The sequence below is a fragment of the Acetobacter sp. genome, assembly GCF_022483985.1.
Taxonomy (GTDB): Bacteria; Pseudomonadota; Alphaproteobacteria; order Acetobacterales; family Acetobacteraceae; genus Acetobacter.
Window position 1 is genome coordinate 461,374 of sequence record NZ_JAKVME010000002.1, and the last position, 56,354, is coordinate 517,727.

57 protein-coding genes (2 of these 57 only partly in view) are annotated in these 56,354 nt (G+C 59.8%); 45 read left to right on the forward strand and 12 right to left on the reverse strand.

What is annotated here, in order from left to right:
* The 3 genes from LKE90_RS13745 to LKE90_RS13755 all read right to left on the reverse strand — a co-directional run.
* Positions 1–703: the 5' portion of an NAD(P)-dependent oxidoreductase gene (locus LKE90_RS13745; protein ID WP_291491884.1), read on the reverse strand. Its footprint begins 188 nt before the window's first position; 703 of the gene's 891 nt are visible here — the first part of the coding sequence; the start codon lies at positions 701–703; its stop codon lies off the left edge, out of view.
* 190 nt (positions 704–893) lie between these two features.
* On the reverse strand, positions 894–1,550 hold the full coding sequence (locus tag LKE90_RS13750) for a uracil-DNA glycosylase (RefSeq protein WP_291491883.1): 657 nt from the start codon (positions 1,548–1,550) through the stop codon (positions 894–896).
* A 79-nt stretch (positions 1,551–1,629) separates the two neighbouring features.
* Positions 1,630–2,223 carry a LabA-like NYN domain-containing protein gene (locus LKE90_RS13755; protein WP_291491882.1) on the reverse strand — a complete coding sequence of 198 codons (594 nt, stop codon included), beginning with the start codon at positions 2,221–2,223 and terminating at the stop codon, positions 1,630–1,632.
* A gap of 132 nt (positions 2,224–2,355) precedes the next feature.
* On the opposite strand from LKE90_RS13755, the gene folK reads away from it, so the two are divergent.
* From folK to gloA, 21 genes are all read left to right on the forward strand, one after another.
* Positions 2,356–2,922: a 2-amino-4-hydroxy-6-hydroxymethyldihydropteridine diphosphokinase gene (gene folK, locus LKE90_RS13760; protein WP_291491881.1), complete on the forward strand. Its 567-nt coding sequence runs from the start codon at positions 2,356–2,358 to the stop codon at positions 2,920–2,922.
* A gap of 24 nt (positions 2,923–2,946) precedes the next feature.
* Positions 2,947–3,333: a DNA-directed RNA polymerase subunit omega gene (gene rpoZ, locus LKE90_RS13765; RefSeq protein ID WP_077813480.1), complete on the forward strand. Its 387-nt coding sequence runs from the start codon at positions 2,947–2,949 to the stop codon at positions 3,331–3,333.
* A gap of 180 nt (positions 3,334–3,513) precedes the next feature.
* On the forward strand, positions 3,514–5,769 hold the full coding sequence (locus LKE90_RS13770; RefSeq protein WP_291492052.1) for a RelA/SpoT family protein: 2,256 nt from the start codon (positions 3,514–3,516) through the stop codon (positions 5,767–5,769).
* 13 nt (positions 5,770–5,782) lie between these two features.
* The gene (gene acpS / locus LKE90_RS13775; protein ID WP_291491880.1) at positions 5,783–6,190 is read left to right on the forward strand and encodes a holo-ACP synthase; all 408 of its coding nucleotides are present in this window, start codon (positions 5,783–5,785) and stop codon (positions 6,188–6,190) included.
* Between the two features lie 106 nt (positions 6,191–6,296).
* Positions 6,297–7,103, forward strand: coding sequence for a signal peptidase I (lepB, locus tag LKE90_RS13780; protein ID WP_291492051.1), 807 nt, complete (start codon positions 6,297–6,299; stop codon positions 7,101–7,103).
* A gap of 24 nt (positions 7,104–7,127) precedes the next feature.
* Positions 7,128–7,862 carry a ribonuclease III gene (gene rnc / locus LKE90_RS13785; RefSeq protein WP_291491879.1) on the forward strand — a complete coding sequence of 245 codons (735 nt, stop codon included), beginning with the start codon at positions 7,128–7,130 and terminating at the stop codon, positions 7,860–7,862.
* Complete coding sequence (gene era / locus LKE90_RS13790; RefSeq protein WP_291491877.1) at positions 7,859–8,758, forward strand: GTPase Era; 900 nt, start codon at positions 7,859–7,861, stop codon at positions 8,756–8,758. Before rnc ends, era begins: the two co-directional genes overlap by 4 nt.
* A 418-nt stretch (positions 8,759–9,176) precedes the next feature.
* Complete coding sequence (pyrH, locus tag LKE90_RS13795; protein WP_291491876.1) at positions 9,177–9,914, forward strand: UMP kinase; 738 nt, start codon at positions 9,177–9,179, stop codon at positions 9,912–9,914.
* Between the two features lie 126 nt (positions 9,915–10,040).
* A complete protein-coding gene (gene frr, locus LKE90_RS13800) occupies positions 10,041–10,562 on the forward strand; it encodes a ribosome recycling factor (RefSeq protein WP_291492050.1) in 522 nt (173 codons plus the stop codon).
* Between the two features lie 98 nt (positions 10,563–10,660).
* Positions 10,661–11,335 (forward strand): polyprenyl diphosphate synthase, encoded by a 675-nt coding sequence (gene uppS, locus LKE90_RS13805; protein WP_407066064.1) that lies wholly within the window; start codon positions 10,661–10,663, stop codon positions 11,333–11,335.
* Positions 11,336–11,358: 23 nt separating this feature from the next.
* Positions 11,359–12,216 carry a phosphatidate cytidylyltransferase gene (locus LKE90_RS13810; RefSeq protein WP_291492048.1) on the forward strand — a complete coding sequence of 286 codons (858 nt, stop codon included), beginning with the start codon at positions 11,359–11,361 and terminating at the stop codon, positions 12,214–12,216.
* 72 nt (positions 12,217–12,288) lie between these two features.
* A complete protein-coding gene (dxr, locus tag LKE90_RS13815; protein ID WP_291492047.1) occupies positions 12,289–13,446 on the forward strand; it encodes a 1-deoxy-D-xylulose-5-phosphate reductoisomerase in 1,158 nt (385 codons plus the stop codon).
* A 48-nt stretch (positions 13,447–13,494) separates the two neighbouring features.
* Positions 13,495–14,604 (forward strand): RIP metalloprotease RseP, encoded by a 1,110-nt coding sequence (gene rseP / locus LKE90_RS13820; RefSeq protein ID WP_291491874.1) that lies wholly within the window; start codon positions 13,495–13,497, stop codon positions 14,602–14,604.
* Positions 14,605–14,868: 264 nt separating this feature from the next.
* A complete protein-coding gene (gene bamA / locus LKE90_RS13825) occupies positions 14,869–17,301 on the forward strand; it encodes an outer membrane protein assembly factor BamA (protein WP_291491873.1) in 2,433 nt (810 codons plus the stop codon).
* A gap of 7 nt (positions 17,302–17,308) precedes the next feature.
* On the forward strand, positions 17,309–18,202 hold the full coding sequence (locus LKE90_RS13830) for an OmpH family outer membrane protein (RefSeq protein ID WP_291492046.1): 894 nt from the start codon (positions 17,309–17,311) through the stop codon (positions 18,200–18,202).
* Between the two features lie 24 nt (positions 18,203–18,226).
* Positions 18,227–19,315, forward strand: coding sequence for a UDP-3-O-(3-hydroxymyristoyl)glucosamine N-acyltransferase (gene lpxD, locus LKE90_RS13835; RefSeq protein WP_291491872.1), 1,089 nt, complete (start codon positions 18,227–18,229; stop codon positions 19,313–19,315).
* A gap of 43 nt (positions 19,316–19,358) precedes the next feature.
* Complete coding sequence (gene fabZ, locus LKE90_RS13840; RefSeq protein ID WP_291491871.1) at positions 19,359–19,844, forward strand: 3-hydroxyacyl-ACP dehydratase FabZ; 486 nt, start codon at positions 19,359–19,361, stop codon at positions 19,842–19,844.
* A gap of 135 nt (positions 19,845–19,979) precedes the next feature.
* Entirely contained in the window at positions 19,980–20,855 is an 876-nt protein-coding gene (gene lpxA / locus LKE90_RS13845) for an acyl-ACP--UDP-N-acetylglucosamine O-acyltransferase (protein WP_291492045.1), read from the forward strand.
* An 11-nt stretch (positions 20,856–20,866) separates the two neighbouring features.
* Positions 20,867–21,697, forward strand: a complete 831-nt coding sequence (locus LKE90_RS13850; protein ID WP_291491870.1) for an LpxI family protein — start codon at positions 20,867–20,869, stop codon at positions 21,695–21,697.
* 173 nt (positions 21,698–21,870) lie between these two features.
* Positions 21,871–22,881, forward strand: a complete 1,011-nt coding sequence (locus LKE90_RS13855) for an acyltransferase family protein (protein ID WP_291491869.1) — start codon at positions 21,871–21,873, stop codon at positions 22,879–22,881.
* A gap of 63 nt (positions 22,882–22,944) precedes the next feature.
* The gene (gene gloA, locus LKE90_RS13860; RefSeq protein ID WP_291491868.1) at positions 22,945–23,346 is read left to right on the forward strand and encodes a lactoylglutathione lyase; all 402 of its coding nucleotides are present in this window, start codon (positions 22,945–22,947) and stop codon (positions 23,344–23,346) included.
* On the opposite strand, the gene LKE90_RS13865 is transcribed toward gloA, so the two are convergent.
* On the reverse strand, positions 23,347–23,718 hold the full coding sequence (locus tag LKE90_RS13865) for a hypothetical protein (protein WP_291491867.1): 372 nt from the start codon (positions 23,716–23,718) through the stop codon (positions 23,347–23,349).
* Positions 23,719–23,887: 169 nt separating this feature from the next.
* On the opposite strand from LKE90_RS13865, the gene rpmH reads away from it, so the two are divergent.
* From rpmH to argB, 6 genes are all read left to right on the forward strand, one after another.
* The gene (rpmH, locus tag LKE90_RS13870) at positions 23,888–24,022 is read left to right on the forward strand and encodes a 50S ribosomal protein L34 (protein ID WP_291491866.1); all 135 of its coding nucleotides are present in this window, start codon (positions 23,888–23,890) and stop codon (positions 24,020–24,022) included.
* A 49-nt stretch (positions 24,023–24,071) separates the two neighbouring features.
* Positions 24,072–24,416 (forward strand): ribonuclease P protein component, encoded by a 345-nt coding sequence (rnpA, locus tag LKE90_RS13875; RefSeq protein ID WP_291491865.1) that lies wholly within the window; start codon positions 24,072–24,074, stop codon positions 24,414–24,416.
* A complete protein-coding gene (gene yidD, locus LKE90_RS13880) occupies positions 24,413–24,685 on the forward strand; it encodes a membrane protein insertion efficiency factor YidD (RefSeq protein ID WP_291491864.1) in 273 nt (90 codons plus the stop codon). Before rnpA ends, yidD begins: the two co-directional genes overlap by 4 nt.
* 119 nt (positions 24,686–24,804) lie before the next feature.
* Complete coding sequence (yidC, locus tag LKE90_RS13885; RefSeq protein ID WP_291491861.1) at positions 24,805–26,544, forward strand: membrane protein insertase YidC; 1,740 nt, start codon at positions 24,805–24,807, stop codon at positions 26,542–26,544.
* A 4-nt stretch (positions 26,545–26,548) separates the two neighbouring features.
* Positions 26,549–27,220: a ribosome biogenesis GTP-binding protein YihA/YsxC gene (gene yihA / locus LKE90_RS13890; RefSeq protein WP_291491860.1), complete on the forward strand. Its 672-nt coding sequence runs from the start codon at positions 26,549–26,551 to the stop codon at positions 27,218–27,220.
* 81 nt (positions 27,221–27,301) lie between these two features.
* On the forward strand, positions 27,302–28,207 hold the full coding sequence (argB, locus tag LKE90_RS13895; RefSeq protein WP_291491859.1) for an acetylglutamate kinase: 906 nt from the start codon (positions 27,302–27,304) through the stop codon (positions 28,205–28,207).
* Between the two features lie 262 nt (positions 28,208–28,469).
* Here the strand turns inward: argB and LKE90_RS13900 are convergent, their stop codons facing one another.
* Both LKE90_RS13900 and LKE90_RS13905 read right to left on the reverse strand, forming a co-directional pair.
* Entirely contained in the window at positions 28,470–29,900 is a 1,431-nt protein-coding gene (locus tag LKE90_RS13900) for a cytochrome c (RefSeq protein ID WP_291491858.1), read from the reverse strand.
* A gap of 57 nt (positions 29,901–29,957) precedes the next feature.
* Positions 29,958–32,189 carry a PQQ-dependent dehydrogenase, methanol/ethanol family gene (locus tag LKE90_RS13905; protein ID WP_291491857.1) on the reverse strand — a complete coding sequence of 744 codons (2,232 nt, stop codon included), beginning with the start codon at positions 32,187–32,189 and terminating at the stop codon, positions 29,958–29,960.
* Positions 32,190–32,764: 575 nt separating this feature from the next.
* On the opposite strand from LKE90_RS13905, the gene LKE90_RS13910 reads away from it, so the two are divergent.
* From LKE90_RS13910 to cyoD, 5 genes are all read left to right on the forward strand, one after another.
* Positions 32,765–33,529 carry a Bax inhibitor-1/YccA family protein gene (locus LKE90_RS13910; protein WP_291491856.1) on the forward strand — a complete coding sequence of 255 codons (765 nt, stop codon included), beginning with the start codon at positions 32,765–32,767 and terminating at the stop codon, positions 33,527–33,529.
* A 470-nt stretch (positions 33,530–33,999) separates the two neighbouring features.
* Complete coding sequence (cyoA, locus tag LKE90_RS13915) at positions 34,000–34,923, forward strand: ubiquinol oxidase subunit II (protein ID WP_291491855.1); 924 nt, start codon at positions 34,000–34,002, stop codon at positions 34,921–34,923.
* 7 nt (positions 34,924–34,930) lie between these two features.
* Positions 34,931–36,922: a cytochrome o ubiquinol oxidase subunit I gene (gene cyoB / locus LKE90_RS13920; protein WP_291491854.1), complete on the forward strand. Its 1,992-nt coding sequence runs from the start codon at positions 34,931–34,933 to the stop codon at positions 36,920–36,922.
* Positions 36,922–37,527, forward strand: coding sequence for a cytochrome o ubiquinol oxidase subunit III (cyoC, locus tag LKE90_RS13925; protein WP_291491853.1), 606 nt, complete (start codon positions 36,922–36,924; stop codon positions 37,525–37,527). Before cyoB ends, cyoC begins: the two co-directional genes overlap by 1 nt.
* Positions 37,527–37,859 (forward strand): cytochrome o ubiquinol oxidase subunit IV, encoded by a 333-nt coding sequence (cyoD, locus tag LKE90_RS13930; protein WP_291491852.1) that lies wholly within the window; start codon positions 37,527–37,529, stop codon positions 37,857–37,859. The genes cyoC and cyoD overlap by 1 nt, the downstream gene beginning before the upstream one ends.
* 218 nt (positions 37,860–38,077) lie before the next feature.
* Here cyoD and fdxA read toward each other — a convergent pair whose 3' ends face one another.
* Positions 38,078–38,410: a ferredoxin FdxA gene (gene fdxA / locus LKE90_RS13935; RefSeq protein WP_291491850.1), complete on the reverse strand. Its 333-nt coding sequence runs from the start codon at positions 38,408–38,410 to the stop codon at positions 38,078–38,080.
* A gap of 183 nt (positions 38,411–38,593) precedes the next feature.
* Complete coding sequence (locus LKE90_RS13940) at positions 38,594–41,230, reverse strand: helicase-related protein (RefSeq protein ID WP_407066063.1); 2,637 nt, start codon at positions 41,228–41,230, stop codon at positions 38,594–38,596.
* 125 nt (positions 41,231–41,355) lie between these two features.
* On the opposite strand from LKE90_RS13940, the gene LKE90_RS13945 reads away from it, so the two are divergent.
* The 3 genes from LKE90_RS13945 to LKE90_RS13955 all read left to right on the forward strand — a co-directional run bounded on the left by LKE90_RS13945 (position 41,356) and on the right by LKE90_RS13955 (position 44,134).
* Positions 41,356–42,780 carry a leucyl aminopeptidase family protein gene (locus LKE90_RS13945; RefSeq protein WP_291491848.1) on the forward strand — a complete coding sequence of 475 codons (1,425 nt, stop codon included), beginning with the start codon at positions 41,356–41,358 and terminating at the stop codon, positions 42,778–42,780.
* A 261-nt stretch (positions 42,781–43,041) separates the two neighbouring features.
* Entirely contained in the window at positions 43,042–43,386 is a 345-nt protein-coding gene (locus LKE90_RS13950) for a MarR family transcriptional regulator (protein ID WP_291492044.1), read from the forward strand.
* Positions 43,387–43,687: 301 nt separating this feature from the next.
* A complete protein-coding gene (locus LKE90_RS13955; RefSeq protein WP_291491847.1) occupies positions 43,688–44,134 on the forward strand; it encodes a hypothetical protein in 447 nt (148 codons plus the stop codon).
* 100 nt (positions 44,135–44,234) lie between these two features.
* Here the strand turns inward: LKE90_RS13955 and LKE90_RS13960 are convergent, their stop codons facing one another.
* The 3 genes from LKE90_RS13960 to LKE90_RS13970 all read right to left on the reverse strand — a co-directional run bounded on the left by LKE90_RS13960 (position 44,235) and on the right by LKE90_RS13970 (position 46,723).
* Entirely contained in the window at positions 44,235–45,272 is a 1,038-nt protein-coding gene (locus LKE90_RS13960) for a HoxN/HupN/NixA family nickel/cobalt transporter (protein WP_291491846.1), read from the reverse strand.
* Complete coding sequence (locus tag LKE90_RS13965) at positions 45,262–45,492, reverse strand: hypothetical protein (RefSeq protein WP_291491845.1); 231 nt, start codon at positions 45,490–45,492, stop codon at positions 45,262–45,264. The genes LKE90_RS13960 and LKE90_RS13965 overlap by 11 nt, the downstream gene beginning before the upstream one ends.
* A gap of 196 nt (positions 45,493–45,688) precedes the next feature.
* Positions 45,689–46,723, reverse strand: a complete 1,035-nt coding sequence (locus tag LKE90_RS13970; protein WP_291491844.1) for a UDP-phosphate alpha-N-acetylglucosaminephosphotransferase — start codon at positions 46,721–46,723, stop codon at positions 45,689–45,691.
* An 87-nt stretch (positions 46,724–46,810) separates the two neighbouring features.
* Here LKE90_RS13970 and LKE90_RS13975 point away from each other — a divergent pair, with 87 nt between their 5' ends.
* From LKE90_RS13975 to LKE90_RS14000, 6 genes are all read left to right on the forward strand, one after another.
* Entirely contained in the window at positions 46,811–48,826 is a 2,016-nt protein-coding gene (locus tag LKE90_RS13975) for a polysaccharide biosynthesis protein (protein WP_291491843.1), read from the forward strand.
* Positions 48,823–49,962 carry a DegT/DnrJ/EryC1/StrS family aminotransferase gene (locus LKE90_RS13980; protein WP_291491842.1) on the forward strand — a complete coding sequence of 380 codons (1,140 nt, stop codon included), beginning with the start codon at positions 48,823–48,825 and terminating at the stop codon, positions 49,960–49,962. Before LKE90_RS13975 ends, LKE90_RS13980 begins: the two co-directional genes overlap by 4 nt.
* A gap of 15 nt (positions 49,963–49,977) precedes the next feature.
* The gene (locus LKE90_RS13985; RefSeq protein WP_291491841.1) at positions 49,978–50,448 is read left to right on the forward strand and encodes a hypothetical protein; all 471 of its coding nucleotides are present in this window, start codon (positions 49,978–49,980) and stop codon (positions 50,446–50,448) included.
* Positions 50,448–51,044 carry an HAD family hydrolase gene (locus tag LKE90_RS13990; protein WP_291491840.1) on the forward strand — a complete coding sequence of 199 codons (597 nt, stop codon included), beginning with the start codon at positions 50,448–50,450 and terminating at the stop codon, positions 51,042–51,044. Before LKE90_RS13985 ends, LKE90_RS13990 begins: the two co-directional genes overlap by 1 nt.
* Positions 51,044–51,220, forward strand: a complete 177-nt coding sequence (locus LKE90_RS13995; protein ID WP_291491839.1) for a hypothetical protein — start codon at positions 51,044–51,046, stop codon at positions 51,218–51,220. Before LKE90_RS13990 ends, LKE90_RS13995 begins: the two co-directional genes overlap by 1 nt.
* Positions 51,221–51,421: 201 nt before the next feature.
* The gene (locus LKE90_RS14000) at positions 51,422–52,507 is read left to right on the forward strand and encodes a glycosyltransferase family 4 protein (protein ID WP_291491838.1); all 1,086 of its coding nucleotides are present in this window, start codon (positions 51,422–51,424) and stop codon (positions 52,505–52,507) included.
* A 5-nt stretch (positions 52,508–52,512) separates the two neighbouring features.
* Here LKE90_RS14000 and LKE90_RS14005 read toward each other — a convergent pair whose 3' ends face one another.
* Positions 52,513–52,767: a sulfurtransferase TusA family protein gene (locus LKE90_RS14005; RefSeq protein ID WP_291491837.1), complete on the reverse strand. Its 255-nt coding sequence runs from the start codon at positions 52,765–52,767 to the stop codon at positions 52,513–52,515.
* Positions 52,768–52,982: 215 nt separating this feature from the next.
* Between LKE90_RS14005 and LKE90_RS14010 the strand changes: the two genes are divergently transcribed.
* From LKE90_RS14010 to LKE90_RS14025, 4 genes are all read left to right on the forward strand, one after another.
* Complete coding sequence (locus LKE90_RS14010) at positions 52,983–53,456, forward strand: Fur family transcriptional regulator (protein WP_291492043.1); 474 nt, start codon at positions 52,983–52,985, stop codon at positions 53,454–53,456.
* Positions 53,453–54,301, forward strand: a complete 849-nt coding sequence (locus LKE90_RS14015) for a GNAT family N-acetyltransferase (protein ID WP_291491836.1) — start codon at positions 53,453–53,455, stop codon at positions 54,299–54,301. Before LKE90_RS14010 ends, LKE90_RS14015 begins: the two co-directional genes overlap by 4 nt.
* Before the next feature lie 39 nt (positions 54,302–54,340).
* Complete coding sequence (gene lnt, locus LKE90_RS14020; protein WP_291491835.1) at positions 54,341–55,936, forward strand: apolipoprotein N-acyltransferase; 1,596 nt, start codon at positions 54,341–54,343, stop codon at positions 55,934–55,936.
* Between the two features lie 81 nt (positions 55,937–56,017).
* Positions 56,018–56,354 carry the 5' portion of a helix-turn-helix domain-containing protein gene (locus LKE90_RS14025; RefSeq protein WP_291491834.1) on the forward strand. 149 nt of this gene lie beyond the right edge of the window, so the window shows 337 of its 486 coding nt (coding positions 1–337); it begins with the start codon at positions 56,018–56,020; its stop codon lies off the right edge, out of view.

The following is a 56,354-nucleotide window of genomic DNA, read 5'->3' on the forward strand; positions in this document are numbered from 1 at the left end:
GCGGCGCAAAATTGCCGTCCTTCGCTGCTTTCAGCTTGCGTTTGTGATGAGGAGAGATCACCGCGACCTGATCGAGCGCATCGAAGAGCATGGAGCGATCCAGCCCCGCAGACAGGCCGTAAGCGACCGACTCGGCGAGAGTGGTCAGTCCCGCGCCCATGATGCCATTGATGACGAGTTTCAGACGCGCGCCGCTGCCGGACGGACCCGCGTGGATGGTGAGCTTGCCGATGGCGTCAAAAATCGGCGCGGCCCTTGCCACGTCCTCCCCGTCTCCTCCTACGAGGATGACGAGACTGGCGGAATCAGCCTCCGGCGTGCTGCCTGATACGGGAGCGTCAAGCACGGTAATGCCGTGTTTCTGACCGACGTCATACAGGGCTGCCGCGGCTTCTGGCGACACCGATGAGGTGTTGATGAGCAGGGAGCCTCTGGCCATCCCTGCCAGAGCGCCGTTGTCGCCATACATTGACGCGGCAAGGGCTTCATCGTCAGGCACACAGACCACAACCGTATCCGCCTGCTTCGCAAGGGTCTGCGGTGTCGGAAACATGGGAACGGAAAATGAGGGGGAGCGACCGGAAGGTGTGTAGGCGCTGATTGTATAACCTGCGGCCGCGAGGTGATCGCCCATCCGGCTGGCCATCGCGCCAAAGCCGATAAATCCGATGCGTGTCGCGTTTTCGGGAGAGAGTCTTGTCATGCTGGTCAATCCTGTCCTGATCCAGGCCGGAATATCGTCTGAAACAATACCTGAACGATAAGACAGTTTTTTTGAAAGCACTATCTCCGCCCTGCCTCCAGTTTCTGAGGTAGGATACCGCCAGTTTACGGGGTTATCGGTCTGCCATGTCTATGGGAGGGAGGGCGTGAAGCGGGAGGGGGCTGTGACCCTATTCCGGAGAGTCGATTTCCTGCCGGATATCCTGAAGGAGTTTTGTGAAAGACGCCTGGCACAAATGGCCATTTTGCAGGTTATGGCGTGAGAGCTGTAGGCTGTTCGCAATTCTGAGCCCGTCGGGCATGCTCGAAATCTGACCGTTCTGAAAACTGACACGGGAGAATGGCACGCCACAGGCCGCGAGCGTCGCATTATGCGCAAGCACGCCCAAAGTCAGGACAACCCGCAGATTGGGTAGTGTCTGTAATTCGGTACGCAGGAAATGATTGCAGGCCACGACATCCGACGGCAGAGGCAGATCGGAGCGCGGGGGAGACTGGATAACGCTGATAAACCGGGTCTTTGCAGGCACTAGTGCACCGTCCCCGTTTTCATTCGCACTGCGCGAAAGAAAACCGGCTTCGACCAGCGCTTCGTAAAAAACGGTTTCGGTCTGGGTATCGAAGTGGGAAGGATCGTCGCTTTCCTGCGGATGGATGAAAGCTGGCGCTACGATCAGAAGACTGGCGTTGGCGGGACCGAAAGGGAGTCGTTGCTCGGACAGTCCGGCGCTGGAGCCGGGCAAGGTGATGCGCGGGCAGACTGCGCTGTTGTCCGTAAAATCCATCGTGCCTGAAAGAGCGACGGCAGATGAGGTAACGACTCCCATGGGATAACATGCTCCTGAAAACAGCCCTCCATCCCACCGGGGAGTAAGAGGTGGGATGGAAGGAATATGGTGGGTGGGCCTATTCGGGCTCGCTCAGTTGATCTGCCGGATGGCGAATCGGGGTCTGACGGGGACGGGGTTCAGCCGGTCGGCGCGTGATGTCGTCCGCGATATCGGCCAGATCGACAAACTGGTCAGCCTGCCTGCGGAGGTCGTCGCCGATAAGAGGCGGAGAAGAGCGCATGGAGGATACGACGGTGACGCGGACGCCCTGACGCTGCACGGCTTCAACCACGCGCCGGAAGTCCGAATCGCCCGTGAACAGGACGGCATGATCAATGCGGGGCGCCGCTTCCATCATGTCCACCGCGATTTCGATGTCCATGTTGCCCTTGATACGACGGCGACCGCTCTGGTCGGTGTATTCGCGCGCTGTTTTGGTCACCAGAAAATAGCCGTTGTAGGACAGCCAGTCCGTCAGCGGCTTGATGGGAGAATATTCCTCAGTATCGAGAATCGCCGCATAATAATGGGCTCTCAGGAGGTGGCATCTCCGTGCGAAAAAATCGAGCATCTTGCGGTAATCGACGTCGAAACCAAGACCGCGGGACGCAGAGTAAAGGCTTGATCCATCAATGAAGAGGCTGGTGCGTTCAGTGTTATGAATGATCATTAAGTTTGTATTCCTTTAATACCGATGACTGTATGGTGAACAGGTTAAGACTTGGTTATGTGTCGCTCGAATCCCATTGGATCTTTTCACAGGAAGGCCGGGGCGTGTTTCAGGGGTAGGAGGATCAAGGTGGTGCAGGTCGTGATAGCCATTGGTGCGAACCTTGCCGGTTGTGATCCCGTTGATGGAAGAATATTACCTCCGGCCGCAACCTGCGACGCCGCGGTGGAAGCCCTGCGTGGCCTCCCCGGACTGAGTGTGAACGCCGTGTCCCCGTGGTACGAGAGCGAGCCGGTTCCACCCTCCGGTCAGCCTCCCTACATAAATGGCGTCGTGGTGGGCAAGTCTTCTCTTTCACCGCAGGCTCTGCTTGAGGCCTTGCACGGGATTGAGGCTTCATTCGGGCGGGTGCGCAGCGTGGTGAACGCGGCCCGGACGCTGGACCTGGACCTGATCGATGTGGGGGGGCTGGTCATAACGGAGGGCGCTCCCCTGCTGCCGCATCCCCGGGCTCATGAGAGGGCCTTCGTGCTTCTGCCTTTGAGAGATGTCCTGCCGGACTGGCGGGAGCCGGGCTCGGGAAAGACGGTGCAGACCCTGCTGGAGGCGTTGCCTCCTCAGGGCATCCGGCGGCTGGAGCAGGGCGGGAGTGGTGGAGGCTTCCCTTGCAGTGGGGATGATGGTAAGAAACATCTTTAACAAAATTTTCGGGAGGTCCGCCCCATGGCGCGCGTCACAGTCGAGGATTGCGTCGAGAAGGTGCCGAACCGCTTTGAACTGGTTCTGCTTGCCGCTCAGCGCGCACGCAACCTGTCCCGCGGTGAGGAACTGACAGTCGATCGCGATAACGACAAGAATCCTGTTGTCGCGCTTCGTGAGATCGCCGAGGAAACCGTCCAGCTCGAACCGCTGCGCAGTGATCTGGTGCGCTCTCTGGCGCGTGCTCCCGAGCCGGAGCCGGCTGACGAAGAGGTCATGGATCTTATCCCGACCGAACAGAACATCTTCGGTCTACAGGAAAGCTCCGCCGAGGAAGAGGTTACCGATCTTTCTCCGGAAGAAATGAAGGCCGCTTTTGAAGCCGAAATGTCAGGTCGCGGCAAACGCTGATTCCTGTCTGACAGACTGCACCGCCGGACGCTCTCTTTTCCAGAGCGTCTGACGGGGACTGAACCTCCTCCGGTCAATCATGGAGATTTTCGTTATCCCCGCGCTCCCTCCTGCTGCTCAGCTATTTGACTGTGGCCTGTCCGGTGGAAAGGCATGAGAGTGGAGCAGGAACAGCATGCCATGCTCTCCCGTGGCAGGAGCGGGGCGCTTCCCGAAAATGATGAAATCGTCGAGGTTTCAGCGGATCGTCTGATCCAGCGTATCCTGCGCTACAATCCGGATGCAGACGTTGCGCTCGTCCAGAAAGCCTTCGAGGTCGCGCGTAACGCGCACGACGGCCAACTGAGGGACGCGGGAGACCCCTACATCACCCATCCGCTCTCCGTTGCGATGATCCTCGCCCGGTTCCGGATGGATGTGCCGTCCATCGCGACAGCCCTTTTGCATGATACGATCGAAGATACCGGCGTCACCGTCGAGACGCTGAGGGAACAGTTTGGTCCCACGATCGCCGAACTCGTCGATGGCGTCACCAAGCTGACCCGTCTGGAACTTCAGTCCGACCGTACCAAGCAGGCCGAGAATTTCCGCAAGCTCGTGCTGGCGATGTCGAAGGACATCCGTGTCCTTATCGTCAAGCTGGCGGACCGTCTGCACAACATGCGGACCCTGCATTTCGTGCAGCGCGAGGACCGCAGACGCCGCATCGCCCGTGAGACGATGGATATCTATGCGCCGCTCGCCGGACGCATCGGTATGGATCGCGTCAAGACCGAGCTTCAGAATCTTGCTTTTGCGCAACTGGAGCCGGAAGCCGACGCCACCATTCGCGCCCGTCTGAATTATCTGCGCGGGCAGGGTGCGGACATCATCGAGGACGTCAAGCGCGAACTGATCCGTCTCTGTCATGAATCGGGTCTTGAGAGTGTCGATGTGAAAGGGCGGGAGAAATCGCCCTATTCGATCTGGGAAAAGATGCAGCGCCGCAATGTGGCGTTCGAGCAGTTGTCCGACATCATGGCCTTCCGTCTCATCGTGGAGTCGCGGGAGGAGTGTTACGCCGCGTTGGGTGCGATTCACGGCGCTTTCCCGATGATCGCCGGACGGTTCAAGGATTACATCTCCACGCCGAAGGCCAACGGCTACCAGAGCCTTCATACCGGCGTGACCCTGCGTCACCCGCGCAACCAGAAAATTGAAGTTCAGATCCGCACCGAGGAGATGAATGACATCGCCGAAAATGGTGTGGCGGCGCACTGGGCCTACAAGCAGCTTCCCACCGGAACGGTATCGGACGACGCCACGCGGCAGATGAAGCGCCCGCGCTGGGTGCAGGATCTTCTTGAAATTCTGGAAGATTCCGCTGCTCCGGATGAGTTTCTCGAAAATACCAAGCTCGAACTCTATCAGGATCAGGTTTTCTGTTTCACGCCGAAAGGCCAGTTGATCCCGCTGCCCGCCGGGGCGACCCCGGTCGATTTCGCCTACGCCGTTCATAGTCAGGTCGGTGATTCGTGCGTCGGCGCGAAGGTGAATGGGCGGCTGGTGCCGCTGCGGTACGAGCTTCAGAACGGCGATCAGGTCGAGATCATGACCGCTCGCGGCGGTGCGCCATCGCCGTCATGGGAGCGGTTTGTCGTCACCGGCAAGGCCCGCGCCCGTATCCGCCGTTATGTCGCGCAGCAGCAGCGTCAGGTCTCGCTGGATTCCGGCAAGGCGGCTCTGGCCAAGGCGTTCCGTCAGGAAGGCGTCGATGGTTCCGAAAAAGTGCTGGAGACGCTGCTCAAGGAACTGAAGCAGGCCTCTGTCGAAGACCTGTATGTCGCGGTCGGCACCAACAGCATCGGCCCGCGCGATGTGGTTCACGCCGCCTACCCGGAACTCCGCCGCACCACCCGTGGCCCCCGTATGGTGCCGGGACTCGTGGCGCGTGCGCCGATGCCCAGACCAAAGACGGGAGGCGCCGGAATGGCGCCGCTGGTCGGGCTCGGGGCGGGGATTGCCGTTCATTTCGCGGGATGCTGCCATCCGCTGCCGGGAGACAGGATTGTCGGCGTCGTGGCCAGCGGCAAGGGCGTCACCATCCATACGGCGGCCTGCCAGACGCTGGAATCCTTTGCCGCCACACCGGAGCGTTTTCTGGATGTGGACTGGGATTACGAGGCGCTCGGGCGGATCGGGAAAGCTGGCAGCGAGCCGTTTGTTGGCCGCGTCACTGTGATCGCCGCGAACGAGCCGACCATGTTGGCGACGATCACCAACGGTGTGTCCAGACAGGATGGCTCGATCGTCAATCTCAAGATCGTGCATCGCCAGCTCGATTTCATGGAAGTGCTGGTTGATGTGGAAGTACGTGACCTGCGGCATCTTTCGGGTGTGATCGGCGGACTCCGTTCCGTGGAGGGGATTTCACAGGTCGAACGGGCGCGGTCGTGAGGGGTTTTTCGGCATGATCATCGGCACCGGCATGGACCTGTGCGATATGCGCAGGATCGAGAAAGCCATCGAACGCTTTGGTCCCCGCTTTCTGGACCGTGTCTTTACGGAAACCGAGCGGGCTCGGGCGGAACGCCGTAGCGGACAGGCCCGGATCGGCGCTTACGCCAAGCGCTGGGCCGCCAAGGAAGCCTGCGCCAAAGCGCTTGGGACAGGCTTTGCCGATGGTGTGTTCCATAGCTGCATCGGCGTGGGAAATCTGCCGTCCGGGCAACCGCTGCTGACACTGACCGGAGGGGCCGCCGTCAGGCTGGCCGCCATGATTCCGGCTGGTATGGAAGGGCGTCTGCACCTGTCGATGACGGATGATACACCGTATGCACTGGCGCAGGTCATGATCGAGGCCCTGCCACGCCTCTGAGCGCTTTTGCTTGACAGGCGCGGGTCGCCTCGGCTTCATCCGCCCGCCCGGTCAGGGTGCGATAGCCTTGCCGCGTGGCGGGGATCAGGCGGAAACAGGGGACGGAATGAAGCCGACGGACGAAAGCGTAACGACGCAGGAGCATGGGACTGCCCGCAGAGGGGAGAGCCTGTTTGACTTCGTGCGCTGGCTTGCGAGTGTCATTCTGCTGGTTCTGGTAGTGCGCACATTCCTCTACGAACCGTTCAACATCCCCTCCGGCTCGATGATCCCGACGCTGCAGGTGGGGGATTATCTGTGGGTTTCCAAATACAGCTACGGCTATTCGAAATACTCCTTCCCGCTTTCTCCCAACCTGTTTCAGGGACGTGTCTGGGGCGCTGAGCCGCATCGCGGCGATGTGGCGGTGTTCCGCTTCACCAAGAACCCGTCCATTGATTACGTGAAGCGGATTGTGGGTCTGCCGGGTGATCACATCCAGATGCGTGACGGGCAGCTCTATCTGAACGGAACGGCCGTCCCCTGTGCTCCTGAAGGCGAATATGCCGAGCAGGATGAGTATCACATGGGACGGGAAGGGCACCTGTGCCGTGAGACGCTGCCCGGAAGCGCCGGACGGCTGCCGATTGAGCACGGCGTCCTGCGTTTTCCGGAGGACGGGCAGCGGAACGACACGCCTGATTACGTTGTGCCCGCCGGTTATTTCTTCGCCATGGGCGACAATCGCGATCACAGCGCGGACAGCCGGTTCATGGGGGATGAGGATCAGGACCTCGGCTTCGTGCCCATGGAGAATCTTGTGGGCCGGGCAGGTATGATCTTCTTCTCGGTGGATATGACGCACCCGATCTGGCAATTCTGGGCCTGGCCGACGGAAATCCGGTGGGCCCGGCTTTTCCATGTCGTGCACTGATCGACAGTGACGAACGGGGATTTTGTGGAACAGACCGTACTCGACAGGTTGCAGCAGCGGATTGGGTATCGCTTCGCCAGCACGAAGCTGCTTGGGGAAGCGTTGACCCATCGTTCCGCGGCACACCAGCGGCGCACGGGGAAACGCTCAGGAAAAAACCAGACCAAGGGCGCGGGCTCGAATGAACGGCTTGAGTTCATCGGTGACCGTGTGCTTGGGCTGCTGATGGCGGAATGGCTGCTGGAACGCTATCCGGATGAGCAGGAAGGGGCGCTCGGTTCGCGTCACGCCCATCTGGTGTCACGCACAGCACTGGCGCAGGTGGCACAGGAACTGGGACTGCCCGAGGCTCTGGATGTCGCCGAGCACGAGGACAAGGCGGGGATACGCGGCACGGCGAACGTGCTGGCGGATGCGCTCGAAGCCATTCTGGGCGCGCTGTATCTGGACGGTGGGCTTGAGCCGCCCCGCAAACTGGTCCGGCAATGGTGGGGAAGCGCCATCATCGCGCAGGCGAGGCCACCGAAAGACCCCAAAACGGCCTTGCAGGAATGGGTGCTGGCCCGTGGGCTGGCTCTGCCCGCCTATGAGGTGATCAGCGCGGACGGGCCGTCACATGCCCCCTGCTTTGTCGTGGAAGTTCACGCCGCCGGTATGGTCGGCGAAGGAGAGGCGGGTAGCAAGCGGGCGGCTGAAAGTGCCGCCGCGGCCAACCTGCTGGAAAGATTTAACACTGCACCGGGAGCAGGACGGACATGACAGAAGAGACACGGTGCGGGTTCGCCGCGCTGGTCGGGGCGCCGAATGCAGGGAAATCGACCCTGCTGAACCGTATGGCGGGCGCGAAGCTGTCGATCGTCAGCCCCAAGGCGCAGACAACGCGTTTCCGGGTGCTCGGTATCCTGATCCGGCATGCAACGCAGATTCTGATTGTTGATACGCCGGGCATCTTCCGCCCGAAGCGCAAGCTCGACCGCGCCATGGTGGCGGCCGCATGGTCAGGGTCCGAAGATGCGGACGTCACGCTGCTGCTGATCGACGCGAAATCCGGACTGGATGAAGCGACGACGGCTGTGGTCGAGCAGTTGGCGAAGGCCGGACGACGTGTCTGGCTGGTGCTGAACAAGACGGATCTGGTGACGCCGCAGTCCCTGCTGCCGTTGACGGCGGCGGTCGCCGAGATGATCCCGGTCGAGCACGTCTTCATGATCAGCGCCCGGACAGGCAATGGCGTGGACGATCTGCTTGACCGTCTGGCGGAGTCCCTGCCTCTCGGACCGTTCCTGTATCCGGAAGACGACATGACCGATCTGCCGGATCGGTTGCTGGCGGCGGAACTGGTGCGTGAGCAGATCTTTCTGCAGACGCATGAGGAAGTGCCGTATGGCGCGACGGTCGAGACGGAAAGTTTCGTCGAACGTCCGGATGGCTCCGTACGGATTGATGTCACGGTCTATGTTGCCCGGGCGAACCACAAGGCGATCCTCATTGGCGAGCGGGGTCGCCGTATCCGGGAAATCGGCCTCAAGGCGCGGCTTCAGCTTGCCGACCTGCTGGACCGCCCCTGTCATCTGTTCCTCAATGTGAAGGAGCGCGCTGGCTGGGATGAGGAGCGGGCGCGCCTGCGGGCCATCGGGCTCGACGATAACGCCTGAGTCGTGCCTTTTTGAAGAACGGCTTGATGAGACAAAGGGGTTGAGGGGGATGGTAGTACTTTCCTCGGCTTTCTTTGCAAAAAGCATAAATGTGCTTCTGTGTAGCGTGGCGTCTCTGTTTGAGACTGCACGCCAGTCTGGTCGGTTGCTCTTCGGGTGTCTGGTGCCCGGACGAATTCTGGACGCAAGAGCTGTTGTGTCGGAGCGTTGTCTGAAGCGCTGAAAATGGGAAGGTGCTGATCCTGCTGGAGGCCCGCGTCAGACGGTTAAACCTGAATTTTATAGGGATATTTACGTCTGTTCTTGTGATACGCGTCATCGGGCGATATGACGTGGCCTCGGGTTCCATGTCCTGTCGTTCGGCAGAGCGATGAGGGACGTGGACATGCCATCCGAATTATCCGCGCATTGAGGTACCATGAACATCACCGCTGAAGGCCCCGCCACGCCGCGTCGTGCGCTCCTGAAAATCTCCGGTGAGGCGTTGATGGGCACCGGCCAGTATGGTGTTGACGCCCAGACGGTCGACCGCATCGCGGCTGACGTCGCCGCAGTCGCACAGAGCGGCGTTCAGGTCTGCCTCGTCGTCGGTGGCGGCAATATTTTCCGCGGCCTGACAGCCGCTGCACGCGGTATGGATCGCGCCCAGGGCGATTACGCCGGGATGCTGGCCACCGTGATCAACGCGCTGATGGTGCAGAATGCTCTGGAACGGGAGGGCATCCCCACCCGGGTCATGTCGGCCATTCACATGTCCTCGATCGCCGAGCCATATATCCGTCGTCGCGCTGTCCGCCATATGGAAAAAGGCCGGGTGGTGATCTTCGCCGCTGGGACGGGCAACCCCTTCTTCACCACGGATACGGCGGCAGCCCTGCGCGCAGCCGAGATGGACTGCGATATCCTGCTCAAGGGAACGCAGGTGGACGGCGTCTATGACTCCGATCCCCGCAAGAATCCGGACGCCAAGCGCTATGAGAGCCTGACATATCTTGAAGTTCTGTCGCGCGATCTCAATGTCATGGACGCGGCGGCCATCAGCCTCGCCCGTGAGAACAGACTGCCGATCATCGTCTTCAATATTCACGAAGCGGGTGCGTTCCAGCGCGTGCTGCGTGGCGAAGGGCCATTTACACGGATTGAAGAAGCCGGTTGATACAGCGCAAAGACGTTCATCAATTATTCATGTTTGAATCGGTGTGTGGATCAGCACCGCCGGTCTGTTGAGGGGAGAGCCGCCGTGGCTGAGCTGGACACGCTTACTGAAGACCTGACACGCCGTATGGAAGGAGCGATGGAAAGTCTTCGTCGTGATTTTGCCGGTCTGCGTTCCGGACGCGCCAACGCGGCTCTGCTGGAGCCGGTGCGTGTCGAGGCTTATGGTGGTGAAGTGCCGCTGACGCAGGTGGCGACGATCGCGGCTCCGGAAGCCCGCATGCTGACGGTTCAGGTCTGGGACCGCTCGCTGGCTGGTCTGGTGGAAAAGGCTATCCGCGATTCAGGTCTGGGTCTCAACCCGGCGGGCGAAGGTCAGACCATCCGCGTGCCGATTCCCCAGTTGACCGAAGAGCGTCGTAACGAACTGGCCAAAGCTGCCGGTCGTTATTCGGAAGGCGCTAAGATCGCCGTTCGCGGTGTCCGTCGTGACGGCATGGACAAGACCAAGGGCTTCGAGAAGAAGGGTGAGATCAGCGAGGACGACGTGAAGACGTGGTCGGACGTGATCCAGAAGCTCACTGACCAGTATGTGAAGAAAATCGACGAGGCGCTTTCCGAAAAAGAGCGCGAGATCAAACAGGTCTGATCCCGCGGATGCCTCTTCCACTGGCAACGGCGACAACGGGTCAGGCTGCGATCGGAGAGTCTTCGGACGGCGCGATCCCCCGGCACGTTGCGATCATCATGGATGGAAACGGACGGTGGGCGGCCTCCCGTGGGCTGCCGCGCATCGCCGGTCATCGCGCGGGAGCCGAGGCGGTGACCCGCTGCCTGAAGGCTGCGCGGACGCATGGGCTGGAATATCTGACGCTCTACGCGTTTTCGTCTGAAAACTGGCGGCGCGGCCCTGATGAAGTGGCGGATCTGAAGGGTCTGCTCCGCTTTTATCTCCGTCACAAGGTGGCGGAACTGCACAGCCAGCAGGTACGCATCCTGTTTGTCGGTGAAGTATACCGTTTCGGCCCTGATCTCTGCGATGAGCTTGAGCGGGCTGAACGGCTGACGGCGCATAATACCGGCCTGACGCTGCTGCTCGCCCTGTCCTATGGAGGGCGCAGCGAAATCGTGCAGGCCGCGAAGGCGCTGGCGAGGGCGGCGCAACGCGGCGAGATCGACCCCGATTCGATTGATGAGGATGTCGTGTCGCGTCATCTGCTGACGGCGGGCATCCCAGATCCGGATGTCATTGTCCGCACGAGCGGTGAGCACCGGCTTTCCAATTTCCTGCTCTGGCAGAGCGCCTATGCCGAACTGGTTTTCCTCGATCAGCTCTGGCCGGATTTCAATGAAACCAGCTTCATGCGGGTGCTGGAGATTTACGCCCGCCGGGACCGTCGCTTCGGTGCGCGCCCGGCGTGAGCAGGCCCGCCCCTCAACCGGCCGTGACCGCCAGAGGCTCGAACTGGCAGGATCTCAGGCCGCGCCTCATATCCGCAGCGGTGCTCATCATCGTGGCCGCGACGGCGATCGGGGCGGGGGGCGTGATCTATGGTGGTCTCATCATTCTGACCATGTGCGGGCTGGCGTCGGAGATGGCCGGACTGTTCGGGCTGTCGACGCGGTCATGGCGTGGCGTGCTGTATCTCGGCTGGGCCTTATGTGCGGGGATCGTGGCCTATAGCGGACGCTGGACGCAGCTTGCCGCCTTCCCCATGAGCGCTTTCATATTCGGCCCGGCCCTGTGGTGCGGCAATGCGATCATTGGCGCGGCGGGCGCTTCGCTGTTGTGGCTGCGCCTCGGTGTCGATACCGGCATATGGTCGGTGGTGTTCGTTATCGCTCTGGTCGTGGCCAGTGATTCCTCGGCCTATCTGGTGGGGCGTCTTGTCGGTGGCCCGAAGCTGGCGCCGTCCATTTCTCCCGGAAAAACGCGTTCAGGCGCTGTGGGTGGTCTCGTCGGCGCCATGCTGATTGGCGTGGTGCTGGCGTGGCTTGCCGGGAAGAATGGTGGTCTGCCGCTGTCTGTAGTGCTGTTCCGGAGCGCGGTGTGGGCTGTGTTGCTGGGTGTGGTGGCGCAGACAGGCGACCTGATCGAGAGCGCCGTGAAACGCCGGCGCGGTGTGAAGGATTCCGGCACGTTGCTGCCGGGCCATGGTGGGCTGCTCGATCGTTTCGATGCGCTGCTGGCGGTCGCGCCGCTAGCAGCGTTGCTGTCTCTGGCGGCGCGGCATGGCGCGGGTTTCTGGACTGTCGGGGCGGACGATATTCTGGTCGCCCTGATGAGAATGATGGGGCGCTGACGGAAGCATGACGGGGCTTCGCTGTGGGGTGCTGTCGTTTTTTCGGGATAAAGCGGGTAGGATGTAACGGTGATGAAGACAGTAACGGTTCTGGGATGCACGGGAAGCATCGGCTGCTCGACGGTCGATCTGTTGCATCAGTCGGGCGACGATGTGGCGGTGCGGGTGCTGGTCGGTGGCCGGAACGCCACCCTGCTGGCCGAGCAGGCGAAAGCGCTGCGTGCGGAACAGGCCGTAATCGCCGATGAGACGCTGCTGCCGGAACTGAAATCCCTGCTTGCCGGAACCGATGTAAAAATCAGTGGCGGTCGTGCGGCTGTAATCGAGGCCGCTGGCGTGCCCGCCGACTGGACCATGGCGGCGATCACGGGAGCCGCCGGTCTGGAGCCGACCCTTGCCGCCGTCAGGAATGGTCGCACCGTGGCGCTGGCCAACAAGGAAGCGCTGGTCTGCGCGGGCGATGTCATGCTGCGCGCCGTCAAGGACGCCGGTGCGACATTGCTGCCCGTCGATTCCGAACATAACGCTGTCTTTCAGGCCATGGCTGACCGACAGGCTGATCAGGTCGAGAAGATCATTCTGACCGCGTCCGGCGGGCCGTTCCGCACGGCGACGCTGGAGCAGATGGAGGCGGCGTCGCCCGCGCAGGCGCTCAAGCATCCGACATGGAGCATGGGGGCGAAAATCAGCATCGATTCCGCCTCCATGTTCAACAAAGGTCTGGAAGTCATCGAAGCCGCCCGGATTTTCGGTCTGACCGAAGACCGCATTGACGTGCTGGTGCATCCGCAGTCGGTTGTGCATGGTATGGTGCAGTACACGGATGGCAGCCTGATCGCCCAGATGGGTTCCGCCGACATGCGTATCCCCATCGCGCATTGCCTTGCCTGGCCGAAGCGCATGGCGACGACCTCGTCCCGTCTCGATCTGGCGGCTTTTGGAACACTGGTTTTCGAGGCGCCGGACCCTGTGCGCTTTCCGGCCCTTCGTCTTGCGCGACAGGCGCTGCGTGAGGGTGGAGCGGCATCCACGATTCTCTCCGCCGCAAACGAAGTGGCTGTTGACGCTTTCCTGAACAACCGTATCGGCTTTCTCGATATTCCCCGGATTGTCGAGGCGGTCATGACGGCTCTGGGCGCTCCGGCGATCAATGATCTGGACGCTGTCCTGCACTGGGATGCGCAGGCGCGACGTGCCGCGGAAGAGCGTGTCCTGAAGCGGGCTGCCTGAGCCGCCATGAATCCCACACCACGCTGCGTGTGCAAAGGAGTATGACCCATGCATGACCTGATCCGGACGATCCTCGCATTCTGCGTCGTCCTTGGCGTTCTGGTCTTCATCCATGAACTCGGTCATTACCTCGCCGCACGCTGGCGCGGGGTGAAGGTCGAGACGTTCTCCATCGGCTTCGGGCCGCCGCTGGTCCGCTGGACGGACAAGGCCGGGACCGAGTGGCGTGTCGGACCGATCCCGTTGGGCGGGTTCGTTAAACCGCATGGTTTCGAAGGCCCCGATGAAGCGACGGACGAGCAGAAGGCGGCTTGGGAGACGGGGCGGACCTTCCATGACAAGCCGGTCCTGTCGCGGGCCATCATCATTCTCGCCGGGCCGGTCTTCAATTTCGTGCTGGCGTTTGTGCTGTTCGTGCTGCTGTTCGCAACCTGCGGCCAGCCCATTCCCCGCAATGAAGTCGCCGATGTAAAGGCCGGGAGCGCCGCCGCGACCGCCGGTCTGAAGGTTGGCGACAAGATTCTCGGGCTGGGTGATCTGGGCAGTTCTGACGTCGCCGCGATCCAGAAGCAGGTCGCTTCCGAGCCGGGGCAGCAGACGACCATTCATATCAGGCGCGGCGCTGAGGATATGATCCTGCCGGTGACGCTGGGAGAAGTGGCGGGAACTTCGGCGAAGGCGAAGCCCATCGGCCAGTTGGGTATCGAGTTCGCCTCGACGCCCGGCGAACCACAGTCCTTCCCGACGGCGGTCGTCAGCGGGGCGAAAGCGACCTGGATGACGACCGTTCAGACGCTGGACGGGCTGGTCCAGATCATCACTGGTCAGCACACGGCCCGGGATCTCGGTGGACCGTTGCGGATCGCGCAGATGTCCGGACAGGTGGCGCAGTATGGCTTTGCCAGCCTGCTCTCCTTCATGGCGCTGCTTTCGGTCAATCTGGGGCTGATCAACCTGTTCCCGGTGCCGATTCTGGATGGAGGCCGTCTGGTGTTCTATCTGGTGGAAGCGATTCGGGGCCGGCCCGTGCCGAAAAAGATACAGGAACTGGGGTTTCAGGCGGGCTTCGCGCTGCTGGCGGGACTGTTCCTGTTTTCCACCTTCAACGATCTTTCGCGCTTCGGTCTTTTCAGGTGGCTGTCCTCGCTGGCGGGGTGAGGTGGCTCCACGGGACGGCCTGCCGGGACAGCCGTCGGGACGCTTTCGGTGTCTCGCCAGCGGGGTTTGTTAAAAAAACCTTTTGCATAATGCGGAAAACCGGCTTCTCCGGCTTGCGGGATGACCAGAAGTTCGGATAGTCCCATGATGGACGCAAAGCTGCGTCCCAGGGGAGGAAACCGCGCCGGTCGCGCCGGTTCCTGTTTCCCTGAAAGTGACAGTTCGGAAAGGCTGCCTTGATGGTGACAATTCAGGACGGAAAGGGTGCTGGTGTTGAAGAGTAAACGTTCGGCTCTGCTTGCATCGGTGTGCCTGCTGCCCGCCCTGTTTTCCCAGAAGGCTTCCGCCCAGTTCATGCCGGTGCATCAGCATTCGGCGGCGCCGCGGCAGACTGTCGGCGATGATGTGGTCTCCCGCAATCAACGTATCGAGGAGATCGAGGTCCGCGGTAATGACCGTATCGAGACCAGCACGGTCCTGTCCTACATGGTCGCGCGTCCGGGCGACACCTTCAATCAGGACGATCTCGACCGTTCGCTGAAGACGCTCTACGCGACAGGTCTGTTCAAGGATGTGACGCTGCATCGCTCCGGTAGCGTCCTTCAGGTGCAGGTGGTCGAAAATCCGATCGTCAACCGGATCGTCTTTGAAGGCAATCATGCGGCGAAGGATGAAGATCTTCGCAAGGTGATCGGCCTGCGTCCCCGTGCGGTTTTCACGGCTGAGTCGGCAACGTCCGATCGGCAGAAGATTCTTGAGGTCTACGCCCAGAAAGCCCGTTATGGCGCTGATGTAACGCCCCAGTTGATCAAGCTGGCCCATAACCGTGTTGATGTGGTCTTTCAGGTGAACGAAGGCCCCCAGACACTGATCAAGCGCATTGCGTTTGTCGGCAACAGGCATTTCAGCGAAGCGCAGCTCGCCAGTGTGGTCTCCTCCAAGGAAACGGCCTGGTACCGCTTTTTCTCTTCCGCCGACCAGTATAACCCGGAGCGGTTGCGGTATGATGCGGAACTGCTGCGTCGCTACTACCTCGCGAACGGGTTCGTCGATTTCCAGATGGTCAATGCGACCGGTGAAATGTCGCCTGACCGCAAATCCTTCTTCGTGACCTTCACGATCAAGGAAGGTCCGCGCTACCGTCTTGGCAAGATCGATATCCGTTCCAGCCTCAGGCATATGCCAGCCCTGAAGCTGCGTAAGTATGTCGAGGTCTACCCGAACCAGTGGTACGACGGAAACGCGGTCCAGCAGAATGTGACCAACATGGAGGAGACCCTTCAGAGCGAAGGCTATCCGTTCGCGATGGTCCGTCCCGAGATCGCCCGCAACCCGGAAAAGCAAATCGTCAATCTTCTGTTTGACGTGAGCGAAGGGCCGCGGATGTATGTCGAGCGGCTGGATATCAACGGCAATACCGTGACGCGTGACAATGTCATCCGTCGTCAGATGCCGATGTCGGAAGGCGACCCGTACACGCCGGTCCTGAAGAAATACGCCAAGCAGTCCCTTGAGGATCTGGGCTACTTCAAGACGGTCACGATCAGTCAGGGACAGGGTTCCGCGCCGGACAAGGTCAATGTCTCGACCGGTGTCGTGGAAAAGCCGACGGGTGAATTCTCTCTCGGTGGCGGTTACTCGACCGACGTGGGTGTGATCGGTAATATCGGCCTGAAGCAGCACAATCTGCTCGGCACTGGTGTTGACGCCGGTATTTCCGGCACGATGGCCTACTACCAGCGTCAGGTTGATGCCTCGATTACGGATCCCTACTTCCTGAACCGCAACCTCGTTGTTGGTGCGGACCTGTTCTACATCAACAACCATTACCAGACATATCAGAACTATTCTGAAAGCCGTTACGGCATCACCCTGCGTATGGGCTACGCCTATACCAACCATCTGTCGCAGTCCTTCAACTACTCGCTGATGGAACGTGGCGTTTCAGGTGTCTGGGACCATTCCTCTCAGTACATTCTTGATAATCAGGGCCATTCTCTGCTTTCACAGCTTGGCACCACGATCCAGTATGACACCCGTGACCGTCGTATGCTGCCGCACAAGGGCTTCATCCTGCGTCTGGGTGGCGATGTGGCCGGTCTTGGCGGCAATGCCCGCTATCTGCGTGGCAAGTTCGACGCCGCCTACTATCTGCCGCTTGATGACCTCATGAACAATCATGACTGGACTATCGAGTTCAAGGCAGGCACCGGCTTCATGACCGACTGGGGACATAGCAAGGACTGGATCATCGACAATTTCTATCTCGGTGGTAACAATCTGCGCGGCTTCTGGGATGGTGGCGTTGGACCCCGTGCCATTGGTCAGGATACGCCGCCGGGTGCGAACCGCGCTGGCGAGGATATGCTGGGTGGTCGCTTCATCTATACAGGGTCGATGACGGTTCATTTCCCGATCCCCTATGCGTCTTCCATGGGGCTTCGTGGCCGCGCCTTTGTTGATACCGGCAGTCTGGCGGGTCTGCGTGTTCGTCGTCGCCTGACCAACCCGGAGAAGGATGGCTCCTTTTATCAGGGCGTAAGTGGCGACAGCCTGACGCCCCGCATCAGTGCCGGCGCTGGTTTTTCCTGGAAAAGTCCGTTCGGTCTGTTGAATATCGATTGCGGCGTGCCGATCCGTCGCAGCCACAATGACCGTACGCAGCTTCTGCGCTTTGGCTTCGGCCAGCAATTCTGAGGTGATGATGATTCGTTTCTCACGGGCCGCTGTTCTGGCCTCTTCGATGCTGCTTGTCGCCGGTGGAATGGTCTCCGGCGATGCATTCGCCCAGACGGCTGGTGGCGGTGGATGGTTCGTGCCGAAGGCGGCGCACCCTGTAGCTCCTCCTCCGGCTCATGTGCCGTCCCACGCCAGCCGCCCGATGCCGCAGCCTGCTGAAGATGACGGCAGCGGTGACGAAGCGGACAATTCATCCCGTCCGCCGCCGGTTCTGCCGCAGCCAGCCATTCCTCCGGCTCCGGGACTGCCGAAAGCCGCGCCTCCGCCGACATCCGTTATCGGCATGATCAGCGTTGCAGACGTCATGCGCCAGTCTCTGGCCGGGCAGCAGGTCGAGCGTGAACTGGGCGGTCGTCGTGACGAACTGGCGCGTGACGCACAGCACGCGCAGGCTGGCTGGCGTGAAGAGCAGCAGAAGCTGCAAAGCAACGCCAAGAGCATGACGGCTGATCAGATCCAGTCGCAGGAGCGTGCTCTACAGTCGAAAGTCATGCGGGCGCAGCGTCAGTTCCGTGACCGTAACCGCGTCATTCAGGAAGCCGCTCAGGTGGCTCTGGGACAGATCGAGCGCGAGCTTGTGCAGGTGATCCAGCAGGTTGCGGGCAGCCACGGGATGAATCTTGTCCTGCATAGCGAGCAGGTCGCCCTGCATGTGGACGGTCAGGACATCACCAACGAGGTCGCCAAGCAACTGAACGTGGTTCTGCCGACCGTCTATATCCCGGCTGCAAACGAAGATCCGGAAGTTCTGGCCAAATCCGGTAAGATGCCGACGACGGCTTCACCTCCGCCTGGTCCGGCGCCAACGGTCAGTCAGGCGGCATCACCCGCACCCGCTCAGGCTCCGGCGCAGAAGTGACCGGACAGAGGGTGGTCTGACATCATGGTGCGTTCTCCTGACACTGTGCTGGGTGATCAAGGGACGGCGGGCGTGGCCAACGCCCGCTTCTTCACCCGCAGTGGTCCTTTTTCAGGTGAGGAACTGGCCGAGGCGGCAGAGGGGGAGTTTATTCCTCCTCGCGAAGGCGCCGAGGCGGGACGACGCTATGTCGGGATTGGCCCTCTTCAGTCAGCAGGTGCCACCGAAGTCAGCTTTCTCGATAACCGGCGCTATGCGCCGCTGCTTGACGCAACTGCCGCTGGCCTGATCATTGTGGCGCCTGCTTTTGCGAAGCGTGTGCCTCCGACCAGCGCGGCAATTGTTTCTTCCAGTCCTTATCTTGCCTGGTCACGCGTTGCACGGATGTTCCATCCGGCGCCTCCGGCGAAACCGGGTCGTCATGCGAGCGCCGTCATCGGAGAAGGAGCGATCGTTCCCGCTTCCTGTGAAATCGGACCTTTCGTGGTCATCGGAAACGGCGTGGAAATCGGAGAGGCAACCATTATCGGTCCTCATACTGTGATTGGCGATGGGGTAACCATCGGCAGGGATTGCCGGATCGGGGCTCAGGTCGTGGTGTCGCACGCCACGCTTGGCGACAGGGTCACTCTGTTTCCGGGAGTCCGTATCGGGCAGGATGGGTTCGGTTTTGCGGTCGGTCCCGCAGGTTTTGAAAGTGTGCCGCAGCTTGGACGCGTCGTGCTTGAGCATGATGTGGAGATCGGGGCGAATTCGACAATTGATCGCGGTTCGGTGCAGGACACGGTGATCGGCGCCGGTTCCCGGCTCGACAATCTTGTTCAGATTGGCCACAACACCCGTCTGGGCAAGTGCTGCATCGTGGTGTCGCAGGCCGGTATCTCCGGCTCGACCGAACTGGGTGATTTTGTCACGGTCGCAGCGCAGGCTGGTCTGATCGGACATATCAGGATCGGCACGAAAGCCCGTATCGGCGCGCAATGTGGCGTCATGTCGGATGTTGAGGCTGGCGCGGATGTCATCGGCAGTCCGGCGATGCCGTTCCGGGAGTTTTTCCGGAATGTGGCGACGTTGAGAAAACTGTCAAAGAAACCCGGCGCCGGGGACGAATGACAGAAATTGGCGCAGCAAGCGCATTGGGAATGGTTTGAGAGACGTGGATCAGAAACCTGAAACGCAGGCTCCCGTACAGGAGCCGACCCATATTGAAGCCGTGGACATCATGCGGATCATGGAAGCGATTCCTCATCGCTATCCGTTCCTGCTGATTGACCGCATGGTTGATGTCGAACTGGGTGCATCGGCTGTCGGCGTGAAGAATGTTTCCGTCAACGAGCCTTTTTTTCAGGGACATTTCCCGGCGCGCCCGGTCATGCCGGGTGTGCTGATTGTCGAGGCTATGGCCCAGACTGCGGCGACTCTCGTGGTGCTGACGCTGGGGAAGGCATTCGAGGGTAAGCTGGTTTATTTCATGACCATCGAGAATGCGAAATTCCGCCGTCCGGTTGGTCCGGGTGATCAGTTGCGTATTCATGTCGTGAAAGAGCGCCAGCGGGCGAATGTCTGGAAATTCAAGGGTGTGGCGCGTGTGGACGGCGTGTCGGTCGCCGAGGCCACCTTCAGCGCCATGATTATGGAATAGGAGCGCGCCGATACGGGATGTCTGACTTCCGTTTGGAGGCAGATGTTCCTGATTGTGATTCTGCCGGTCCACGAATTGCCGTAATTGACGTGGATACGGGAAACGGCGGCAATGGAGGCAGCTCTGGCTGAAGCGATGAAAATTAAGGAAGCAGGCCTCTCCCGGGGGCTGGAGTCGTTTCCCGAAGGCATCCATCCCACGGCGATCATCGCTCCGGAAGCAAAGCTGGGCAAGGGCGTGCGGATTGGTCCGTGGTGTTCGATCGGTCCGGATGTCGAGGTCGGAGACGGCGTGGAGATGGTGGCCAATGTCGTGGTGGACGGCCATACACGCCTCGGTGAACACTCGCGTTACTATCCGTTTACGACAGTCGGGCTGGCGCCTCAGGACCTGAAATATAACGGAGAGCCGACGCGCTGCGAGATCGGCGCCCGTACGGTTGTGCGTGAACACGTCACGATCCACCGGGGCACCGCCACGGGAAGCGGCCTGACCCGCGTGGGTTCTGACTGCCTGATCATGGCCAACGCCCATGTGGCTCATGACTGCACGCTTGGCGACCGTGTGATCATTGTCAACAATGTGGTTATGGGCGGGCATGTCTTCATCGCGGATGATGCCCGCGTGATGGGTTCGGCGGCGATTCACCAGTTTGTCCGGATCGGTCGTGCGGCGCTGGTCGGCGGCGTTGCGGGCGTTGAAGCGGATGTCATTCCCTATGGCAGCGTGCTGGGAAACCGGGCGCGTCTGGTCGGACTGCACTGGATATGGTTACGCCGTAATGGCGTGATGCTGGAAGAACGCCATCGGATGCGTCAGGCGTTCCGGCTGCTGTATCCGCGGGACGGTCAGGGCGATGTTTTTGCAGCCAGGCTTGAGCAGGTCAGGGCGCAGTTCTCGGATGATCCTCGTATTGCTGAGATTCTGGCGTTTATCGACGCCCCCTCCCGTCGTGGGCTTGTGCGTATTGCAACGAGTGATTTTTCCACAAGCGAAACGGAAGCCGGTTAAGGCGACGGGCGGTGAGTGGCTCTGACGCATCGCGACGTTGCGTTGGCATTCTTGCCGGAGGTGGTCCGTTGCCGGGGCAGGTGGCCGCCGCCGCTGCCGCTCAGGGTCGGGATGTTTTCATTGTCGCCTTTCAGGATTTCGCTGAACCTGCCGTCGTTGAACCTTGGCCACATGCCTATGTGCGCCTCGCGGCAGCGGGTGTAATCCTTTCCGAGCTTCGCAGGCATGACTGTCGCGACATCGTTCTGATCGGCCCCGTCCGGCGACCGTCCTTTCGCGATCTTCGTCCTGATGCGGATGGAGCGCGTATTCTCGCCCGACTCGGCCGGGCGCTCTTCTCCGGTGATGACGGGTTGCTGGGAGCGCTTGTCAGAATTCTTGGAGAGGAAGGCTTCACTGTCCGTGGGGCGCATGAGTTCCTGTCGCAGTCATTGGGATCTGGTGGCGCTCTCGGCCGTCATGAGCCTGATGATATGGCCCGCGCCGATATTGAACGCGGCGTTGAAGTGGTCCGGGAATTGGGCAGGCTGGATATCGGGCAGGGATGTGTCGTTCAGAATGGCGTGGTGCTGGCTGTCGAAGCCATGGAAGGTACCGACGCCATGTTGAAGCGCGCAGGTCAGTGTCGCCAGCCCGGTGAGGGCGGGGTTCTGATAAAACTCTGCAAACCTGGGCAGGAGCGTCGGGCTGATATGCCGACGATCGGTCCGAAAACGATTGAAGAAGCGGCGCAGGCGCGGCTTGTCGGGGTGGCCTTCGAGGCTGGCGCGACCCTGCTGACGAACCCGGAAGCCTGTGTTGCAGCGGCGGATGAGGCGGGTTTGTTTCTGTTTGGTGTTTGAATTCGGTAATCCGATTATCTGGTGATACTGTTTGTTCCCGTTTTAAATTATGGTATATATAAAGAATAAATATATTTATTGAGTATTTTTTTTGTTATAATGTAGCGCAATACATAATATACGTTGAAATTTTTATTGAAGGTCAGGTGGTCTTGTCCCAGAATTCATCTAAAATGATTTCAAGCCCTGTCGGTCGCGATGTATCTGTCGATATCATCCGTGGAATCGCCATCATTCTGGTGGTCTTGGGACATGCAAATCGAGGTCAGATAGAAGCGAGGGGTATTGTGCCCACGAGTTTACAGTTTCTCGACTTCGTTATCTATGCAGTGCATATGCCTGTATTTTTTCTGCTTTCAGGGTATTTCACGTTTATTTCATTGAATAAAAGAAAAGAATTAAAATTTTCACAGAGTAGATTTAAAAATATAGTGTGGCCATATGTCGTGTGGTCATTTATTTATTGTATTGTTGGGCATTTAATGTCGTCGTTGACTCATGTGAACCATATGGTGACTTGGTATCAACTTCTGACGATCGGTTGGAAGCCAATCAGTGTGCTCTGGTTTCTTTATGCGCTGTTTTTCATGCAGATGGGTGCTGTTCTGTTGTGGCGTCGTCCAACCATCGCTCTGGCGCTCAGTCTCACGGCTGATTTTGCCGTGTTTCTTGTTCCCTCCGGTATATTGCCCGGGATCGTGATGGATGGTGTTGTTCAGGCACCATTTTTTTACATAGGACTTCTGCTGGCTGAGAGAGGTTTGCCTGCCCTGCTGCCACCCATCAGAAAACCGGGTGCATGGGCCGCAGGATTTCTGGTGGCTTATGTCCTGCTCGCCTATGCGATGTTCGAGGCGCAGGCGGGGCGACCCGTCCAGTTCATCATGTTGCCTGTGGCTCTGTCTGGACTGCTGGGTCTGGCATGTCTCAGTCGTGCGCTTATGCTGATGCCTTCCCTGCCTTTTATTGCATCCGGATTGGCGCGATTGGGGCAGGCGTCGCTCGCTATTTATCTGTTGCACATTCTCGTGCTGGCACTGGTGCCACGGATGCTGCATCAGATGCATGTCAACTCGGTTCCCCTCGCATTGATTTGCGGCACCCTGTTTGGTGTGGCAGGTTCTTATATTCTCTATCTTGGACTGGAAAAATTCCGGATAGCCCGTTTCCTTGTCCTGCGATGAAATGGTCACGTCCGGCATCGGGCGGTCTGGAGAAGAAGACTTTTACCGGCAGGAGCACCGAGCATGGGCACTTATCTGCACACCATGATCCGCACGAAAAATCTTGAGGCCAGTCTGGCGTTCTACAGACTGCTGGGGATGCATGAACTCCGCAGGCGGGACGTGCCTGAAGGGAAATACACTCTGGCGTTCATCGGTTTCGCAAGCAACGCGGAAGGTCAGGCCGAAGTGGAACTGACCTATAACTGGGGTGAGGATGCGGGCTATGATGTCGGCACCGGCTTCGGTCATCTCGCCATTGGCGTTCCTGATGTGGCTGCGGCTGTTGAAACCGTCCGGGCCGGCGGCGGCAAAGTCACGCGTGAAGCGGGACCAGTGAAGTTCGGTACATCAGTGATTGCCTTCGTGGAAGATCCGGATGGCTACAAGATTGAGCTCATCCAGAAGACCGAACTGGCTCAATAGTCAGGTTTTCGTTGTTCTCAGACGTTCTGTCATACGATCAAGAGCGGTAAGAATCTGTCCGGCTCTGGTGCGGGTGGCTTCATCCGTGCTGAGGGAAAGCTGATCGGCAGCCAACATGGCGGGAGAGATCATCCCCCTCAGATCGTGGCGAAGCTGGTGAGAGATTTCCGGCGCCGTCTGAGTGGTTTTTTCACTGGCTGATGCGCTGGCGGCAGGCGGTGAGGACAGGCAGAGCAAGGCGCCTGTTGCGATCAAAGCCCCTGCGAAGCTCAGGAGAATCCGCGCGGCGAGTGGCAAGGGCACGAACAGGGGAACGAGACCACAGGCGAGCACCAGCAGAAAAACGGAAAGGGCGGGAAGGGAGCGGGGCAATTCTGACTCCTGACGGGAAACCGGTCAGAGTCGGACCGTAAGCACCCGCTGTATCATGTTGACGTTACAGCCTCACATGACTATAAGCCCGCGATCCAGACAAGGCACGGAATGACTCCGGTGTTGTCTTTTACGAAATCGAGTCTGAGAATTTTAAGGGAGTGCCGCCGTGAAGCGCACGTATCAACCTTCCAAGCTGGTCCGTAAGCGCCGCCACGGTTTCCGTGCACGCAGCGAGACAGTCGGCGGACGCCGCGTTCTGGCCAACCGTCGCTCCAAGGGCCGCAAGCGCCTTTCAGCCTGAGGCTTCTGGCTCAGGTCATCTCTGACGGATCAGCGCTGAGGATATGCTGATGCAGCAGCGCTCGATCCGTCTGAAGAAGCGGCCCCAATTTCTGGCTGTCGCGGCAAAAGCCCGCAAAGCGCCAATGCCGGGCCTCGTTCTTCAGGCACTTCGTCGGGATGACGACGAAGTTGCCCGCGTCGGTTTTACCGTCACCAAAAAAGTCGGCAACTCGGTTGTCCGCAATCGCGCCCGCAGACGTCTGAAGGAAGCTTTGCTCGTCGTGGAGCGTGAAACTCCTCTCAGCGGTGTCGATCTTGTTCTGATCGGCCGTGACGGCACCGGGCGTCGGGCTTTTCCTGATCTTGTTGAAGATCTCCGCAAGGCTCTCCGGAAAACAGACGCTCTTTCATGATATCCGGCGGGAAAGGGCTGCTTTCCAGCGCGATTATTGCCTGTATGCGCTTCTGGCAGATTGCCATGAGGCCCGTTATGGGGCTGAACTGCCGTTTCCATCCTTCCTGTAGCTGTTACGGTGTAGAGGCCGTGCGGATGCACGGCCCATTCAGGGGGCTTTGGCTCACTTTCAGACGGATTGTGCGCTGCAATCCGTGGACCGCTGGAGGGTATGATCCGGTTCCTCCTCCAGCGCAGGCCCGGGATTCGGTCAAAATCCGAACATAGTTTGCCTGAGCATCTGGCAATCGGGCGCAATTCCGCTATGAGATACCGCTGATTGTGTCGGGCGCCACGCTGGTTGTCCGGAGATGTTTTCACGAAGTGAGAGAGGCCAGCCGGTCGGTATGGATATCAGACGTGTAATATTGGCGACCGTTCTGTCGGCGCTGGTACTGATCGGTTTTGACTATTTCATGCCGGAGGAACACAAAACCTCATCGGCGATACAGGGCAAAACCACTGCCGTAACGGCGCCTCCCACAGAGAGCGATCAGCCGAAAGTAACGGATCGCGACGAAGCGCCGTCACGTCTGCCGATTGATGCCGTGGATGTGGTGGGGTCCGTCAATCTCCGGGGCGCACGCCTCGATGATCTGGTTCTTCGCGGCTACCATGAGACTGTCAGACCTGACAGCCCGCTCGTTCGTGTGCTGGAAGCGCGGAACGAGAAAGAACCGACCTATGTCGAGTTTGGCTGGTATGGTTCTCCGGGGCAGACCCTCAAGCTTCCTGACTCCCACACATTGTGGACGACGGCCGCACCCAAGCTTGGCTCCGAAGCGCCTGTTGTCCTGACATGGGATAACGGCGCAGGCGTCACGTTTGAAATCGATCTTGCCGTGGATCGTGACTACATGTTCACGGTCACCCAGAAGGTCCGGAATACGACAGGTTCACCGGTGTCACTGGTCCCGTTCTCCCGCGTGGTCCGTGGATACACACCGGTCGAAACGGGCGGCATGCTGGTGCATGAAGGCCCGATCTCGGTCATCGATGGTCGTCTGGGCGAAGAATCCTACAAGTCGCTGCGTGAAGGCTCGACCGCACCAAACTTCGTCTCATGGTCGAAGGCTGGCACGGGCGGATGGGCTGGTATCACCGATAAATACTGGCTGGCGGCCGTTGTGCCGGACCAGAAGGAAGAAGTTTCTGGCACCTATGGCTTTGATACGCCTGCTGGCGCGTATCAGGTCGGGTTCACGGGACGGGGGCCTCTGGTGGCGGCGCCGAACGCCGAAGTCCAGACGACGTCCCACGTCTTCGCGGGAGCCAAGGAGGTCCGTCTTCTTGAGCGCTACCAGCATGAGATGAATATTCCGGATTTCTGGAAAGCGGTGGATTTCGGCTGGTTCGCTTTCCTGACCCGCCCGGTCTTCTTCGTTCTGGACTGGCTCTATCAGTTCTTTGGTAACTTCGGCCTCGCGCTCCTGACCTTCACCCTGATCGTCAAGGCTGTGTTCTTCCCGCTGGCGTCCAAGGGCTTCCGTTCAGCCGCCGCGATGCGTGATATCGCGCCGCGTATGAAAGAACTGCGGGAGCGCTACAAGGACGATCCGGTTCAGATGAACCAGAAGGTCATGCAGCTCTACAAGAGCGAAGGCGTGAACCCGGCCAGCGGCTGTCTCCCTCTGCTGATTCAGGCTCCGGTCTTCTGGTGTCTCTACAAGGTGCTCTACGTCACCATCGAGATGCGTCATGCGCCGTTCGTTGGCTGGATTCATGACCTCTCGGCACCAGACCCGACCAACATCTTCAACCTGTTCGGTCTGCTGCCCTTTGATCCGACGCTGGTTTCATCCTGGCTGCTTCTCGGTGCATGGCCGATCCTTTATGGCATCACCATCTGGCTGATGCAAAAGATCAACCCTGCAACAGTTGATCCGGCTCAGAAGCCTGTCTTCATCATGATGCCGTTTATCTTCACCTTCTTCATGGCGCGGCAGCCGGTGGGGCTTGTGATCTATTATTGCTGGAACAACCTGCTGACGATGGCGCAGCAGTACACGATCATGAAGGTTCACGCCCGGAAGAAGAACCAGCCGGAGATCATTCCGCCTGCCAAGCCACGCGGCAGGAAAGGCTGAAACGATGGCTGGTGAACAGGATTTCTCTGCCTCTCTCAAGCTGTCACCCGAGCAGCTTGAGGCCGGACGACTCCTGTTCGCCGGTCCGTGCGAGTTTTTCTATGGCGCGCAGCAGATTGGTCAGTTGCCCGACCCGGCCGCGCCGGAAATCGCATTCGCCGGTCGGTCCAACGTCGGTAAATCGAGCCTGATCAACGCACTGACGGGACGAAAAAGCCTTGCCCGGGCTTCCTCGGAGCCGGGACGGACGAAGCAGCTCAATTTCTTCGATCTTGATGGGCAGCTCGTGCTGGTCGATATGCCGGGCTATGGCTTCGCCAAGGCGGCCAAGGCGGTGAAGGAAGACTGGCAGGGGATGATGTTCGATTATCTCCGCGGTCGTCCCAATCTGCGGCGTGTGATCCTGCTGCTGGATGCACGGATCGAGACGAAAGCATCTGACCGTGATGTGATGGACATGTTCGATAAGGCGGCCATCAATTTTCAGGTCGTGCTGACGAAATGCGATGATGTGAAACCGAAAGCCGAGGAAGCCCGCTACCGGGAGGTTGTAGCCGAGGTGAGCCGTCATCCTGCCGCTCATCCTCTGGTTTTGCGGACGAGCAGCCAGACGGGGCTTGGTATCCCGGAGCTGCGTGCTGAAATTGCGGCATTTGCGGAACCGGTTCAGAACTGAATTGAGTGTCGGGGTTTTCTGTGCCCCGATTGCTCCGGCCCCGGCAGACGGGGGTATGTTTTCCGGACATGTGGAGTTGAAATGACGGATCAGGGACTTCCTACGGCGGACGCCTTGCAACAGGCAGCGACACTTGCCGGAGCACTGCCTTTCCTGCGTCGTTATGCCGGTGACACCATCGTCGTGAAGTATGGCGGCCACGCCATGGGCGATCCCGAACTGGCCCAGACGTTCGGCAAGGATATTGCCCTGCTGAAGCTGGTGGGGATCAATCCGGTTGTGGTGCATGGTGGCGGACCGCAGATCAACCAGATGCTGGAGCGGCTTCAGGTGAAGTCCTCTTTCGTCGATGGTTTCCGCGTCACGGATGCTGCGGCGATTGATGTTGTCGAGATGGTCCTGTGCGGCTCCGTCAACAAGCAGGTTGCGACCCTGATCAATGAAGCGGGTGCGCTGGCGGTCGGTGTTTCCGGCAAGGATGGCGGTCTGGTGAAGGCCAGCAAGCTGCTGCGGAAAGTGAGAGACCCCGTCACAGGTGCGGAGCAGACGCTGGATCTCGGCTTTGTCGGTGATCCTGACGAGATCAACCCGCAGGTGCTCTATGCGCTTTCAGGTTCGGGACTCATTCCTGTCATTGCTCCGGTTGCGGGTGGCCATCATGGCGAGACCTTCAACGTCAACGCGGATTCCGTGGCTGGTGCGATTGCGGGAGCCATCCATGCCTCGCGTCTGCTGATGCTGACCGACGTGCCGGGTGTTCTGGATGAGAATAAGCGGCTGATTCCTGAGCTTACCGCTGAGGAAGCCCGTAAGGGCATTGAGTCCGGCATGATTTCCGGAGGTATGATCCCGAAAGTCGAGACCTGTCTGAAAGCGGTGCAGGCCGGGGCTAAGGCGGCTGTCATCGTGAATGGTCGTGTGCCGCACGCCTGTTTGCTGGAACTGTTTACGCGTGCCGGGTCCGGGACATTGATCCGCGCGGACTGATCTCTCTGAGCTTCGCATGGTTGAAATCGGATGGGGCGCCCTCGGGCGCCCTTTTCTTTTACGGGCTTCTTCTCTCGGCATGACACGTAAGGCAAGCGTGTCTTTTGCGGGGTAATGGGGCGCTATGGAAAAAATCTGACGATCTTCCCTGATCTAAAACAGACAGCGCAGGTAGCCATGCCTCACATGTCCCGGCCATAAAAAAAACCACGGAGATTTCTCTCCGTGGCTTTCCCGAGAAAGTCGAGGACTGCGTCCCGACTTATTGCGGGTTGTCTACACCGGCATGTGTATCCGGAGAGAATGTCCATCCCTCACCATAAGGCTGCGGACCGAAGAGGCCCCAGCTGGAGGTGCTGGTTGGTTCATCTGTCCAGGCACGACGGTCCAGAACAGACTGGCTGGTCTGGCGCAGTTTGGAGACGTCAGACGCCGTCACATTGGCGGGAGCCTTGTTACCCCACGAGGTACGGATGAAGTTCACGACGTCAGCAACCTGCTGATCGTTCAGGATCTTCTGGTAGCCCGGCATGGCGACGGCGGAAGGAGCCCAGTTGGTCGGCGGAAGAACGCCACCGGCTGCCACGATATGAGCGACAGAGGTCGGGTTTTCCGAGACGACAACAGGGTTTCCGGCCAGCGGCGGGAACATGCGGTCTACAGCGGCACCGTCGTTACGATGGCAGATGGCGCACTGCTGCACATAGACATCGGCACCGGTCAGGCCCGCTGTCTTGCCGGCATCAAGAGCCTGAGCTGTGGACGGATCGTAAGTGTAGTCGCCCTTGGCTTTAGGCACTTCCGGCAGGCTCTTCAGATACTTTGCCGTGGCGCGAAGATCGTCCTCGGACCAGTACTGGGTGCTCCATGCCACCACATCGGCCATGCCGCCGAATGCCGCAGAGTGGTCGATACGACCCGAGCGCAGGAACTGAACCAGATCATCCTCAGACCAGCGGCCGATACCCAGAACCGGATCGCTGCGCAGGCTCGGTGCAATCCAGTTGTCGATCGGCGCACCACCGGCCAGGAAGTCCGGACCGCCAGACGCATCGTAGGCTTTTTCCTGAATGGAAAGGCCACGAGGCGTATGGCACATGCCGCAATGTCCCGGACCTGTGACAAGGTATTCACCACGTGCGATCACAGGATCTGTGCCCGGAGCCGGTGTGAACGCTTTTGGAGCGGGAGCGAACATCTTGCCCCAGAAAGCGAGCGGCCAGCGCATGGACAGAGGCCATGAGATATCGACGGGCTTATTGGGCTTATCGACCGGCTTCACGCCATGCATGAAGTAGGCATACAGCGCCTTGATGTCGTCTTCCGACATGCGGGAGAAGGCTGGATAGGGCATCGCAGGATAGAGCGCTGCGCCATCCTTGCGGATGCCGTGACGCACTGCCTTGTCGAAGTCTTCCAGCGTGTAGTTGCCGATACCTGTCTTGGGATCAGGCGTGATGTTGGTCGAATAAATTGCGCCGATCGGGGTTTTGATCTGGAGGCCACCGGCAAAGGCCGTGCCGTGCAGGGCTGTATGACAGGCAACGCAGTCGCCAAGGCGTGCGACGTAAGCACCCTTGGTCACCAGGTCGCTGTCGGCAGCCTGCGCCAGAGCAGGGGAGGCGCTGAGCGCCGTCCCTGCGAGAAGCCCGACCACGGCTGCGCCAAACGCAGCTTTAAGTCCTTTGATCATTGTTTCACCACCGCGGTACTTGTGTTGGAAGGATGCCATTTGTCACGGTCTCCCATTTCACGGGGTGATGCCGAGCGCAGGAGCAGTCGGGATCTGGTTCGGATTTTTCCGAGCTTCAATCTCGCGCTCATACGTGTCGGTCGCACGTTTGATCAGGTAGTTCCGGATGCTCTCGATTTCGTCAGGCGTCATGGACGTGTCGAAACGATCCATGCCGTAAGCCGTCAGGGCGCCGCGTCCTACAACGTTGTAGAAGGCGTCCTTGTGACGGATTGCGCCGGACCAGCGCAGATCCGGCAGCATGCCGCCAGCTTCGGCGTTGTCGCCATGGCAGGTCTGGCAATAGGTCTGGTACTGGAAGTAGCCCTTGTCGACCGTCTTCTCGTCAAACTCGGCCGGCGGCTTCACAGGCAGGAACCCGATACTGTTCCATGTCGGCAGCTTGGCTTTGCCATCGAGCGAGAACACGGCGATGTAGGAGTGATTGACCGTCCATCCCGCAGTGCGGCTCATGCCACCCATGGAGATCGGATAGATGCCGCCCCAGCCGACTTCGATCGCAACATACTGCTTGCCGTTGACGCTATAGGTCACCGGGTTTGCAATGATGCCGCTCTGTAGATCGTATTTGAACAGATCCTTGCCGTCGGTGGCGTCATAGGCGTGGAACTCACCGGTTGCGAGACCCTGGAAAACCAGATCGCCGCCAGTTGCCAGCACGCCGCCATCCCAGCCGCCTGCACGCTCAATGGTCCACTGCGCCTGCAGCTTGACCGGATCCCATGCCAGCAGCCAGCCCTTCAGATCCTGCATGTAGGCCGCGCGGGCTTCAGGTGTGTCGGGCAGACCGGTCTTGGTCATGTCGAGACCAAGGTTCCAGGAGTCAGGATGCGCCTTGAAGCCACCGGACTGGTTCTTGTAGCCGAACGGAATCTGATGTGCCGGAAGGTAGATCAGGTGAGTCCGCGGGCTGTAAGCCATTTCCATGAAGTTGTGCGCGCCCAGCGGACCCGGAATGCCATACCACTCCTTGCCGTTCAGCGTGTACAGACCTTCCGGATTGTAGATCGGACGACCGGTCTTCGGATCGAGGCCATAAGCCCAGTTCTCGTAGACGTAGTTCTTGCCCTGAATGAACTGGCCGGTCTTGGCGTCGAGCACGTAGAAGAAGCCGTTCTTCGGAGCGTGAACGATGACATGGCGGGTTTCACCATTGATCGGCAGATCAAGCGTCATGATCTGCTGGACCGAGGTGTAGTCCCACTGGTCCATCGGTGTTGCCTGGAAATGCCAGACATATTCGCCGGTTTCCGGCTTCACGGCCACGATGCTGCCGAGGAACAGGTTGTCGCCGATACCGTTGGAACGATATTTGTAGTTCCAGGGAGAACCGTTGCCGACGGCGAGATAGACGAGGTCGGTCTGCGGGTCATAGACGATGGAATCCCAGACGGTGCCGCCACCGCCCTGCTTCGTCCATGAGCCGTTCGGGCTCCAGGTCTTGTAGGCCTTGGTCATCAGCACGCTGTCGGACGCGGCATGGTCCGGCTCGTTCTTCGGGTTCGGAACCGTGAAGAAGCGCCAGTCGAGCTTGCCGGTTTCGGCGTCGAATGCGGAGACAAAGCCACGGGCGCCGAATTCGGCGCCACCGTTGCCGATGATAACGCGGCCCTTGGCGATACGCGGAGCGCCATCGACGGTGTAGGACCGCTGGTTACCCAGAGCGGCGTCCTTGGGAATGGTGTTGACGCTCCAGACGACTTTGCCGGTCTTGGCGTCAAGCGCGATCAGACGGCCGTCGAAGGTGCCGACATAGATCTTGCCATTCCAGTAGGCGATGCCGCGGTTGACGGTATCACAGCATCCACGGACGGCGACATTGCCGGGAACCTTGGGGTCGAAGGCCCACAGCAGTTCGCCGGTGTCGGCTTTCAGCGCCTTGACCTTGGACCAGTTGGTGGAGGCGAAAAGAACGCCGTCAACGATCAGGGGGGTGCCTTCCTGACCACGGTTGGAGTCAAACTCGTAGAACCAAGCCAGCTTCAGATCGCCGACATTCTGACGATTGATCTGGTCGAGCGGGCTGTAGCGCTGCTCAGAATAGGTTCGCCCATAAGAGAGCCAGTTCTCCGGGTGATCATCGGCGTGGATGATCGCTTCTCCGGTGGCTCCCTGATCGTCAGCAGCGCGTGCGGCGCCTGTAGGCTGACCCAGGGCCGCGGCCAGGATGGTTCCTGCCGCGAGAAGGCCAAGAAAGGAAGTCTTCCTGGCGGCTGAGGGACGGCTCATAATTATAGTCCTCATGCTCACTGATTGCAGATTCAGTCGGCAAATCAATGCGGAATTACCGTTGTGTCGTAGTCAGCCGACATGAACCAATGATGTCAATCGTGTCATCTGACTACGGCCTATGCGTGAAATGAGGGGGGCAACCTCACAGCTCCAACGGGTGATGGCGTCTGATAACATGAAAAAATGGACAGAAAATTGCGCTTTCCCGTGCTGTAGCGGGTCTATGTCGCAATGGGTCCGCTCTCCATGCGCGCCGGGAAAGCCTGTAAACAGGGAAATATCGAGTGGTTTCTGAGGAAAGCAGGCTGATACAGTCTCACGGAAAGGTGATGTATCGATGCTGCGAAGGAGAGCGTCACAGAATCGTTTCGATGGCTGAGCCGTAATGTTTTCCCGATGCGTCGCTCAGGAGGCCTGATCGTAAGAGTCGCCTTTTGTCTGGATGATGCTCTATAATGGCGGCGAAGGCGGTTCCTCCGGCAGTCCTTGAACCGTGCTTCCGCAGATACATATATATGTACAGAGTTATCGGCAGATGCCTGTCAGGTTATCTGAAAGTTTAAGGAGTGGTTATGTCCTTCAGTCGCGACTTTCGTTCGTCGCCTTTTGCCACCGGAGCTCAGTCCGCGACTGTGGATGCAGGGCTGCGGGCTTATATGCTCCGTGTCTATAACTGGATGGCATCAGGCTTGTTGCTCACTGCGCTCGTTGCCTATCTGATTGCGGAAATCCCATCCGTGCGCACCCTGTTCTTCCATGTTCAGGGTTATCAGGTCGCGCCAACCGGGCTGGGCTGGCTGGCGATGATTGCGCCGCTGGGCTTTGTCATGGTCATGTCATTCGGAGTGAACCGCCTCTCCCGTTCGGCGGTGCAGTCCCTGTTCTGGCTGTTCTGTGCGGTGATGGGGGCCAGTCTTTCCAGCATCCTTCTGACATATACCGGCGTATCGGTGGCCAGAGTCTTTCTGGTGACGGCAGCGACCTTCGGCGCGACATCCCTGTGGGCCTACACCACCGGGGCCAATCTGATCCGGTTTCAGTCTTTCCTCATGATGGGCCTGATCGGCCTCATGATCGCAGGGCTGGTGAACATGTTCCTTGGCAGCCCGGCCCTCTACTTCATCTACAGTGTGGTCGGTGTCTTCCTCTTCATTGGGCTGACAGCGTTCGATACGCAGCGGATCAAGATCACCTATCCGCAGTTCGCTTACTATGAAGGGCCGGAAGGGGCTGCGAAGCGTTCGGTTTACGATGCGCTGAACCTCTACCTGAACTTCATCAACCTCTTTCAGTTCATGTTGCAGTTCATGGGAACCCGCAGCAGCAACAGCGACTGACCATTCTCTGATTTTTCCCGAGTGGTGCGACTCTGCCCCGGCCTCCTGAGGTCGGGGTTTTTTTTGACCCGGGGAATGGCCGCGCTCAGTGAGCGTGTCCGTCCCGTATAATGCATGGCATATCCAAAAAAATAACACTTATTCGAAAAATCTTGGGAAGAATGGCAATTCTGTGAAGACGCAGACAGACGGGAAGGTTCGGGTTTGTTGCGGTAAATTGATCTCGCACTGCCTGCATGAAATATATAGAAATATTACGTGATGTTATCTTTGGGGTCTTTCGGCCTGCTTTTGGCGGTAAATGGCGAAACAGAAAGGCGTATGATGCATTGTGATAACTAAATTGTGGGATTATTGAATCGTTGTAATGCAACGCGGACGGAAGTGATCCTGTGCCTGTGGGCAGGTGTGATCCGGAACGACCTTGTTGGAGAGAGACCTACAAGTATGTCAGAATCGAGGGACGTACGATGAGAAACAAGTACCTGAAGGGAGCAGCCCGGCTGGCTGGTCTCGCTTCGGTGCTTCCACTGGCGGGATGTGACTGGGACATCCTGGACCCCAAGGGGCCGGTGGGAGACCAATTGAAAACTCTGATCGTTGAGTCGACGGTCGCAATGCTCATTGTGGTTGTCCCGACAATCATCATGGCATGCTACTTCGCCTGGAAGTACAGGGAGTCCAACACGGAAGCCGAGTATCTTCCGAAGTGGAGTCACTCGAACAAGATCGAGATAGCAATCTGGGGTATTCCAACCCTGATTATCATCTTTCTGGCGGTCATCACCTATAAGACCTGCCATTCACTGGACCCCTACCGTCCGCTGGAAGCAGAAGCCACCACCAAGCCTCTTGAGGTCGAAGTTGTTGCTCTGGACTGGAAATGGCTCTTCATCTACCCGAATGAAGGCATTGCGACGGTCAACCAGCTGGCTATTCCGGTGAACACGCCTGTTCACTTCGTCATCACATCCGATGCTGTGATGAACTCGTTCTTCATTCCGCGTCTTGGCTCGATGATCTACGCCATGGCGGGCATGCAGACGCAGCTTCACCTGATGGCGACGGAAGCTGGCGATTACCTCGGTGAGTCGGCCAACTACAGCGGTCGCGGCTTCTCTGACATGCAGTTCCGCACGCTTGCGATGCCTCAGGACCAGTATGCGGCCTGGGTCGAGAAGGTGCGTTCCTCATCCGATCAGCTGGATGACCAGACCTATCCGCGTCTTGCTGCTCCCAGCGAGGCTGAGCCGGTTAAATACTATTCTCATGTCGAGCCGAACCTCTTCGACCAGATCGTGGCGAAGTACAATAACGGCATGGTCATGGACAAGAGCACGGGCAAGATGATCCACGTTCAGTCCGCGATGTCCGACATGAACATGAAGGAGTAGGATCCAAATGTTAGGGAGATTATCGTTCGCGGATATCCCGTTGGATGTGCCGATCCTTATCGGTACCTTCATCGGCGTCGCGGTAGCGGGTATCGCCGTTCTCGGCCTGATTACCTATTTCGGGAAATGGGGCTATCTCTGGAAAGAGTGGCTGACTTCCGTTGATCACAAGCGTCTGGCGGTGATGTATGTCGTCGTCGCGCTGCTTGCTCTTGTGCGCGGTTTCGCCGACGCCATCATGATGCGTACCCAGCTCGCGCTGGCTTACGCTGGTAACCCCGGCTATCTGCCACCGCATCACTATGACCAGATCTTTTCGGCCCATGGCACGATCATGATCTTCTTCATGGCGATGGCGTTCATGACGGCTCTGTTCAACTTCGTGGTGCCGCTTCAGATCGGCGCGCGCGACGTTGCGTTCCCGTTCCTGAACAACCTGAGCTTCTGGATGACGACAGTCGCCTTCGCGCTGATCAACGTCTCGCTGTTCATCGGTGAGTTCTCGCAGTGCGGCTGGCTGGCTTACCCGCCTCTCTCCGAAAGCCAGTTCAGCCCTGGTGTCGGTGTCGACTACTATATCTGGGCAGTTCAGATTTCGGGTGTCGGAACGCTGCTGACAGGCGTCAACTTCTTCGTCACCATCGTCAAGATGCGTGCCCCCGGCATGACCTGGCTGAAGATGCCCGTGTTCACATGGACGGCTTTCTGCTCTTCCGTGCTGATCATGATCTCGTTCCCGGTTCTGACCGTGGCTGTGGCGCTTCTGGGCCTTGACCGTTATTTCGGGATGCATTTCTTCACGAATGACGGTGGCGGCAACCAGATGCTCTACCTCAACATGATCTGGGCGTGGGGTCATCCGGAAGTCTACATTCTCGTTATCCCTGCATTCGGCGTGTTCTCTGAAGTCGTTCCGGCGTTCTCCGGCAAGCCGCTGTTTGGCTATACGACGATGGTCTACGCAACCTGCGCGATTCTGGTTCTGTCCCTGGTCGTCTGGGTTCACCACTTCTTCACCATGGGTGCTGGCGCTGACGTCAACGCGTTCTTCGGTATCGCGACGATGATCATCTCCATCCCGACTGGCGTTAAGCTCTTCAACTGGCTGTTCACGATGTACAAGGGGCGCGTCCAGTTTCACGCCACGATGTACTGGGCCGTCGGCTTCATGATCACCTTCACCATCGGCGGCATGACCGGCGTGATGATGGCGATTCCGGCTGCTGACTTCGTTCTGCACAACAGCCTCTTCCTCATCGCCCACTTCCACAACGTCATCATCGGCGGTGTGTATTTCGGCTATGTCTGCGGCATGAACTTCTGGTTCCCGAAAGTCTTCGGCTTCAAGCTGAACGAAACATGGGGCAAGCGGGCGTTCTGGTGCTGGTTCGTCGGTTTCTACTTCGCGTTCTTCCCGCTCTACGTTCTCGGCTTCGAGGGGATGACACGTCGTCTGAACCACTACAGCAACCCACAGTGGCACCCGTGGCTGCTGCTTGCTGAAGTCGGCGCTGTCATGATTGCCTGCGGTGTCGCAAGTCAGGTCATCCAGCTCTATGTCTCGATCCGTGACATGAATCTGGCTGAAAACCGCGATGTGACCGGTGATCCGTGGAATGGTCGTACGCTGGAATGGTCCACGTCCTCACCGCCGCCGCCGTACAACTTCGCTATCGTTCCCCATGCCCATGAGCTCGATGCTTACTGGCATGACAAGGAAAACGGTATCGATACCCGTCGGGCAGGTGGTCCTTACCAGCCGATTCACATGCCGAAGAACACGGCCGCCGGTTTCCTGGTGGGCGCATTCAGCTTCGTGCTCGGCTTTGCGGCGATCTGGTACATCTGGTGGCTGGCTGTGATCGCTCTCGTGGGTGTTTTCGCGACGGTTATCGCACGCAGTGCGAACCAGGATGTTGATTACTACATCCCCGCCGAGGAAGTTGCCCGGATCGAGAACGAGCACTCCCGCAAACTTATGGCACAGGCGGCTGAGTAATGGCGCACGATACAACTCTCTCTGACGCGCACGCAGAGCACGAACACCACGAACTTCCGACGGTGTTCGGGTTCTGGGTGTATCTGATGACGGACTGCATCATCTTCGGATCGCTGTTCGCCGTCTTCGCGGTCCTTCGCAACCAGTTTGCGGGCGGACCGACGGGTAAGGAGTTGTTCGAAATTTCGGGGCTTGCGCTGGAAACGGCGCTCCTCCTGATTTCGAGCATCACCTATGGTTTCGGCATGATCGCGGCTCACAAGGGTCAGATCAAGGCAGTCCAGATGTGGCTGGCCGTGACCTTCCTTCTTGGTCTTGGGTTTGTGTTCCTTGAAGTCAAGGAATTCGCTCACATGATCGCCGATGGTGCCGGTCCGGATCGCAGTGCGTTCCTGTCCGCGTTCTTCACTCTGGTTTCGACTCACGGTCTTCATGTGAGCTGTGGTCTGATCTGGATCATTGTCATGATCATCCAGCTTTCCGGCGTGAGCGCGATCAATGAGCGTATGATGAACAAGCTCACCATGCTGAGCCTGTTCTGGCACTTCCTCGACATCGTGTGGATCTGCGTGTTCACCTATGTCTATCTGGCGAGCATGATCTGATGAGTAACGACCATTCAGCCCATGGGGGCTCAAGCCACGGTAGCGCAACCTCGTATATCATCGGGTTTGTTCTTGCCGTTATCCTGACCGCTGCGGCGTTCCTCGTGGTGATGGGGCATAGCCTCTCACCATCGGCGACACTGACGGCGATCACAGTGCTGGCAGTAATTCAGGTGGTCGTTCATCTGATTTTCTTCCTGCACATGAGCACAACATCCGAGCAGGCCTGGGATAACAAGGTTTTCCTGTTTACCCTCGGCTTCGTGATGATCCTCATTGTCGGCACGCTGTTCATCATGGACAACACCGCCGCACATATGATGTCACGCTAAAAAGATTATCAGTCCGGTCGCTTCGGCGGCTGGTTGCATGGTCTGGAGAAGCCCTGCCCGTTCATTCGGGCAGGGCTTTTTTTATGGCGTCGTCCTTACGCGCAACCACGGTTTGGAACAAAGGCGCGCGTGAATTTCTATGCCCGGACCCTTTCAGGCATAAAAAAAGCCTGCCCTTTGAATGGGGCAGGCTTCGTGCGGACGCGAAAGGCGTCTGATCAGTCTTTATGAGGCTCCGGAGAGAGAAGCTCTCTTTTGTCAGGCTTGTCTTTCCACTCTTCGGCATCAGCAGGCTGTGTGCCTTTGCGGGTGATGTTGGGCCAGAGCGCGGCATACTTCGTGTTGATCTCGGCCCATGAAGTGGCGCGATCATCACTGTCAGGGAAAATGGCTTCAGCCGGGCATTCCGGTTCGCAGACACCGCAATCGATGCACTCATCAGGATTAATGACGAGAAAATTCTCGCCAGCGTAGAAGCAGTCTACCGGGCAGACTTCCACGCAATCCATGAACTTGCAGCGAATGCAGTTTTCAGTGACCACGTAGGTCATCGTCATCTCCGATTATCAGGGGCCTGACACAGGCGTCAAAGCCGGGTGGGAACGGACGGTCGGAACTCAGCCCGCATATTGAGGCGCACCTATGGGGCGGATTTCCCGCAGACGCAAGCCATTCGAGCGGAAAACGCACGGGTGTTGCCGAATGGCCCATATGCGCGGGAGCCCGAAAGAGAGTCAGGCCGACGCACGGACCAGCAGGGACGAAAGAACGGCAAAGGGCGTTTCCTGCGTGGGTCGCCGTGACTGTGCGGGATGTGCCTGAGGCCTGTTCCGACCATTCTGAATCCGCGACAGCAGCCAGAACGGAATGGGACCGGCCACATCAGGCGGGAGCGGGCGGGGCGTTTCCAGCCGCAGGCCGAAGGTGCGGAGGATGGCAGGAACATCCTCGGTCTTTGCGCCGAGCCAGGGGGCAAAATGCTCCGGCAAAGCGACACTGTTCTGCCGCGTCCGGAAAGAGAGCGTCCGGACAAGCTTTTCCACCATGTCGAGGCGGAGTCGGACAGGACCACACGCAGGCCATCCGAGCGTATCGAAAAGAGTGGAAGGAAACGCCGCGACCGGAAGAGAAACCGCGGAGGGAGGCGGTAGCTCTACCGGTTTGGTGCCGGACTGCACGGCCAGAAGAAGAGCGCGGAATCTCATCGGTCGGGGCTTGAGCAGGGCGGGGAGATAGAGCCACCCCAGAGCGCAGCGCACACCGAGACGATGCAGAGGATGGTGTTTTTTCAGCGGCAGGCGGGCGCGGGCCTGTCCAGCCCCTTCCATCATCTCGTGCAGCGCGCCTCGTGTGTCGGCGCTGCCAGCCGCGAGGGCATGCGCCCTGAAAAGGGGAGCCAGTTCCAGAGCGATCTGACGTGAGACGAACTCCGACAGGCGCGCCCGGACGCAGTCCCGTTGGCGGGTATCCAGAAGATCGTCACCCCGCAACAGGACAGCCGGGTGCAGCGCATCACGCCCTGCGCTCAAACGGGCGATTCTGGTGCCCTCCCAGATGATGTCGCCGGTCTCGTGACTGAGCGAAAAAACGTCGTCGCTGGCCCGCAGACATGCCTGTACACGCAGGGGAATTTCGGTTTTCAGGGCGCGTCGGGCGGCGCGGGCGAGGGTGGCGCGATCCGACTGCGGCAGGTCCAGATCAAGATGAAGCTGAAAGCCCTGCATCCTGCCGACAGGGTGTCCTTCGACAATGACCTCGCCGTCGTTCTTGACCGCCGAGAGAAGCGGCGCATTGCTCTCATTTTCGAGTAGCCGGATCAGGTGCGCCGAGCGCCTGTCCACGAAACGGGCGGTCAGACGTTCATGCAGGGCGTCCGAGACCTTGTCTTCGACAATCCGGGTCCGTTCCTGCCACATGGCGGCGTTCGTAACCCAGTTTTCCCGGTTGGCGATGTAGGACCAGATACGAATGCCGGCGAGACGCTGCATCAGTGTGTCGACGTCACCATCCACACGGTCAAGACGTCCAAGCTGCTCTTCCATCCACGCGACAGGCAGGCGACGCTGCTCGACCAGCAGGCTGAAGACACGGCTACAGAGTTGCGCGTGGCTGCGTTCTCCGATTTTCCGGAAATCCGGAATCTGGCACACGTCCCACAGCATCTTTGTGCGGACGCGGCCCGTGGCGGTAGCCATGATCTGGGGTTCATGCGCCAATGTAGCCAGAATCAGCGCATCGCTGGTCGGCTCGCTGGCCTGTAACCCGCGCAGGGGGGGCGGCACGGACAGGCTGGCCATCAGGGCGCGGGGACTGGAGAAATCCAGACTGTCATTCCGCCAGACCAGCCGTTCGAGCGGATCGAATTGATGGTTTTCGACAGCTTCGATCATGGGATCAGGGACAGGCGGACAGCGTCCGGTCGTTCCGAACGTGCCGTCTTTCGCGCCGCGTCCGGCACGTCCGGCGATCTGTGCGACTTCCGAGGCTGTGAGCGGGCGGCGGCGCGATCCGTCGAACTTGGAAAGACCGGCGAAAGCGACATGGGCGATGTCCATGTTGAGACCCATGCCGATCGCGTCCGTGGCGACGAGGTAATCAACTTCCCGGTTCTGGTAGAGCTCCACCTGCGCGTTGCGGGTGCGGGGAGACATCTGCCCCATGACGACCGCGCATCCGCCTCGCCGACTGCGGATCAGTTCCGCGATGGCGTAAAGTTCGGCGGCCGAGAAAGCGACGATGGCCGAACGGGTGGGAAGTTTTTCCAGCCGAGCCGGACCCGTGAAGGTCAGGGCTGACAGGCGCGGACGGGTGTCGATGGTGATCCCGGGCACCAGCCGACGCATCAGGGGCGCGATGGTTTCGGCTCCAAGAAACAGCGTCTCTCCTGTGCCACGCGCATGCAGCAGGCGTGACGTGAAAATATGGCCGCGCTCGGGGTCGGCGCAGAGCTGGATTTCGTCGATGGCGAGGAAAGAGACCTGCCGGTCGATGGGCATGGCTTCGACCGTGCAGGAAAACCAGCGGGCGTCTGGCGGGATGATCTTTTCCTCGCCGGTGATCAGCGCGACGCGGGAGGCTCCCTTGCGGGCGACCAGACGCTCGTAATTCTCACGGGCCAGAAGTCTGAGCGGGAAACCGATGATGCCGGACGGATGGGCCAGCATCCGCTCAATGGCGAAATGCGTCTTGCCGGTATTGGTCGGCCCGAGAATGGCGTGGAGATGGTGGTCTGAATCGCGGCGGGATTCGCCATGCGGGGCATGGCCGGAAAATCTGACGCCGGACGCTCCGGCGAAAGAGCCGTCGGCCCCCGCCGGAGCGCAGGCGGGGAGGGAGCGATGCGGAAACGGGTGGGCAGGGAACCCTGTCATGCGGGTATGGTCTGATGGCTCGACGGGAAATGCAAGGGCGGGTTGCGATGGCGGGCCATGTTGCGTCCGGGGATGTTCGGGCGCAGCCTGCATTCCTTGATCGTTCATGAAGCCGGGGATGTCCGATGAGTGCTGGGGGAGTGGCCAGAAAGATGGAGTGCCTTGTTACAGGACGCGTGAAGGGGCCGGTTCGCGTTGTGCATGGAGTCCGGACTGCTGACCTCGGTGAACTGACCGCTCTGGTCGGGGAGACCGGAGCGCGCTTTGCGGTGGATACCGGCTTCACGGCGGCATCCGGGCAACTGACGCTGGTGCCGGATGCATCGGGCGAGGTGACCGCGCTTCTGGGACTGCCGTCTGCGGACAGGACCGATCCTTTCGTTTTCGGCGGGCTGGCCAGAGGGCTGCCGAAGGGCGACTGGACGGTGTCGCTACCGGATGACGTGGACCGGGGTGTTGCCGTGCTGGGCTTTGCTCTGGGGGCCTATCGCTATGCTCTGGGCGAGACGAAGCCTCTTCAGGTGCGTCTTTATGAGAAAAAGCCTGATCCACTGGCTCTGGAGATGGCGCAGTCGATCTGGCTGGGACGGGATCTGATCAATGCGCCCGCCAACCTGCTGGGGCCGGAGGAACTGGCGGCCGAGGCTCAGACGGCTCTGGAGCCCTTCGGCGCGAAGGTGAAGATCATCAAGGGCAAGACGCTTGAGGCAGCCTATCCGCTGGTCGCGCATGTCGGGAACGGGTCCGAGAGACGTCCGCGTGTTGTGGTGGCGCACTGGGTCGGGTCTCAGGCGAAGAAAGATGCGCCGCTCCTGTCTCTGGTGGGCAAGGGCGTGTGTTTCGATAGCGGTGGATACGACATCAAACCTTCATCCGGCATGTTGCGGATGAAGAAGGATATGGGCGGCGCTGCGACAGTTCTGGCGCTGGCGCGTCTCATCATGGCGCGGGACCTGCCGCTGCGGCTCGAATTGCGGCTCGGTTGCGTGGAAAACTCCGTTTCCGGCACGGCGATGCGCCCTCTCGATGTGGTGACGGCCAGAAACGGTCTGACGGTTGAAATCGGCAATACCGATGCGGAAGGAAGACTGGTGCTGGCTGATCTGCTGACGGAAGCCAGTGAAGCCCGTCCGGCGGCGCTGATTGACGTGGCGACGCTGACCGGAGCGGCCCGTGTGGCGCTCGGTCCGGATCTGCCTGTTGTGTTCGGCAATGATGATACGATGGTTGAGGGGCTGCTTGACGCAGGAAAAGCTGTATCTGACCCGTTCTGGAGACTGCCTCTGTGGGATGGATACCGGGACTGGCTCAGGAGTTCTGTGGCGGATCTCAATAATATCTCCTCGAAACCTTTCGCTGGAGCCATAACAGCGGCTTTGTTTCTTGAGCGTTTTGTCGAATCTGATGTGCATTGGGCGCATATCGACAGTTATGCGTGGAATGATTCAACTCGTCGCGGAAGGCCGGAAGGCGGAGAAATCCTGGGTTTGCGGGCGATTTACGAGGCCCTGCCGCGTGTGCTTGGCATGACGGATTTATTAAATTCGTGACAATAACGATCTACCTAAAAAACTATTCATTTGTTTCGGCTTTAAATCGTATCAGAATAATCTATATGTGCTTGTAACGAGTAATAAAGCTGACTGCGCGTCAGCGGACAGGGCGCTGATCTTCCTGTCTGGAAACAGGGAATGGATATTATGGCTCAGGTCAGGACAACGACACTTCGCACCGCATCCGCAGCAAAGGCTGCGGCGAAGCCTCAGACGAATGCGACGGCTGACCAGTTGGTCAACACGCTTCGTGACACGATGGTTTCGCTCGTCCGCCGTGACGGTCCGGATCTTTCCGCACGTCAGCTGGCTGTATTCCTGACCTGCTACCTTCAGGAAGAAGGTCACACCGTTCGCGGTCTGGCTTCCGAGCTGAATGTTTCCAAGCCGGCCATCACACGCGCTCTGGACCGTCTGGGTGAGTTGGATCTCGCACGCCGCAAGGTCGATCCGCTTGATCGTCGTTCCGTGCTGGTTCAGCGCACTCTGAAGGGCGCCGCCTATCTTCGCGAAATCCGCTCCATCATGGGCGAAGCCGCTCCTGCGACACGTAAGGAAGCTTCAGAGGAGCGTGCTCCCCGCGCCGGACGTCGCGCCGCGTAACGGGTTCCCCTTCGCTAAGAGTTTTGAAAAAGGCCGCTCTCTGGAGTGGCCTTTTTTTATGGTGTGTGGAGATGCTTTCCAATCTTCCCGGATAGTCACGGGCGGCCGGTTTCGTTGGATGCGGCCTGCTTGTAAAGGGAGATAAGAATGGACTGCTTTCTGCTTTCAGGAACCTGATTTGCCGAGCGACCGGGACTGTGGCCGAATGGCCCGGTGAACCAGAGGACGGGTTCAGGCGTTATCCCTGCACAATAGACGCCGATACCTTTCAGGTTCTGTCAGGAAATTTAAGGAGTTTACGATGCGTTTCACACCTTTCGCCGTTGTCGCCGCGCTGTCCGCCGTGACGTATTTGGCTGCTCCCGCCATGGCTGGTGATGCTCTCGGGACGCGGTCCGGCACCGTGACCATCAAGACCAAATCGGCTGACCTTGGCGTTGGCTACACCTGGGGTGATGCCCGTCTGACGTTCAACAAAAAGACATATCGCTACAAGGTCACGGGTGGGCAGATTGCCGCCGTTGGTTTTTCGGAAGTTGTAAGCAAGGGCACGGTCTATAATCTGCACAATGCCGCTGACATGGAAGGCACGTTTGCCGCGACAAGCGGTGAAGCCACTCTCGGTGAGGGGATTGGTGGTGCTGTTCTTGAGAACAAGCATGGCGTTCGTCTGAAGCTGGAAAGTGACGCCAAGGGTGCGCGTCTTTCTGCTGGCGCTGGTGGTCTGACGTTTGAACGTCTGAAATAAATCCTGCCGCAGAAATGAAAATATCAGGCCGGGAGTCGAAAGATTCCCGGTTTTTTGTTGACCGTCATCGGGAAAGACGGCTGCTCTCCCGTTTCGCCAGTCAGACTGGCTGTTTGTTTTTGCCGTATCGATAGAGGAGGGCTGATCCAGCACATGCCAGAACAAACATCCCGATGATAATCAGGCCGAGCGTGTTGAAGTGCTCTCCCAAAGACGCGGCAATATTCCAGAGTTTTCCGCGCAGGTTGAACCGGTCGGCAACAAGATCGAGCATTTCAATGCTGCCTATGACAAGGGCGACAAGTGCGGAAACCAGAGTAATGGCGATATTGTAACGAAGTTTGCGAAGGGGATCGACAAAAGCCCATTGATAGGCCCCTGTCATCAGCACGCCATCCGCAGTGTCGACAAGGGACATGCCTGCGGCAAAAAGCGCTGGAAACATCATGATGGATGCAACAGCGATGCCATGGCTGGCTTCGGATGCTGACAGACCCAGCAGCGACACTTCCGTTGCGGTGTCGAAGCCCAGACTGAATAGAAAACCGAGAAAAAACATATGCCAGCTTTTGGAAATCAGTCTGAACAGTGGTCTGAAGAAGCGGGTCAGCACACCGTTCTGTTCGGAAATCTTCTCGAAAATATCAGGATTTTCTTCTGGGTGGTCTCTGAGCTTTCGGTAAGTTCGCCAGGTTGAGCGCAAAACCAGAAGATTGGTCAGCGCGAGAATGAACAGAAAGCCTGCCGAGATGAGTGTGCCGACCACGCTCCCGATGTCGCGCCAGGTTCCGAGATGATCCTGCAAGGCATGGGACAGCACGATCGTTCCGAATGTGGCGATCACGACCAGTGTTGAATGTCCGAGCGCAAACCAGAGACCAAGCGTCAGGGAGCGTTTGCCCCTCTGGATGAACTGACGGGTCACGTTATCAATGGCGGCGATATGGTCCGCGTCCACGGCATGACGAAGGCCGAACCCGTAGGCGATCAGGGCGTTGCCCAGCAGAACAGGTGATTGTCTGAAAAGCAGAAGCGCCCAGAACCAGATTGCCAGATTGGCAAGAACCAGACAGGTTCCCAGAACGATGATACGCAGGGGTAGGGCAGCCTGACGCCTCCGTGCGGGATCAGACGCCATGCTGCACCGCGCACTGCACCGAAACGGGCGCCGGAGAATGCCCGGTCGCGCTCGGCTGCATGGCTGACATTGGGGTCAGGCAGTCATCGGAGACGTATTGCGCGGCGTAGGTGCTCGTATCGAAGACGTCTGTTTCCCGGTTGAGAGTCTTCTCGCAGTGATAAGCGATGTTCAGGTTGACCTCCTGACAGCCCTTCGGTCTCCGGCTGTTATCCTCCACCAGTAATGGCCTCCAGACCAGCGGATATGATGGCCATCATATCATGGCGCACAATCAGCAATGATATCAAATAACCAGATAAAACTGAGCGTGCTTTCGCAAAAGAGTAGACTGGAAATGAACTCGGGTCAGATAAAAGGCCGTTTTGCCTGTTTTCATCGGTCGTTCCGTAAACCACCTGTCAGGCGTTTCAATCTTACCATCGTCCCACCGGATGCCGCCTCGTGCGCAGAATCACGAAAGCCGTCCACAGGAACTGCGGCAGAACGACCACCGCAATCGTGGACCAGACCGTTCCGGCAGGCGGCAGAGCAAGCACGGCGTAAACACCCGCACCCCATAGAACGAAAGCCCAGTGGAGCAGGGTCACAACCGGCATCGGCACGCCGGAGCGAAAGGCGATCTGGTAGAGGTGCCCACGGTGCGCCTGTAACAGTTTCTCTCCGGCGAAAGTGCGGCGGATGAGCGTGAAGGCGACATCGTATAGCAGTCCTGCGATCAGGCACGGAACCAGCAGGGCCGCATGGAAATCAGGAATGGCCGGTGCGATGGAAGGTGTGGCCATCGTCAGGGCGGCGGCGGCGATGAGCAGACCACAGGCCTGACTGCCGACATCACCAAGAAAGATGCGGGCATGTGGAAAATTCAGCGGCAGGAAAGCCAGCAGCCCGAAGGTAAGCAGTGCGGCAAGAAGTCGGAGGTCCGGTGTGTCAGATGGCCAGAACGGCAGGGCGAGGCACAGAAATGCAAGACAGAGTGTTCCGGAAACCAGACCATTGAGCCCGTCCATGAAATTGACGGCGTTCGTCACAAACACGGCCCATATGGTGGCGCACAGGGCGGCCACGGCAAACCATGTCGGGTCTGCGAACCCGCCCATAGGCAGAATGGCGGCCGTGACCATCATGGCGGACAGGATCTGAGCGGCCAGCTTGATCAGGGGCGACCACTGATACACGTCGTCGAGCCAGGAAATGGCCGCCAGAAGTGCGACCGCACACCAGAATGTCACGCTGTCCGGCGTGAGGGCGGGCAGCCCGCACAGGTGCCGCATCGGGAAGAACAGGAGCAGAAAAGCCCCGATCACGCCGACGCCTCCGCCCTTTGGTGTCGGAGCGGTATGCGCGCTGCGATGTCCCGGCGTATCAAGCACCGCGACCGCGATCATCCGGCGACAGAGAAGCGCCGAGATGATGTAGGCAAGAAGCAGAAGGCCGAGGGCCGGATACATGTGAAACATCGAAAGCCACGAGCTGATTGAAAAACCTCGGCTTCGTTGCTTCTAGCCGACGCATAGCTGGGCTATACGGCGAGCGTGATGGTCCCGCAACGCCCGGATGTCGCGCCGAGAAATGCCCGGCTGCGACCGCTCAACAGAATTCTGGTCAACATCCTGCTTGACGGCAGCGTGGCCGCCGTGGCTGCGCCGTTCGCCCGCTGGCTGGCGGCGCCGCGTGACGGACTGCTGCATCCGCTCTGGTTTCTGGCCGGTGGAGCCATTACGCTGGTGGTCAGCGGCCTGCCGTTCAGGATGCCGCAGCAATACTGGCGTTTCTCCGGTCTGTCAGACCTTCTCGGGATAGTCGGCGCGTCCGTCGCCAGTGCGGCGCTGTTCACGCTGGGACTTTCCGCCACCGGCTTTCCGCTCCCGAGTCCGACTTTTCCGCTCATCTACGCTCTGACGCTCACAGCCATGCTGGGTGGCCTGCGTATGGCTTACCGCCTGTGCAATGGCATCACGCGACGCAGTATCGTGCAGAAACGGATCGTGCTGGTCGGCGCGGACCAGATTGCCGACCTGTATCTCCGGGCGCTCGACCGCAACCCGGAGGCGGGTGTCCGTGTCACTGGCCTGATCGGGCAGGGAACGCATCAGGCCGGACGCCGTATCCATAACGTGCCGATCCTCGGTCATGTCACGGATGTCGCCACCCTGCTTGACGCGATGGCCGCTCAGAACACTCTGCCGGACACGCTGGTTGTGACCGACCCGAACTTTCGGGGAAGCGGTCTCGCACGGGTTCTGGAAGCCGCCGAGGCGCATGAGATCGCTGTCATGCGGGCTCCGGTTCTTACTGATCTGACGCCCGCGGACAGGATCGCCCTGCGTCCCGTCGCCATCGAGGATCTGTTGAACCGGCCGCAGGTGCCGCTCGACAGGGCGGGCATGGATCGCATGATTCGTGGTGAGGTCGTGGTGGTTACCGGCGCGGGCGGCACCATCGGCTCCGAACTGGCGCGGCAGATCGCGGCGTTCGGTCCGAAGCATCTGGTGCTGCTGGATCACGGAGAGTTCGCTCTGTGGCAGATCGACGTGGAACTGGGCGAATTGTCGCCCTGTGTTTCACGTAGCGTTGTCGTGGCCGATGTGCGCGACAGTGACCGTATCGACGAGGTGTTCGCGCAGTATCGGCCGACGCTGGTGTTTCACGCCGCCGCCCTCAAGCATGTGCCGATCGTCGAGGCGAATGCCTGTGAAGGGCTGCTGACCAATATCGTCGGCACACGGATCGTGGCGGATGCGGCCCGGCGTCATGGCGTACGGGCGCTGGTGATGATCTCGACCGACAAGGCGGTGAATCCTTCCAGTCTGATGGGCGCGAGCAAGCGGGCGGCGGAGATGTACTGTCAGGCGCTCGACATCGCCACGCGCCATGCCGGAGAGCCGTTGCGGTGCGTGACCGTCCGGTTCGGCAACGTGCTGGGTTCGACAGGCTCGGTCGTGCCGCTGTTTCGACGACAGCTTGAGCGCGGTGGTCCGCTGACCGTCACCCATCCGGATATGCGGCGCTATTTCATGACCGTGCCGGAGGCGGTCGGCCTCGTTCTTCAGGCCAGTGTGCGGGGGACGGACGGGCTCAGGTTCGAGCAGGATACAGGCGAGGGGCCGTCACAGACGGAGCGTGTGGCCGGAACCGATGCGCTGTTGCGGGATGGTGGCATCTTCGTGCTCGACATGGGGCAGCCGGTGCGGATCGTCGATCTGGCGCGGCAGATGATCCGGCTTGCGGGCCTGCGCCCCGACGAGGACGTGAAGATCACCTTCACAGGTCAGCGTCCCGGTGAAAAACTGTTCGAGGAACTGTTTCATGGCCGTGAAGCGCCCGTGCCGACCGATGCGCCGGGTTTGCTGATGGCTGCCCCGCGTGTTGTGGACTATCAGGATGTGGCGCACGCGGTAGACCGTATAACCGTTCTGGCGCATGCGGGCGACACGGAGGCGGCGATGGCCGTGCTACGCTATCTTGTGCCGGAATTCGATCACAATGCGACCGGTGAGGCGAAGGGCGCTCCACCGGGCACCGATCAGGACAGGGAGAGCTTGACCTCATGAGCACGCCGGACGGGCAGAAGCCGATTGCCTTTCTTGATCTCCCAGCCCAGCAGCGTCGCCTCGGCGCGCCGCTGAAGCAGCGGATCGATACAGTTCTGGAGCACTGCCGTTTTGTGCTCGGTCCGGAAGTGACGGAACTGGAAGAGCGGCTCGCCGCATGGTCGGGCGTTGGCCACTGTGTCGGCGTCTCATCCGGGACGGATGCGCTCCAGATCGTCATGATGGCGGAGAATATCGGCCCCGGCGATGCCGTGTTTCTTCCGGCTTTCACCTATACGGCGACGGCGGAAGTGCCGCTGGTGCTCGGTGCGACGCCGGTTTTCGTGGATGTCGATCCCGCGACGTTCCAGATCGACCCGGTCAGCCTGCGCGAACGGATCGAGAAGGTCCGCAAGGACGGCAGGCTCAGGCCCCGCGCGATTGTCGGTGTGGACCTGTTCGGTCAGCCCGCGCCGTGGGAGGCGCTCCGCGAGATCGCCTCTGACTATGGCCTGTTTCTGATGGATGACTGCGCCCAGTCCTTTGGCGGCGCGTATCGTGGCCGTAATCTCGGTGCCGAAGCCGTGGCGACGACCCTGTCCTTTTTCCCGTCCAAACCGCTCGGCGGCTATGGCGACGGTGGCGCGATCCTGACGGATGACGCGGACCGGGCCGACCTGTATCGCTCGCTGCGCACGCATGGCGAGGGCAAGACCCGCTACGAAGTGCTGCGCACCGGCATGAACGGGCGTCTCGACACATTGCAGGCGGCGGTTCTGCTGGCCAAGCTGGACGTGTTCAGGGAGGAACTGGCGCGACGGGATGCGATTGCGGACGCCTATGACGCCGGACTGAAGGATGTGGTGGCGGTGCCCGCCCGTGTGCCGGACAGCGCCAGCGCCTGGGCGATCTACGCCGTGCTGCTGAAGGATTCCGCCGAGCGGGCGGCGACACAGGAGCGGATGAAGGCCGAGGGCGTGCCATCCGCCATCTATTACCCGATGCCGCTGCATCACCAGCCCGCGTATCGGGACCATCATGACGGTGTTGCGCTGCCGGTTTCCGAATCCCTGGCCCAGCGGATTCTGGCGCTGCCGATTCACCCCGAACTGACAGACGCGGAGGTCGCTCGCGTGATCGCCGCCGTGCGTGGCTGAAGGACTGACAGGATCATGAGGAAGGAAACCGCGTTCATCATTGCCTTTCTGGTGTTTACAATCGGAACGGCGCTGGTGATCTGGACGGCTGCGATGCCGAACTTCGTGCCGGTCAAATTTCCGGAAGTCACGGGTGGCAAGGTTGTAACCGGCCCGATGCGCAACACCCGCCCTCTTACGCAGGGTGAGGTCACCATGCTGAACGACTGGTTCCGGAATCATCCGGGAGGCTGGGGGCCGCTGAGCCAGACGCCTCCTTCCAGCGGTGACGCCCGTGTTGAGCTTGAGGGCACTCTGGATGGTCATCCGGACCCGATCGTGCTGACGCTCTGGACAGGCATCAGCGCCGCCGACTGGAATAACACCGTGTTTGTCGAGAGCCCGGACGGGTCGAAGGTGCGCACGGAAAGTTTCTCGGACACGGAGTTCGCACCGCTGCGCAAACTGGCTGACGGACAGGTCTTTCCCCGTTCGGCTTTCCCCTGATGCGGATTCCCGCTGGAACGGAAGCGCTTATCTTTGATTGTGACGGCACGCTGGTCGACAGCCTGCCGCTCTATCTGATGGCGTGGCTGGAGGCTCTCAAGGCAAAAGGCGGCCTCGATGTTTCGCCAGACTGGTTCTTCAGCAGGCGCGGCTATTCCGAAGGGATGGTCCTGTCGGAACTGGAAAAGACCCACAGTGTCGCGCTCGATCGGGCCGCCATCATGGCCGCCACACGGGAAGGGGTGCGCAACCGTCTCCCGGATGTGAAGCGGAACGCGCCTGTCGTGGCGCTGGTGCGGGAATGGGCGGGACGGCTTCCGCTGGCCGTGGCGTCCAGCGGGTCGCGGGAGGTGGTGGAGGCGTCTCTTGCGGCCATCGGGCTGCTTGAGGTCTTCGAGGCGGTCGTGACGATCGAGGATGTGGAGCGTCCGAAGCCTGCTCCCGATATCTATCTGCTGGCCGCGAAGAGGCTGGGAGTGACGCCGTCGCACTGTCTGGTGTTTGAGGACAGCGCCGAAGGGCTTGAAGCCGCCCATGCGGCCGGGATGGTGGCGGAAGACGTAAGACCCTGGTCGGACTTCCGCGGGGATGCCTGATGGAAACGCGCTGCGCCCGTTGTGACGCGCCGCTGGACTGTCTGGCGTCCGTGGATTGCTGGTGCATGAAACTGCCACCGGGACTGCCGGTTCCTTCTGAACAGGACAGCGGCTGCTACTGCCCGGCCTGCCTTGCCGAGATCATGGCCACTCTTTCGATTAAGAGAGTTCGCTGAGAAAATTCGGTCCGGTGAGACGATGGAGGCAGAGGACAGGCTGGCAGACGGGTTGCGCTGAGGCGCGATGAGCAGCGAACTGGAGCAATCCCGCTGAGCCCGCTGCGGTGTTGCTCTGGTCTCTGTTTTGCCGCAGTGATCGGCAGGACAGAGGCGTGATCGCCAGTCATGCGTGTGACGGACGACGTGAGGAGTGGCCGAATGAAGGTTTTCGTGCATCTTGCGAGAGGATTCGGCGACGAAACGTGGGGAGAGCGCTGGCGGTCGGGCAAGCTGCTGGGTCTGAACGAGGAACATGCCTACGGCTATGATCACGCGGCATCTGCCGACGTGCAGGTCGTTTATGCCTCAGACGCTCCCGAGACCCGGTTTCAGAAACTGATCCGCTATGCCGGGCGCGCCGTGCTCGGGTTCGATGTCGTCCATGCTTGGCGGAATCGCGAGAAACTTCTGGAAGCCGATGTCGTGTGGACTCATACGGAGTCCCAGACGCTGGGCGTGCTGTTGCTTTTCCGTCTGACGCGGGGGGGTGTTCCGAAGCTACTCGGCCAGACCGTCTGGCTGGTGGATCGGTGGGCAAAGCAGCCGTGGCCGCGTCGGCTGCTCTACCGTTTTCTGCTGCATCGGCTGGATGTGCTCACGACGCATTCTGTTCTGAACTGTGCGGATGCCCGTGAGTTGTTTCCATGGGTGCGTGTGGAGCAGCTCCGCTTCGGAATCAGGGCGGATGGCATGCGACCGGCACGGGGACCGCATGACAACGGTTCGATGAAAGTCCTTTCGCTCGGCAATGACGAACATCGTGACTGGCCGACGCTCTGCGCGGCCATGTCGTCTGTACCGGACGCGACGTTGCGCATTGCCAGCAGCACGAAGGCGGCCGCGAAGGCGGCGAAAGGTCACCGCACTATCGAGGTCATGAAAATCCGGGACAACGCCACGTTGTTCGCGGCCTATGAGCAGGCGGACGTCGTGGTGGTGCCGTTGGGCGAGAACCGTCACGCTTCGGGGATCACGGTGATTCTGGAAGCGGTCTATTTCGGCGTGCCGGTCATCGCCACCGACTGCGGTGGCCTGACGGACTATCTTGGGCATGACGCGGTTCTCTACGTGTCGCCGGGTGATCCTCTGGCGCTTGCCGCCGCGATTCGCTCAGTCAGGGAGAATCCGGAAGCCGCGAGACAACGTGTCGAGAAAGCGCAGGAGCGGATGAGGACGACGCTGAGTTCTGTCGCCTACGCACAGAGACATGTCGCCCTGTCCCGGGAGCTTTGCGGGCTGGCCTGACGATCTCAGCCTTCGTCCTTCTTGCGAATCGTCAGGATGTAGTGGTCTCCCTCTTTCTCTTCCTCGGTCGAGAGAATCGTATGTCCGAGCGACAGGGTGGAGCGGCTGACGTTTTTCAGCGGTTCTTCGCCACGAAGCGTCACGCGCAGGAGGCTGCCGGCGGGCAGTCCGTCCAGGGCAAGTCGGGTTCGCACGAACGTCATGGGGCAGGTCTCGCTGGTGATATCCAGAAGGAGGGGAGGGGCATCGGGCTCTTTCATGGCGTTCTATGTGGCCGCAGGAGCGGGTGGCTTCAAGTTCCACGGAATTATGTGGTAAATACCGAACAAAGCGCGGGCCGTGAGTGGACAAACCGCGTGGAAATCAGCTAGGCGAGGCATATGGTTGCGCATACACAGGCAGCAGGACGTATGCCGTGAGTCCGGCTTCTACCCCCTCTCCGTTCCGTCAGGGCTCCAAGGCCAAGACAGAAGATTTGTCCGATTCCCGCATCGCACGCCTATGCGTGGAGCGTGGACTCAAGATGACCGGCCAGCGCCGCGTGATTGCCCGTGTCCTTTCGGATGCGGAAGATCATCCCGACGTGGAAGAGCTGTATCGCCGGGCGTCAGAGCTGGACCCCAAGATTTCCGTGGCGACGGTTTACCGCACCGTTCGGCTGCTTGAGGAAAAAGGTATCCTCGAACGCCGGGATTTCGGCGGCGGTCGCGCCCGTTACGAGGCGACCGAGCATGGTCGTCATTATCATCTTATCGACGTGGAAACCGGCAAGGTTCTCGAGTTCGAGGATGAAGAGCATGAGGCGCTGATGCGTCAGATTGCCAACCGTCTCGGATTTGAGCTGATATCCATGCGGCTTGAGCTGTTCGGTCGCCGTTTGCCGACCCCGGAGGCGGCAAAGACGGAGCGTCCGAAAGCGACAAGGAAAGCGCGGAGTGCCGGTAAATGAGCGCTGAAATTCCGCAAGGCCGCGGTCTCTCCGCTCTCGATCTGGATCGCGATGGCTTTCACGAACTGCGTGGCGGCAATCTCGGTGTCCGGATCGCAGCCACTCCGGAAGAGATCGAGGCCGCGCAGGCGCTCCGCTATCGCGTGTTTTTCGAGGAAATGGGAGCGCAGCCTGACGAGCGCGCCTTCCGCCTGAAGCGTGATATCGATGAATTTGACGAATATGCCGATCATCTTCTGGTGATTGATCATGCGGTTTCTTCCGGAGCCGCAGGCGTTGTCGGCACCTACCGCCTCATGCAGGGCGACAGGGCGTCAAAGCTCGGTCGTTTCTACAGCGAGAGCGAATTCGATATTGCGCCGCTGAAGAAATTTCCCGGTCGTCTGCTGGAAGTCGGACGCTCGTGCATCGACATCAATTATCGTGGCCGTGCCGCCATGCAGCTTCTGTGGCGCGGGATCGCCTCCTACATCTTTCTGCACAAGATCGACGTGCTGTTTGGTTGCGCCAGTCTGCCGGGAACCAATCCCGAAGAGCTGAGCGAAGAGCTGACCTATCTTTACCACAATCATCTCGCGCCTCCGGCGCTGCGGGTGAAGGCTCTTCCCGACCGTCGCGTGGAAATGCTGCGGCAGGATCCGCTGACCATCGACCGCCGCCGGGCGCTCACCCGTCTGCCGCCTCTGATCAAGGGCTATCTGCGGCTCGGCGGATATGTTGGTGACGGCGCGGTGGTTGATCCGCAGTTCGGCACCACCGATGTCGCCGTTCTCGTGAAAAGCGAGCTGATGACCGACAAATACTATCGCCACTATGAGCGCCGGCTGCGTGACGCCCTCGACTGAGGGTTGTCCGATCCGGCCATTGGTCCGGTCGCTGGCCCGATGAGTTCTCCTGACCGCAGGACGACAGGCCCGTTCAGACGGATTGGTCTTGTTCTGCGTGGAATGGGGTGGCCACTTCTTGCCGGAGGGCTGGCGGCTCTCGCGTTTCCGCCTCTGCCTCTTCTCCCGCTTCTGCCGTTTGCGTTTCTGGTGCTCATGCGGGCGATTGATCGCGCCCCGACTACCCTGCGGGCGGCGCTGGCCGGTTTCGCCTTCGGATTCGGCGTGCATGCGGTCGGCCTCTACTGGCTCATCAACGCCATCCTGATCCGCGCCAGCGAGTTCTGGTGGTTTGTCCCGTTTCCCTCTCTGGGCTGCGCGCTCATTCTCGCGCCTTTCGCGGCAGTCCCGGCGGCGGTGTGTCGTTGCGTTCCTGCGGGATGGCGTCGCTGCGTGCTGTTCGCGGCGGTCTGGACGCTCTGCGACATGGGCCGTCAGTTTCTGTTCAGCGGTTTTACATGGAATCCGCTCGGCAGTGACTGGGCCATTCACGGGCTCGTCGGCGATATCATGATCCAGCCCGCCGCATGGCTCGGAGTGGACGGGCTGACGCTTGTGACTGTCATTCTCGCGCTGACCATGCCCTTGGGACGACGGGCGCTCATGGCTGGCGCTTTCGTCGTCATGCTCTGGGCAGGGGCTGGTGCGTTGCGTTTTTATGGCCTGGCGTCTCAGGCTGATGTCGCCGCCGCCGGTCCGACCGCGCCTGTTGTCGCGCTGGTGCAGGGGAATGTGCCGGAACAGGAAAAAATCAGCCGTCTGGATATGCAGAAGGTCTTTGAACGCTATCTGGCGCTCACTCATCGTGGTGTGACCGGGGCGCTTGAAGAGAGCGGCCGGACGCAGGGCGCGGCGCGTCCGGTCGTCTATGTCTGGCCGGAAACGGCCTTTCCCGGCGTTCTGGACGAGGATGCGCAGGCCCGGTCCATGATCGTCCGGACGGCGGAGGGAGCCAGTGCGGGAATTGTCGGCACGCTCAGGATCGGGCCAGACCAGCACTGGCGCAATTCAGTCGTGGGGCTTGATGAAACGGGAGAAGTCGCGGCGGTCTACGACAAGGCGACCCTTGTGCCGTTCGGTGAATATCAGCCGCGTTTCCTGCCGTTGCAGGTGGTGCCCGGCGGCGGCATGACACCCGGTCCCGGCCCGCGAAGCTGGCATCTGCCGGGTCTTGAGGCCGCAGGACCACTGGTCTGTTACGAAGTGATTTTCTCGGGGCATGTTGTCGATCGTCATGACCGACCCGGCTGGCTGGTCAACGTCACCAATGACGCCTGGTACGGCAACAGCGCCGGTCCCCGGCAGCATCTGGCCGCTGTCAGGTTGCGGGCCGTGGAGGAAGGGCTGCCGGTGGCGCGCGCCGCCAATACAGGCGTGTCGATCGTCTATGACGCTCGGGGGCATGATCTCGGCAGGCTGGAATGGGGGATCGAAGGCGTTCTGGTCAGGACCATGCCACCTGCGCTGCCGCCCACGATATTCTCGCGGTTCGGGCAGAAAATCCCTGTCGCCCTGTGCCTGCTGGCCGCACTGCTCGCACTGTTTCCATCACGGTTTCCATCACGTTCGGGTTGGCGGGTGCGGTCTGGTCGTTAATCAAGGTTAACAAATTCATCTTCTGGTTGTATGTTTACCCTCTTCTAACCCTTAGGTGGGGGTGTTTCGGAGAACGAGGTTATGGCGGCAACAGAAGATGGTGGGACGCGGGTCAGTGACCTTGATGCCCATGTGGGAGCGCGCATCCGCCTGCGTCGCACCATGCTCGGGATGTCGCAGGAAAAGCTGGGCGAGGCGATCAGCCTGACATTCCAGCAGATTCAGAAATATGAACGTGGCACCAACCGGGTCAGCGCTTCTCGCCTGTTCGAGATCGCCAGAGTGCTCGATGTGCCGATCGGATTTTTCTACGACGATATGCCGCTGGCGCCAGCGGCAGCTTCTCCCGAGACCACGCAGTCCGCGCCAGTGATGGGGTTTGCAGAAGCGCAGCAGGGCTTTGGTGGCCCCCCAATGC

What these genes read in the sequence shown, in the direction of transcription:
- LKE90_RS13750 (WP_291491883.1), bottom strand. Translation starts at nt 1,550, where the DNA reads ATGGGAGTCGTTACCTCATCTGCCGTCGCTCTTTCAGGCACGATGGAT.
- LKE90_RS13755 (WP_291491882.1), bottom strand. Translation starts at nt 2,223, where the DNA reads ATGATCATTCATAACACTGAACGCACCAGCCTCTTCATTGATGGATCA.
- rpoZ (WP_077813480.1), top strand. Translation starts at nt 2,947, where the DNA reads ATGGCGCGCGTCACAGTCGAGGATTGCGTCGAGAAGGTGCCGAACCGC.
- LKE90_RS13770 (WP_291492052.1), top strand. Translation starts at nt 3,514, where the DNA reads ATGCTCTCCCGTGGCAGGAGCGGGGCGCTTCCCGAAAATGATGAAATC.
- acpS (WP_291491880.1), top strand. Translation starts at nt 5,783, where the DNA reads ATGATCATCGGCACCGGCATGGACCTGTGCGATATGCGCAGGATCGAG.
- lepB (WP_291492051.1), top strand. Translation starts at nt 6,297, where the DNA reads ATGAAGCCGACGGACGAAAGCGTAACGACGCAGGAGCATGGGACTGCC.
- era (WP_291491877.1), top strand. Translation starts at nt 7,859, where the DNA reads ATGACAGAAGAGACACGGTGCGGGTTCGCCGCGCTGGTCGGGGCGCCG.
- pyrH (WP_291491876.1), top strand. Translation starts at nt 9,177, where the DNA reads ATGAACATCACCGCTGAAGGCCCCGCCACGCCGCGTCGTGCGCTCCTG.
- frr (WP_291492050.1), top strand. Translation starts at nt 10,041, where the DNA reads ATGGAAGGAGCGATGGAAAGTCTTCGTCGTGATTTTGCCGGTCTGCGT.
- uppS (WP_407066064.1), top strand. Translation starts at nt 10,661, where the DNA reads ATGGATGGAAACGGACGGTGGGCGGCCTCCCGTGGGCTGCCGCGCATC.
- dxr (WP_291492047.1), top strand. Translation starts at nt 12,289, where the DNA reads ATGAAGACAGTAACGGTTCTGGGATGCACGGGAAGCATCGGCTGCTCG.
- rseP (WP_291491874.1), top strand. Translation starts at nt 13,495, where the DNA reads ATGCATGACCTGATCCGGACGATCCTCGCATTCTGCGTCGTCCTTGGC.
- LKE90_RS13830 (WP_291492046.1), top strand. Translation starts at nt 17,309, where the DNA reads ATGATTCGTTTCTCACGGGCCGCTGTTCTGGCCTCTTCGATGCTGCTT.
- lpxD (WP_291491872.1), top strand. Translation starts at nt 18,227, where the DNA reads ATGGTGCGTTCTCCTGACACTGTGCTGGGTGATCAAGGGACGGCGGGC.
- lpxA (WP_291492045.1), top strand. Translation starts at nt 19,980, where the DNA reads ATGAAAATTAAGGAAGCAGGCCTCTCCCGGGGGCTGGAGTCGTTTCCC.
- LKE90_RS13855 (WP_291491869.1), top strand. Translation starts at nt 21,871, where the DNA reads ATGATTTCAAGCCCTGTCGGTCGCGATGTATCTGTCGATATCATCCGT.
- gloA (WP_291491868.1), top strand. Translation starts at nt 22,945, where the DNA reads ATGGGCACTTATCTGCACACCATGATCCGCACGAAAAATCTTGAGGCC.
- rnpA (WP_291491865.1), top strand. Translation starts at nt 24,072, where the DNA reads ATGCAGCAGCGCTCGATCCGTCTGAAGAAGCGGCCCCAATTTCTGGCT.
- yidD (WP_291491864.1), top strand. Translation starts at nt 24,413, where the DNA reads ATGATATCCGGCGGGAAAGGGCTGCTTTCCAGCGCGATTATTGCCTGT.
- yidC (WP_291491861.1), top strand. Translation starts at nt 24,805, where the DNA reads ATGGATATCAGACGTGTAATATTGGCGACCGTTCTGTCGGCGCTGGTA.
- yihA (WP_291491860.1), top strand. Translation starts at nt 26,549, where the DNA reads ATGGCTGGTGAACAGGATTTCTCTGCCTCTCTCAAGCTGTCACCCGAG.
- argB (WP_291491859.1), top strand. Translation starts at nt 27,302, where the DNA reads ATGACGGATCAGGGACTTCCTACGGCGGACGCCTTGCAACAGGCAGCG.
- LKE90_RS13900 (WP_291491858.1), bottom strand. Translation starts at nt 29,900, where the DNA reads ATGATCAAAGGACTTAAAGCTGCGTTTGGCGCAGCCGTGGTCGGGCTT.
- LKE90_RS13905 (WP_291491857.1), bottom strand. Translation starts at nt 32,189, where the DNA reads ATGAGCCGTCCCTCAGCCGCCAGGAAGACTTCCTTTCTTGGCCTTCTC.
- LKE90_RS13910 (WP_291491856.1), top strand. Translation starts at nt 32,765, where the DNA reads ATGTCCTTCAGTCGCGACTTTCGTTCGTCGCCTTTTGCCACCGGAGCT.
- cyoA (WP_291491855.1), top strand. Translation starts at nt 34,000, where the DNA reads ATGAGAAACAAGTACCTGAAGGGAGCAGCCCGGCTGGCTGGTCTCGCT.
- cyoB (WP_291491854.1), top strand. Translation starts at nt 34,931, where the DNA reads ATGTTAGGGAGATTATCGTTCGCGGATATCCCGTTGGATGTGCCGATC.
- cyoC (WP_291491853.1), top strand. Translation starts at nt 36,922, where the DNA reads ATGGCGCACGATACAACTCTCTCTGACGCGCACGCAGAGCACGAACAC.
- cyoD (WP_291491852.1), top strand. Translation starts at nt 37,527, where the DNA reads ATGAGTAACGACCATTCAGCCCATGGGGGCTCAAGCCACGGTAGCGCA.
- fdxA (WP_291491850.1), bottom strand. Translation starts at nt 38,410, where the DNA reads ATGACCTACGTGGTCACTGAAAACTGCATTCGCTGCAAGTTCATGGAT.
- LKE90_RS13940 (WP_407066063.1), bottom strand. Translation starts at nt 41,230, where the DNA reads ATGACAGGGTTCCCTGCCCACCCGTTTCCGCATCGCTCCCTCCCCGCC.
- LKE90_RS13945 (WP_291491848.1), top strand. Translation starts at nt 41,356, where the DNA reads ATGAGTGCTGGGGGAGTGGCCAGAAAGATGGAGTGCCTTGTTACAGGA.
- LKE90_RS13950 (WP_291492044.1), top strand. Translation starts at nt 43,042, where the DNA reads ATGGTTTCGCTCGTCCGCCGTGACGGTCCGGATCTTTCCGCACGTCAG.
- LKE90_RS13955 (WP_291491847.1), top strand. Translation starts at nt 43,688, where the DNA reads ATGCGTTTCACACCTTTCGCCGTTGTCGCCGCGCTGTCCGCCGTGACG.
- LKE90_RS13960 (WP_291491846.1), bottom strand. Translation starts at nt 45,272, where the DNA reads ATGGCGTCTGATCCCGCACGGAGGCGTCAGGCTGCCCTACCCCTGCGT.
- LKE90_RS13970 (WP_291491844.1), bottom strand. Translation starts at nt 46,723, where the DNA reads ATGTATCCGGCCCTCGGCCTTCTGCTTCTTGCCTACATCATCTCGGCG.
- LKE90_RS13975 (WP_291491843.1), top strand. Translation starts at nt 46,811, where the DNA reads ATGGTCCCGCAACGCCCGGATGTCGCGCCGAGAAATGCCCGGCTGCGA.
- LKE90_RS13980 (WP_291491842.1), top strand. Translation starts at nt 48,823, where the DNA reads ATGAGCACGCCGGACGGGCAGAAGCCGATTGCCTTTCTTGATCTCCCA.
- LKE90_RS13985 (WP_291491841.1), top strand. Translation starts at nt 49,978, where the DNA reads ATGAGGAAGGAAACCGCGTTCATCATTGCCTTTCTGGTGTTTACAATC.
- LKE90_RS13990 (WP_291491840.1), top strand. Translation starts at nt 50,448, where the DNA reads ATGCGGATTCCCGCTGGAACGGAAGCGCTTATCTTTGATTGTGACGGC.
- LKE90_RS13995 (WP_291491839.1), top strand. Translation starts at nt 51,044, where the DNA reads ATGGAAACGCGCTGCGCCCGTTGTGACGCGCCGCTGGACTGTCTGGCG.
- LKE90_RS14000 (WP_291491838.1), top strand. Translation starts at nt 51,422, where the DNA reads ATGAAGGTTTTCGTGCATCTTGCGAGAGGATTCGGCGACGAAACGTGG.
- LKE90_RS14005 (WP_291491837.1), bottom strand. Translation starts at nt 52,767, where the DNA reads ATGAAAGAGCCCGATGCCCCTCCCCTCCTTCTGGATATCACCAGCGAG.
- LKE90_RS14015 (WP_291491836.1), top strand. Translation starts at nt 53,453, where the DNA reads ATGAGCGCTGAAATTCCGCAAGGCCGCGGTCTCTCCGCTCTCGATCTG.
- lnt (WP_291491835.1), top strand. Translation starts at nt 54,341, where the DNA reads ATGAGTTCTCCTGACCGCAGGACGACAGGCCCGTTCAGACGGATTGGT.